The organism is Xanthomonas arboricola pv. guizotiae (assembly GCF_002940205.1).
GTDB lineage: Bacteria > Pseudomonadota > Gammaproteobacteria > Xanthomonadales > Xanthomonadaceae > Xanthomonas > Xanthomonas arboricola_C.
On record NZ_MDSK01000003.1, the window covers coordinates 114,496 to 171,372 of the forward strand.

The following is a 56,877-nucleotide window of genomic DNA, read 5'->3' on the forward strand; positions in this document are numbered from 1 at the left end:
ACCGGGCGCAGCGTCGAGCAGGCGCGTCGCGATGGCTGGATCGACAGTATTCAACAAGCCAGTGTCGAGCGCATCCTGGTGGATATCGCCAACGCACAGGGCGGCATGGAACGACTGAAAAATACGCCGTTGCCGTATCAATACCGCTTCTATCCGAACCTGTTCACGCGGCTGTTCTGCGTCTTGCTGCCGATCGGCCTGGTGGAGACGCTGCAATACGCAACCCCGGTGGGGTCGACCGTGGCCGGCCTGATGTTCCTGGCGGTGCTCAAGATCGGCGACGAACTGGTCGACCCGTTCGCCAATACCATCCACGACCTGCCGCTGGACAGCATGTGCCGGACGGTGGAAATCGACGCGCTGCAGGCGATCGGCGAACAGGCACCGGAGCCGGTGCAGCCGGTGGATGGCGTGTTGTGGTGAGTGCATCGCGCCGGCACCAATGCGGCGTGTGCGGACCCAAACGGCGTCGAAGCGCAAGCTCTCGGTCACCTTGAGAGCTGATCGAACGGTGCGGATGCGTCGGTTGTAGAGCGGCTGGTCTGCGGCTTGGCTGCAGGGGCCCTTGCCCGCCCACCGTCGCGGGACACGCTGCGAGTCCGTCCATGTAAGTTCTTACGCGGACGCGGCATCCATGCCGCGTAAGATCCCGCGACGGTAAACGGGCACCGCGCGCTCGACCAACCAGGCCGGTGACCTGAACATTGGACTGCATCCACGCGATGCGAACGCGCTGCCGCCATCGATACAGCGTTCAGGAAGTTTTATTGGCAGTTCTTGTCTATAGAAGTGCGCGTTCGCCGGCCGATCGCCGCTGCTGCCCGATTGATCAAAGACGCTGTTGTGACGGACCCGATGCAGCCGGACCGGATGCCGTGGTGTCCGTCTGCGGTGCAGCGTTGTCTTTGTCCTCTTGCCGCAGCGCATCTCCCGACGTGCTGTCGATCAGGATCACCGGCACCTGCGAGCGCCGACGCTGTTCCAGGCGATACGGCAACGGGTCCAGTGACTGGCGCAAGGCGCTCAGTGCCGGGTCGACCCCGCGCAGCGGATACCACAGGCCGATCAGGCTGAAGTGGCGGTTGTAGCGCAGCGTCTGCGTACTGCCCACCCACAAGGGGTGCGCGCCGGGCTGCAGGCGTGCGGCCGCCGGCCACAGGCGCAACACATGCACATGGCCGGGCGCGGCGTGACGCACCATCAGCAGCGCTTCGACCTGCGTGTCCAGCGTGGCCGGCAGGATCGGGACCTCGTCCGGGCGGCCGCCGACATCCAGCAGATGCAGCGCCTGTTCCCAGCCGGCTTGCGGTTGCACCCGCCAGCCGCGTGCTTCCAGCTGACGCTGCAGCGGTGCCAGCGGGCCGGCCAGTTGCACGTCCAGCGGCCAGCGCTGGTCGTCGTCGAATTCGTTACGGCGTGCCGGCAGCAGGCGCCACTGGCCATTCCACCAGTCGCTGGCGGGCAGCTCCATCAGCAACGGCGGCGGCGGTTCGAATCTGGCCAGCTTGGTGTCCAGGTTGCGCGGCGCGAGCACGATGGCGCAGCTCAGGAACACGCCGTAGAAGATCCACGAGACCGGCTTGACCCAGAACGCGCGGGTGGCACGACGGCGGTAGGCGATGCCCAGCACCAGCAGCCAGAAGATGCCGAACAGCATGCCGCCGACCACGTCGCTGAGCCAGTGCGCGCCCAGGTACAGGCGCGCGAAGCCGATCAGCGACACGATCGCGCCACTGACCAGGTACGGCCACACCCGGCGCCGGCCCGGCAGCTCGCGCGCGATCAGCAGCGCGAAGAAACCAAAGCCGATCGTGGCCATGGTGACCGCCACCGACGGAAACCCGAAACCGCTGCTGGCCGCCGGCGGGCGTACGACCTGCACGGTGGCGCCGAGCAACTGGGTCAACGCCAGGCCGAAGGCCAGCGCGATCACCCAGTGCGCCACCGCCATCCAGCGGCGCCGCCAGGCCAGATAGCCCATCGCCGCCGCGATCGCCGGCAGCAGCACCTGCCAGTCGCCCAGCGAGGCCAGCGCCACCATCGGGTAGTCGGCCAGCGGGTTGCGCAGCGCCAGCATCAGATCGTGCACGGCCAGGTCCACGCGCAGCGGCTCGCCATGCGCCAGCACCACCATCAGCAGCACGAACCAGCCCCAGCCCAGCAGCAACAGCATCAACGCCATCATCGCCAGCGGCACCGATTCGCGACGGCGCGGGTCGAACACGCTCACCGACCAGTTGCCCAGCACCGGATGCCGATGCGACCACTCCAGCAGCCGCGCCAGCAGCGCATCCAGATGCCCGGCCGACCAGCGGTACGAGTACAGCACCATCGCCCAGGCCAGCCCGATCACTGCCGCCATCAGCGTCACCACCACGAACAGCCGCCCGGCCACCGCGGCCACCGCGTCGTAGGCGGTGCCCAGCACCCAGCCGGGCACCAGGAACAGCAGCGCCCAGGACATGCAGGCCAGGCCGCTGGCGACCAGATAGCGCTTGAACGGCATGTGCGACATGCCGGCGATGGCCGGCACGAACGGCCGCACCGCGCCCACGTAGCGCGCGATCAGGATGCTCTTGAAGGCATTGCGCCGGAACAGCAGCTCGCCACGCTCCAGCAGTTGCGGGTAGCGGCGAAACGGCCAGTAGGTGTGCAACTGGTGACCCCAGCGATGGCCGACCCAGAAACTGAGCGCATCGCCAACGAAGGCGCCCAGGGCGGCGCAGGCCACCGCATACGGCCCGTTGATCTGGCCCAGCCCGATCAGCACGCCGATGGCGAACAGCAACGGCAGCGCCGGCACGATGGCACCGAGCACGATCACCGCATCGGAAAATGCGATGGCGAAGATCACCACGCCAGCCAGGGTGGGGTGGTGTCCGATCCACTCCAGCGTGGCGTCGATCCATGAATTCATTCCACGATTATAGGTGGGCATGGCGACCAGGTGACTTGCGCCCTCGTCACATCGCCCGGTCCGCTTCACCTCCGGTTGCGGGCTGGCAACGCCGCATACGGGTGTAACCGCAGGCAACGCGCGCTGTGGCGATGCAGGCGCCCCGCCTACAATGGGGGATGAGTGACGATCCCGCCGGCCATCTGCCGCTGAAGTCCGATACCTTCGGGCGCATCCTGTTGATCCGCGACGCCGATCGCCTGTTCGTGCGGCGCGACCTGAGCGCGGCGCCGTGGCTGCTGCGCGGGGTGGCCTGGTGGCTGGCGCGGCGCGAAGCCCTGGCCCTGCGCCAGCTCGATGGCCTGGCGCGGACACCGCGTCTGTTGCACTGGGACGGACGCCATCTGGATCGCAGCTATCTGGCCGGCGATGCGATGTACCAACGCCCGCCGCGCGGCGATCTGGCCTACTTCCGCCGCGCGCGCAGGTTGTTGCAGCAGCTGCACCGCCGCGGGGTGGCGCACAACGATCTGGCCAAGGAAGCCAACTGGCTGGTGCAGGACGACGGCAGCCCGGCGGTGATCGATTTCCAGCTGGCGGTGCGCGGCAACCCGCGCGCGCCCTGGATGCGTCTGCTTGCCCGCGAAGACCTGCGGCACCTGCTCAAGCACAAGCGCATGTATTGTCCGGCCGCGATCACCGCGGTGGAACGCCGCGTGCTCAAGCGCACCTCCTGGGTGCGCAAGCTGTGGTTCGCCACCGGCAAGCCGGTCTACCGCTTCGTGACCCGCCGCGTGCTGCATTGGGAAGACAACGAGGGGCAGGGGCCGAAGCCCTGAGGGGCTGGGAATCGGGAATCGGGAGTAGGGAATCGTTAGAGCACATCGCGGCAGCTGATTGTTCGTCGGCTGCTGAACGTTCAAGGGGCTAAGCTTTTGCGATTCCCCATTCTCGATTCCCAATTCCCATGACCTTAAACGGCAAAACCCTGTTCATCACCGGTGCCTCGCGCGGGATTGGCTTGGCGATTGCGTTGCGGGCGGCGCGCGATGGGGCCAATGTGGCGATCGCGGCCAAATCGGCAGTGGCCAATCCCAAGTTGCCCGGCACCATCCACAGCGCGGCCGCAGCGGTGACTGCGGCCGGTGGGCAGGCGCTGGCGCTCAAGTGCGATATCCGCGACGAAGAGCAGGTGCGTGCGGCGGTGGCGGCGACGGTCGATGCGTTCGGCGGCATCGACATCCTGGTCAACAACGCCAGTGCGATCTGGTTACGCGGCGCGCTGGATACACCGATGAAGCGCTTCGATCTGATGCAGCAGGTCAATGCGCGCGGCAGCTTTCTGTGCGCGCAGGCCTGCCTGCCGCATCTGTTGCAGGCGCCCAATCCGCACATCCTCACGCTGGCACCGCCACCGTCCCTGAACCCGGCGTGGTGGGGCGCGCATACCGGCTACACGCTGGCCAAGATGGGCATGAGCCTGGTGACCCTGGGGCTGGCAGCCGAGTTCGGCCCGCAAGGCGTGGCGATCAATGCACTGTGGCCGCGCACCGTGATCGCCACCGATGCGATCAACATGATCGATGGCGTGGATGCGGCCGCGTGTCGCCGGCCGGAGATCATGGCCGACGCGGCACATGCGGTGCTGACGCGCGAGGCGGCTGGATTTCATGGCCGGTTCCTGATCGACGACCAGGTGCTGGCCGAGGCCGGCATCACCGACCTGAGCGGCTATGCGGTCGATCCGTCGCGCGCGTTGTTGCCGGATCTGTTTCTCGACTGAGCATGGCGACCATACCGGTCGCGAGTCCGGCATGACCGGTCCGTACGATATCGACGCCTACGACATGAAGCAGTGCGATGCGCCGGTCAGCGCGGCCGCTGCGGCGAACCCGTCGCTGCCTGCATTGGATAAGGCGGCGCGCGACTACCGCGCGGCATTGAAGGCGCTGCAGCCGATCAGCCACGCGCTGGCCGACTACTACACGCGTCAGGACTACGAAGACGACCAGTTCGCCAAGGGCAAGCAGCTGCACCCGGAGCTGATGGAGGTGCTGGCCACCTATGCCGATGCCAGTACCGCCTTCAGCGCCGAACTTGACACCCAAAACGACGCGGCGCAACGCGAAAAACTCAAGATGCTGGAGCAGGGCGAGGGCCGCACGCGCGAATACTACCGGCTGGCGATGATGCTCGACGCCAAGGAGATCGCCGATGCGCTAGAAGAGGAGCAGTTCGACGTGCCACGGGTCAATACGCTGCTGGACGGCTTCAACCGCCTCTCCGACGAGGCGCATGCCAAGGTGGCCGATCAGGAACCGGGCAGGCTGGACTGGAATAGCTTCGAGACCGCTGCGGAAACCTTCCGCAGACAAGCCAAGGCGCGGGTGAAACGCGTGGTCGAACGAACGCCCTATAGCAAGATGGAACAGGGCTGGCTGGATAACCCCACGCTGGCGCCGGAAGGCTCGCCGCGCAAGTTGCTCAACACGTACAACGCGCTGGTGTTCGAAAGCAATCGTCAGTAATTGCCGCGCTGCACCCGCCGCGCGCGTGCCGAGGGTGCGCCGCGCCAGATGTCATTCGGCCGCACGCTGCGGCAGCCACCTCGTTCAACCCATCACTGGAACCCAGGATCACCCTGCGACTTCGTTATGCGCCGCTCACCGCGCTGCTTGCCGGCTGCCAGAAAGACGCACCCGCCGCCGCAGTGGAAGGCGCCGACAAGATCAATGCCTACATCACGTGCTTCAATGGCGTCGAGCAGCCGATCCATGAGAGCTACCAGCAATACATCGAGTGGATGCAGGACCCCGGGGCTGGCCCGACCGGCAAGGAAAGCGGCATCCATGCACCGGGCACGGTGCTGTCGCATCACGTGGACGAATGTGGCGCGCCGATGACCGCGGCCCTGGCGCAAACGCCGGCCAACCCCGAGCTCGATCCGGTGGCCAGAACCTATCAGGAGCGGTTCACCGCACTCAACGAGCGTATCGGCGAAGCGGTGCGCTACTACGACCGCGAGGATTATCTGCGCGACGACGGCAAGGGCATGAAGGCGCTGCACGCACCGCTGATGCAGGCCTATCACGCGTTCTTCGAAGCCGGCCAAGCCATGAATGCCGCGCTTGAACATAACGAAGACACGCGTCGCCAGGCGCAGATCAATGCGATCGGAAAGGAAGAAGGCCGCAGCGCCTCCTGGTATCACCTGAAGATCATCGGCGAAGGCAAGCAGCTGGTGCAGGTGCTCGACAGCGACACGCCGGATCTTGCCGCAGCGCGGTCCCAGCTGGCGCGCTACCAAGGCATTCTGGAAGGGGCGCAGAAGGCCAAGGTCGGCCAGGGCGATGCGATGTGGGGCCATATGGAACGCTCCGCCGACAAGCTGGCGCGCGAGTCCGGGCGACTGGTCGAACGTCTCCGTACCAAGACAGCATCGAACAAGAGCGAGCAGATGCTGCTGGAAAGCGGTTCGATGCCGCCGGGCGGCACCCGCCAGGCCGTGCTGGCCAGCTACAACCATCTGATCGACATGAGCAACCGCATTTGGAGGTGACAGCAGCTTATAGAACGACTGTGCTCCCGGCCAGGCGGGCACGGTCGGTGCTGCATGCACCACTCGTACACTCCGGCTCTGAGCGCGGCCTGTCACTGTCAGCGCCGTCGGCAAGAGCCAGCAAGCATTCCAAAGACCGCCGAAGATGCTCCTCCAACAACGTTGAGCCTTCATCGGCACATCCCGCAACATACGCCTCTGCAATTGCCTCATGATCACGCAACCATTGTTGGGTTTCGGTGGCCAGTGACGTGTATTGGGACGCTTGTAGGACGCAGATCTTTCGCAGGTCGTCGACGATTGCCAGTTGTCGGGGCCGTCCGGCCGCAGCGTAGAGCGCACGGTGGAAATCCCAATCTCCCTGGTGCCAACCGGGCCTACCGGCTTCCAGAGACGTCCGCCGGAGCACATACACGACGTCTGCTTTTGCCTGGTCATCGGCCTTCTGCACGGCGCGCTGTATGAGGTCGCATTCGAGCATGATCCGCAGGTCGAATACCTCCATCAGGTCCGTGGCCGACAAGGTAATGATTCGCGCGCCTTTTCCGGGGACGACCTCGACCAGTTTGTCGGCGGCAAGAACCAGCAGAGCATCGCGGATCGGAATGCGGCTGACGGCATATTCCTTGGCGAGACGCGATTGTGACAAGAACGCCCCGGGAGCGTATTTCCCATCCAAAATGGCAATGCGCAGTTGGTTCGTAATATCCATTGTCGCGCCCTTATCCGTGGTGTATACATGTATACACCATTCATGATCTTGGGGAAAGCCAATGGCGCATCGATACACGTCGTCCGTCATCTGGACGGGAAACCGGGGCGCGGGCACGGTCAGCTATCGCGGTTACGATCGCACGTGGGACGTGGCCGTCCCGGGCAAATCCGTCATTCACTGCTCCAACGATCCGTTGCTTGGTGGTGATCCCGCCAAAATGAATCCCGAGGACCTTCTGCTCTCGGCGCTTTCGGCCTGCCACATGCTTTGGTATCTGCACTACGCATCGGATGCGAACATCATAGTGACCGGCTATGCGGACACCCCGCTCGGCATCGGCGAAGTTGAGAGCAGTGGTGCGGGTCGCTTCACGTCGGCAACCTTGCGTCCGCGTATAGCCATTCGTGCGGGAACCGACATCGAACTTGCGACAGCAATTCATTACAAGATCCACGACGTGTGCTTCATCGCTAGATCCGTCAATTTTCCGATCACCTACGAACCAGAACTTGTGCCCGAAAGTTAAATGGGCAACGAGCGTGATTGATGCTTGTCGTGTACCCGCATCACTGCTGCATGGGTAGCGGCTGCGCTGCTTTTCAATCAGAACAATCTCTATCGAAAAAACTGCTTTTGCGCCGGCCATTTTGCGCTGGAATCCCGTAACACGCTCGATGTCCGTAGCATGAACACCAGCACCTTGCGCGGGCTGCGCCACAGCGCGTCCACCAGTTGCCCGCTTTCCTCGATGTAGCGGGTGAGCTTGAGGATGCGGAACAGCCGCAGGATGCGCAGCACGCTGTCGATCATGATCACCACCACGCTGGCGAGGATCGCCACTACCAGCATCAGGTCGAAAGTGCGCGATGGGCGGGTGTCGTGCCGGTAGATGATGTCGAACCATTGCCGGCGCCAGCCGTGGTCGGTGGCGGGAGTGAACTGGGGATCGGAGAAGGGGCGCATCCGCGCATTGTGCCGCAGGCCGGCGAATGCGCGAGAATGCGCGTTCTCCCTCCGCTTCTGCGACCCCCCATCATGAGCACCGCTGCCGATTCGCCCCTGTCCCTCGCGCATTACTACCTGCCGGTGTACCGCCCGCGCCAGGTGGTGCTGGAGCGTGGCCAGGGCAGTCGCGTGTGGGACGACCAGGGCCGCGAGTACGTGGATCTGTCCGCCGGCATCGCGGTCAGCGGGCTGGGTCACAACGATCCGGACCTGATGGCCGCGCTGACCGAGCAGGCCGGCAAGCTGTGGCACACCAGCAACGTGTTCTTCAGCGCACCGCCGCTGAAGCTGGCCGAGGAGTTGGTGACCGCCTCGCGCTTCGCGCACAAGGTGTTCCTGTGCAATTCGGGTGCCGAGGCCAACGAAGCGGCGATCAAGCTGGTGCGCAAGTGGGCCAGCAGCCAGGGCCGCCCGGCCGACAAGCGCGTGATCGTGACCTTTCGCGGCAGCTTCCATGGGCGCACCCTGGCGGCAGTCACCGCCACCGCGCAGCCCAAGTACCAGGAAGGCTACGAGCCGCTGCCCGGCGGGTTTCGCTATGTGGACTTCAACGATGTCGCCGCGCTGGAAGCGGCCATGGCCTCGGGCGATGTGGCCGCGGTGATGGTCGAGCCGATCCAGGGCGAGGGCGGGGTGATGCCGGCCGCGCCGGGCTTCCTGAGCCGCGTGCGTGCGCTGTGCGATCAGCACGATGCGCTGCTGGTGCTGGACGAGATCCAGTGCGGCATGGGCCGGACCGGCACGCTGTTCGCGCATTGGCAGGAGCAGGTGACGCCGGACATCGTGACGCTGGCCAAGGCGCTGGGTGGCGGTTTCCCGATCGGCGCGATGCTGGCTGGCCCCAAGGTGGCCGAAACCATGCAGTTCGGCGCGCACGGCACCACCTTCGGCGGCAATCCACTGGCTGCGGCGGTGGCGCGCGTGGCGCTGCGCAAGCTGGCCTCGCCGCAGATTGCAGAGAACGTGGTGCGTCAGTCGGCGACGTTGCGCGCCGGTCTGGACGCGCTCAACGCCGAGTTCGGCCTGTTCGCGCAGATCCGTGGGCGTGGCCTGATGCTGGGCGCAGTGCTGGCGCCGGCGCATGCCGGGCAGGCCGGTGCGATCCTGGATTTTGCCGCCACCCGTGGCCTGCTGCTGTTGCAGGCGGGACCGGACGTGCTGCGTTTCGTGCCGGCACTGAATCTGACCGATGCCGAGCTGGCTGATGGGTTGGAACGTTTGCGCCTGGCGATTGCCGAGTACGTGGCGCAGAAGTGATGGAGTCCTGCGCTTTCTGCGCCGTCGTGGCCGGTGCCGTGCCGGTGAGCGTGCTGGGGTGAGACGCGCGGGTCGTTGCGTTTCTTGATTGGCGCTACGTCATGTCAGGCTCGTGCTGGTGCTGCCGCACGTACCTGCGCGGCAGTTGCAGGATCTGCATGAAGACAGCGCTGCGTAGCTGATGCGGATTGCGTAGCGCGATGCTGCTCTCTTGCACCAGTGATCGGGTAACAGCGGGGTCATGGAGGTTCGATCTGTATCGCTCTACCGTACCCTCACCCCAACCCCTCTCCCGACGGGAGAGGGGCTCGCTTCTGCGTTCGTCACTAACCGACACGGACTCAAGGCGCCAACGCTGTACCCGATCGTGGATGCCGACGCGTTCAATGCTGCGAGCAGCGTCTTGCGTAACCCTTGAGGGTGATCAGTGTTTGGCGATGCTCAACGATTCCCGATTCCCGATCCCCGATCCCCGATCCCCGATCCCCGATCCCCGATCCCCAATCCCCAATCCCCAATCCCCAATCCCCAATCCCCAATCCCCAATCCCCAATCCCCAATCCCCAATCCCGAATCCCGAATCCCGAATCCCGAATCCCGAATCCCGAATCCCGGCTCCTCACCCCAGCCCATACCGCTGCAGCACCCGCCGCAAGCTGCGTGCATCGTGCACCGTGTCCGCATGCAGGCCGGCGGCACGCGCGCCGCGCACGTTGACGAACAGGTCGTCGACAAACAAGGTGCGCGCTGCGGTCGCATCGAGCTGGGCGAGCGCGCGTTGATATACCGGCAGTTCCGGTTTGCGGCCGCCGAGCGCACCGCTGCACAGCACGCGGCCCTGCAATAGCGGAAACAGCGGCGGCACGATCCGCTCAATCGCTTCCGCCATCAACGGCCCGTTGTTGGTGAGCACCGCCACCGCGGTGGTTGCCGCCACCGCCAGCACCTGCGCCAGCACCGCCGGGTCGGCGCGACATGCCGCCACGCGTGCGGCGATCCAGGTGGCGCGATCGATCGTGCAGCCAAGGCCGTCGCTGAGCTGGGCCAGATAGGCCGGCGTGTTGATCACCCCGGCATCGTAGGCGCGCTCCAGGCCCTGCTCGAACACCACCTGCTGCACGCGTTGCGGCGTGCACGCCGCCGCACTGGCAAGCGCCGCCACACGGCGCGGCCGCGAGTAGCTGGCCAGCACGCCATCGAAATCGAGCAGTAACAGGGACGGTGCTGCAGGTGGCATGGACGGACTCGGGGATGCGGTTGGGCAGCGTTGTCGATTCGCCTCGGCATGGCAAGCGTGCAAGACCTGGTATGTCCGGATGCCCTCAGGTGGGTGGGGATAGCGCCTATTCAGATCGTTGAATTCGGCCGCAGCCTACCCACCCGCGCTGCCCCTACCCTCCGCGCGGCGCTTGCGGCGGAACTGCGCTGGGTATGGTCGATGCATGCCGCATCCGCGGTGTCAGCCGGTCTTGGGGAGCGGGCCCGGTCACTCAGCACGTCACACCACCCAGGGGGTCGATTGCATGCGCAAGCGCTTGAACACCGATCAACTGGCGGCGTCGGTCGCCGCCATTCTCACCACCGCCACGCGTGGTCGCACGCTGGCTTCGATGACCTTGGTGCTGGCAGGCGCGCACAGCCTGCCCGTCCTCGCGCAGGAAGCGCGCACGCTGGACGCGGTCAGCGTGGTCGGCACCGGCTCCACGCGTACCACGGCCTCCATCTCCGTCGCCGAGATCCAGGCACAGGTGCCCGGCGTGGCACCGCAGCAGTTGCTGGCGAGCCTGCCCGGCGTGAACGTGCAGACCACCGATCCGTTCGGGCTGTACGAGTTCGGCGACTCGATGACCATCCGCGGCTTTTCCGCCAACCAGATCGGCGTGACCCTGGACGGCATCCCGATCGAAACCTTCGACACCCGCGAAGGCGGCCCGATCACCCGCTACGTGTCCAGCGAGAACCTGCTCGACGTCACCGTGTCGGCCGGCTCGGGCGATGTCACCCAGCCCTCGTACCACGCACTCGGCGGTGCGATCCGCTACACCAGCCTGCCTCCGAAAGGCGGCGACAGCTGGAGCGGCAAGCTCACCCAGACCATCGGCTCGGACGATCTGATCCGCAGTTTCGTACGCCTGGATACGCCGGAGTGGTGGGAAGGCGGCCCCAGCGCCTATCTGTCTGCCTCGCGCACGCAGGGCGGGGTGTGGGACATGGAACCGGCCACGCAGAAGAGCGATCACTTCGAAGCCAAGATCCGCCAGGCCTGGGACGTGGGCAACCTGACCCTGGGCTGGATCTACAACAACCGCAAGGACTACGACGTGCAGTCGTACAACTCCGACGGCTCGGTGGCGTGGGATCTGCACGAACGCATCACCGGCAACCCGGAAGTGGATGCCGAGCATTACAGCGAGTGGCAGAACGGCCGCCGCGACTCGCTGCTCAGCCTGCACGGCGACTTCCTGTTCAACGATGCGATCGGCTTCACCTTCACCGGCTATTACGAAAACAAGCATGGGTACGGCATCGGCGGCACGCCGCCGAGCACGGCCACCGGCCTGTACAACGATGCCATCGCCGGTACGCCGGGGCGCACCGACATCGCCATCAACGACCCGCAGATCGTCGATGCCAACGGCAATGTCACCCGCGTCGGTGCGATGACACGGCGCGAGGAAATCATGGGCGGTGATCGCTACGGCGTGACCACCGCGGTGTCATGGGAGACCGAGCACAACAAGCTCGAAGTCGGCGCGTGGTACGAGAACTACGACTTCGACCAGGTACGTCCGCTGTACAACCTGGACCCGGCCACCGGCGCGCTGCTCAAGGGCTCGCTGCCGATCGTCATCTACTACGACAACCACTTCTCCACCGAAGTGAAGCAGCTCTACATCAAGGACACGCTGCGCCTGCTCGACGACCGGCTCACCATGGAGTTCGGCGCCAAGGGGCTGGATGTCAAACGCGACTACAACGGCATCGCCAATCTCGATGACTTCAATATCGGCGTGCGCCGCGATGTCACCATCAAGAACAGCGACTGGTTCCAGCCGCAGCTCGGCGCCAGCTTCCAGCTGGCCGAGGGCGTGCAGGTGTTCGCCAACTACGCGGAGAACTTCAGCTCGGCGCCGCGGCTGGCGCTGACCTCGGGTGCATTCAATCCGGATATCGCGCCGGAGGAATCCACCAATATCGACATCGGCATCCGCGCCGAATCCAGCCAGTGGAGCGGCTACATCGCCGCCTACAAGATCGATTACGAGAACCGCATCATCGCGCTGACCGACCCGGACCCATTGGTGGTCGCACCCACCATCTACGCCAACGTCGGCGACGTGCAGACCTATGGCGCGGAAGTGTCCGGCATGTGGAAGCCGGCACCGGGCTGGCGGCTGGGCGCGTCGCTGACCTGGAACAAGTCCGAATTCCAGGACAACTATTTCGGCCCGGTCAGCGGCAACCTGGTGCAGGTGGAAGGCAACGAGGTGCCGGACTCGCCCAAGGTGATGTTCAGCCTCAATGGCGGCTGGGAAGGCGAGCACTTCTTCGCCAACCTCGACACCAAATACACCGGCAAGCGCTACGGCGACACGCTCAATACCGACCAGGTGGATGCGACCTTCATCGTCAACGGCAGCCTCGGCTACCAGGGTGAGGAGGCCGGATTCCTGGCCGGTGGGCGGCTGCAGTTGTCGGTCTACAACCTGTTCGACAAGGACGATGCGATCGGGGCGGTGTTCCCCAACGAAAGTTCCGGCTCGTACCAGCTGATCGCACCACGCCAGCTGTTCGCCAGTCTGTCCTACACGTTCTGAGGTGGTGATGCGGCCGGCAGCGTTGCCGGCCGCGGCATCGGTGGTGGCAGTCGCACTCGATCCATGACATGCAAGGACTATGCGTTGATGCAAGGCAATGACTCTGGGGCGATGACGCGGCGGCAACTGCTGGCGCGCATCGGCATGACCGCCGGCGGCGCGATGATGTATCAGGCGATGAGCAGCCTGGGTATGGCGGCCGAATCCGAGTTCAAGGGACCGCTGCAGCTGGATGGCGACCCGAAGGGCGCCTCGGTGCTGATTCTGGGGGCGGGGCTGGCCGGCATGGCTGCGGCCTTCGAACTGCGCAAGGCGGGGTACCGCGTGCAGGTGCTGGAATACAACGGCCGCCCCGGTGGACGTAACTGGACACTGCGCGGCGGCGACCGTTATACCGAACTCGGCGGGGCAACCCAGCATTGCCAGTTCGACGACGGGTTGTACCTCAATCCGGGGCCGTGGCGCATTCCGCATCACCACAAGGCGGTGCTGAGTTACTGCAAGCAATTCGGTGTGGCCCTGGAGGCGTTCAACCAGGTCAACTACAACGCGCTGTTGCACAGCCAGCAAGGCTTTGGCGGCAAACCGCAGCGCTTCCGCGCCATCGATTCCGATTACAAGGGCCACGTGTCCGAGCTGCTGGCCAAGTGCACCCAGCAGCAGGCGCTGGACAAACGCGTGAGCCGCGAAGACCAGGAGATGCTGTTGGAGTCCTTGCGGACCTGGGGCGCGCTCGACCATACCTTCGGCTACGTCAAGGGCAAGGACAGCAGCGAGCGGCGCGGCTTTGCGCGCTATCCCGGCGGCGGCTTGTCGGGCAAGCCGGAGTTCTCCGATCCCTTCAGCGTGCAGGACGTGTTGCGCTCGCGTCTGTGGACCACGCTGGCCGCCGGCAACAACTACGAAATGCAGACCACCATGTTCCAGCCGGTGGGCGGCATGGACCAGATCGGCAAGGCGTTCGCGGCGCGGCTCGGCGATGCCATCACCTACAACGCCAAGGTCACCAGGATCGATCAGGACGGCAACGGCGTGCGTGTGTCCTGGCAGGATGCCGCGCACGGCGGCCAAGAACGCATCGCCAGCGCCGATTGGTGCATCTGCACGATTCCGTTGTCGGTGCTCAGCCGCATTCCGGTCACCGCCAGCGACGCGATGACCACCGCGATCGGCCAGGTGCCGTATGCGGCATCGGTGAAGGTGGGCCTGCAATTCAAGCGCCGCTTCTGGGAGGAGGACGAGGCCATCTACGGCGGCATCAGCTACACCGATCTGCCGATCACCTTGATCAGCTATCCCAGCACCAACTACCACAGCCCCGGCAAGGGCGTGCTGCTGGGTGCCTACGTGTGGGGACTGGACGCCTACCAGTTCACCTCGATGCCCCCGGAGCAGCGCGTGCGCAAGGCGGTCGAATACGGCACGCAGCTGCATCCGCAGTATCCACGCGAGTTCGAGAACGGCATTTCGGTCGGCTGGCACCGCGTGCCGTTCACGCATGGCTGTTTCGGCATGTGGAGCGAGCAGGCGCGTGCCGAGCACTACACGCCGCTGTGCCAGATCGACGGGCGCCTGGCGCTGGCCGGCGAGCACGTCTCCTATATCCCGGCCTGGCAGGAAGGCGCGATCCTGTCCGCGCACGATGTCGTCGGCCGTCTGCATCGCAAGGTACTGGCCGGAGGAGGACGCGCATGAGTCTGTTACCACGATTGGCTGCGGCCGGCTTGGTCGTTGCGATGGCCGCCTTGCTGGTGCCGCCGGGCGCCTACGATGCGCTGGCGCAGAGTTCCGATGCGACCCAGCTGTTTCCGCAACAGGGTTTTGCCAAGGCATCCGGCCAGGATGTCTACCAGGCGATCTGCCAGGGCTGCCACATGCCGGCCGGGCGTGGCGCGCAAGGTGCCGGCGACTACCCCGCGCTTGCCGGCAATCCCAAGCTCGCCGCCGGTCCCTACGTCACCATGATGGTGCTCGACGGCCACGCCGGCATGCCCGGCTTCGGCGAGATGCTCAACGACCGCCAGGTGGCCGAAGTGGTGAGTTATGTGCGCACGCACTTCGGCAACGACCACGCCGAGCGCGTCACCGTCGACGACGTCAAATCGCTGCGCCACTGATTTCCCCTTTCCCTCTCATCCAAGGAGTTGCCATGTCCCGTCCAGTGACAGCCGTTCTCACCGCTGCCCTGTTGTGGTCTGCGGGTTTCACCGCTGCGCATGCCGCCGAGGTGATCCGCCACAAGATTCCCAACAGCGATTTCCCCATCGCTGCCGCTGTGGAAATTCCTGCCGGCAAGGCCACCGTGTACGTCAGCGGCAAGGTGCCGGCGGTGGTGGATACCAGCGCGCCGAAAGACTCGGCCGCCGCCTATGGCGACACCAAGGCGCAGACGGTCAGCGTGTTGAGCCAGATCAAGCAGCAGCTCGCAACGCTCGGCCTGGGGATGGGCGATGTGGTGAAGATGCAGGTGTTTCTGGTCGGCGATCCGGCGATGGGCGGCAAGATGGACTTCAACGGCTTCATGGAGGGTTACCGCCAGTTCTTCGGCACCAAGGAGCAGCCCAACCTGCCGGCACGCTCGGCCTTCCAGATCGCCGCGCTCGGCAATCCGCTGTATCGGGTGGAAATCGAAGTGGTCGCCGTTCGTCCCTGAATCCGTCGTGCCGTCCTGCTGGAGGTTGTCATGAAAACTGCTCTTTCGCGCCGCATGTTTCTCCGCGATTCCGCGCTGTTTGCCGGCGTCGCCGGTGCGAGTGCGCTGCCGCTGCTGGCCAGCGCCGCCGAACGCTCCGCCGAACGTTCCGCCGCCATCGCGCCGACACCGGCCAGTGCGCTGTCGCCGGTGATGATCGGCTCCAACGAATTTCCCGATGGCCCGTCGGCGGCCGCGATCAAGGCCATCGCGCAGATCGCACCGCAAGGCGGACGCTACCTGCGCGATGTGCAGATGGAACTGATGAATACTCTGGCCGCCGAGCTCAAGCTGCCGGTCGATCACCTGATGGCCTACGCCGGCTCCACCGAGCCGCTGGACTACACGATGCTGGCGTTCACCTCGCCCAGCGCCGCGTTGGTCACCGCCGATCCCACCTACGAATCCGGCTGGCGCGCCGCCACCCGCAATGGCGCAAACCTGATCAAGGTGCCGTTGCGCAAGGACTTCTCGCACGATGTGCAGGCGATGTGCGCCGCCGACGCCAGCCCTGGCGTGATCTACATCTGCAATCCCAACAATCCCACCGGCTCGGTCACTGCGCGCAAGGATCTGGACTACGCGCTGGCGCACAAGCCCAAGGGCAGCGTGCTGGTGGTGGACGAGGCCTATATCCACTTTGCGCAGAGCACCCGCAGCGTGGTCGACATGGTCGCCGCGGGCGAGGACGTGGTGGTATTGCGCACCTTCTCCAAACTCTACGGCATGGCCGGCATTCGCCTGGGCTATGCGGCCGCGCGCCCGGACCTGCTGGCCAAACTGATGTTCTACAGCGTCAACAGCCTGCCGGTGACCGCGGCCGCCGCCGGCCTGGCCAGCCTGCGCGATCCCGCACTGGTGCCGCAGCGGCGCGCACGCACTGCGGCCACACGCAAGGACGTGATGGAGTTTCTCGCCAAACAGGGCTACGCCTGCACCGCCTCGGAGAGCAATTGCTTCATGGTCGATGTGAAGCGTCCGGCCGCCGGCTTCAAGGACGACATGGCCACCCATGGCGTGTTCATCGGACGCAGCTGGCCGGTATGGCCGACCTGGTCGCGCATCACCGTCGGCACCGACGCGGAGATGGCACGCTTCAAGCAGGCCTTCGTGCAGGTGATCGCCGGCAAGCGCGGCCCGTTGCCGCTGCCGGACGCCACGGCCGCTGTGCATGATCCGATGGATGCTTTTTTCCGTTACGCCTGAGGCGTTACTCTGGCACCACCGGCGCATGCGAATGCGCTGGTGCGGCCAGGCGCGCTGGGCGTCGCGCATCCCTTAACGCAGGAGTGTTCCCTTGAACGTGTTTTCGACAGTTGCCGTGCTTGGTCTGGTGCTGCTGGCGCCTTCGGCATGGGCGCGTACCTGCGCCGTCACCATCACCGGCAACGATCAGATGAAGTTCGACCAGAGCGCGATCAAGCTGGCGCCCGACTGCACGCAGGTGGACCTCACGCTCAAGCACTCCGGCAAGATGGCCGCCACGGTGATGGGGCACAACTGGGTGCTGACCAAGTCCGCCGACTTCCAGGCAGTGGCCAATGCCGGCGTACGCTCCACCATTGCCGACAGCTATCTGCCCAGGGCCGACGCGCGCGTGATCGCGCACACCAAGGTGATCGGCGGCGGCGACAGCACCACGGTCAGCTTCCCCACCAGCAAGTTGAGCAAGGGCGGCGACTACACCTTCTTCTGCTCGTTCCCCGGCCACTGGGCGATGATGAAGGGCACGCTGAGTTTCGGATGAGGTCTCAGCTGTCGCAGGCGCGTGGCCGCGGCAGGAGCGATAGGCGAGGGAGCTGGTACGCGGTCACGCCGCGTGCTCCAGGCAATCGTGAGCGGAGCGGACGGTAGCGCCAGCGACCGTCGTAGCCGGCGCGCCGAGAACTGCGCATAAAGGAAGGTGCGCTGTTGTGCCAGGTTCCATGTGTTCTCGTGACCGGGCCGCTGCTGGATGCCGAGATAGACCGCCTCGCCGCCGTACGCAGGTTTCACTACCGCCCCAGGCCGCCCGGCGTGTCGCATTGCCGCGTCAGCGCCGTCGCTGGCGCCCGCTGCTGGCGATCAGCCCGGCACCGTTTCCGAACTGCCTGGTGAAACGGCCGCGCGCAACAACCCGCGTTGCGAGGCCTGCGCCAACGCGCTTTCGCGGCTGCGTGCATCGAGCTTGCGATAGAGGTTCTTCAAGTGGAACTTGACCGTGTTTTCCGACAGGTGCAGACAGCGTGCGATCTGCTTGTTGGAATACCCGCGTGCCAATTGCGCCAGCACTTCCAGCTCGCGCTCGCTGAAGATGTCGCCGGCCGGGTCTTCGTCGCCGCTGAGGCGTTCGAGCAGGGCCTGGATGGTGAGTGCGCGGGTGGTGCCGCCGACGGTCTGCGGGTCGTGTTGACGCAGCGAGCGCAGCATCGCCTTGGCCGGCAGGCCGAGTTCGACGATCGCCTGCCAGCTTTGCGTCAGTGCCACGTGATCGAGCGCGCTGTACAGATGCGGCAGCGCTGCGACCAGTTCGCCACGTTGCTGCAGCACCAGTGCGATGCGTGCGCGGGTGCGTGCGAGGTGGCACAGATTGTCGTTGGCCAGGCAGGCCTGTTCGATCTGGCCCAGGATGCTCAGCGCCGCGCTGCTGCGTCCGGCCAGCCGATGCCAGCGTGCCAGCGCAAAGCCCATCGCCGCGCGATCGCGCCAGCGGTGGGGCGAGCGCAGCGTGTGCGCCAAGCCGGATTCGCCACCGGTACGGGCGATCACCAGATCGATGGCGGCATTGCCCGGATGTTCCAGCAACAGCATCAAGCGCCACGCTGCAGCCAGCTCGGACAGGCGCGCCAGCTTGCGCCCGTGGGCGATCTGCTCGACGTGTTCGAGCAGCACCAACGCACTGCGCCCGCTGTGGTCGCGCACACGCTCCAGTCCCAGCGCGGTGTCGTAGGCGGCGGCCAGCACGTCCATGCCGCCATCGTGCTGTTCCAGCAGTTCCAGCGCCGGATGCAGCAGGTCGGCCGCATCGTCGTGGTGGCCGCGCTCGTAATGCAGTTGCGCGAGCAGGCACTGGCCGGCGGCCTCCAGCACGCGATCCAGCTGCGGGGTGCGCGCGCACCAGTTCAGGGCCTGCCGGTAACAGGCCTCGGCGTCGCCGAGTTGCCCGCGGTAGAAAAAGCTCTGGCCCAACGCCAGCAATGCCTGGCTTGCACCCGGTTCGCTGCCGCCACGCTGCATCGCATCGCGTGCGTTCAGGGCGTAGCGTTCGGCCAGTGCAAAGGCGCCCTGCGCAATGGCGGTGGTGGCGCAGATGCACAGCAGCATGCCGCGGCCCAGATGATCGTCCTCGTCCAGTGCGGACGCTTGCGCGGCGATCTGGGTCAGGCCATGCGGGTTGCCGCAGATCTCGTCGAGGCGATCGCGCAACAGCGCCACTACCACCGTGTAGTCGCGCTGCAGGGACTCCCGCAGCGCGGCCGGAAAGTCGCGGAAGCGTTCCAGCAGCAGGCGCGCATGGCTGAACTCGCCGAGCCTTGCATGCAGATGCGCCTGGGTGAGATTCAGCGCCGGGGTGTCGCGGATGGTGCGGTGTTCGAAATGCCGGAGCAGTGCGCGCACCTCATGCGTGCCGTGGGTCAGCAGCAGTTGCCAGGTGCCGGCGCGCGCGATGTAGCTGGCGGCCAGGTCGCCGCATCCGGCACGCGACGCGTGCCGCACCGCTTCGGCCAGATGCTGATGATCGCCAAACCAGCGTGCGGCCCGTTGATGCAGGTGCGTGGCCTGGCCGGGATGTTCGCGATCGAGCAGTTGCTGCAGGAAGTCGGCAAACAAGGGGTGATAGCGGAACCATTCGCGCTCGCCATCCATGGGCACCAGCAGGCCGTGGAAGTGTTCCAGCCGCGCCAGCAGCCGGCCGCTGTCGTCGCGCTGGCGCACCGCATCGGCCAGCGCTGCGTTGACGCGCTCCAAGGGGCTGGTCCGCAACAGCAGATCGCGCGTGTCGGCATCCAGATCGTTGACCACCTGTTCGGCCAGATAGGCGGCAATCTGCGCACTGCGCCCGGAGAAACGCGCGGCCACCTCCTGTTGACGCTGCGCGCCTCCTTCCAGCCACAAGCGCGCCAGATGCAGCGCCACTGGCCAGCCTTCGGTGTAGCGCAGCAATTCGTCCACTACCGGCGCCGGCACCTGGGGCCCGAGCAGTGCCTGTGCCTCGTGCTCATCCAGCGCCAGTTGCGCACTGCCGAGACGGCTCAGCTGTGCCTGCAGGTCCAGCCGCGCCAGCGGCAGTGCCGGCACGCGCCGGGTGGCCAGCAGCAGGTGCAGGCGTCCGCCGCCGTGTTCGACCAGCCGCAGCACCAACTCGTCGACGATGCCGCTGCCGAGCCGGTCGTAATCGTCGAGAATCACGCTGATGCGCCGCGGCGCCGTGCGCAGCGCGCGGATCAGCACCGTCACCGCTTCGCGCGGATCCTGGTCGCGGTTGTGCAGCACTGCGGCGCACAGCGCCGGATCGGCACCTGCGTGCTGGATCGCCAACGCCAGATGGCCAAGGAAGCGCGCGGCATCGGCGTCCTCTTCGTCCAGCGACAGCCAGGCCACGGCAGCGTGCTCGCGCGCGCGCAGCTGCGCATGCCACTGCGCCAGCAGCGTGGTCTTGCCGAATCCGGGCGGTGCCAGCAGCAGGGTGAGCGGCCGGGCCTGGGCCTGCTCCAGCGCCGCCAGCAAGGCGCCACGCAGCACCGCACCGGTGCGCGGCAGCGGCGGCTCCAGCTTGCTGGCAAGCAGCCAATCGGGAAGAGCGGAATCGCGCGACGGTGAGGGGCGCGGTGTGAGCAACGCAACAGGCTTGAGCATGAGGCGAGGGCGGCCCGGGCAAGCGTCGGCAGCGCGCCGGCTCGACACGCTGCAGATCGTGATGAAACAGCGGCGACGCAGATCGCGTCACCGTGACTGGCGACAACGTCATATCGGCTGCTTCGAGGGTCCCCACCCATGCCCATCCGTGGACACCTTTCAGAAAGGTATGACAGCCACAAGACAAAAGCAAAGCTTGTCGTTGCGCCGCCGCCTGAATGGCGCAAGCGATGGCGCAGGGTATGCGCCAGCGCCAGGCAACAGCCGGGTCTATCCGGACGCCATGGAACCGGACGCAATGCCGGCGCCGCGCCTGTTCAGCGTCGTCACGGGCCTCGCGATGTACACCAGGCATCGCCGGTAGTGCGTACCTGGCGGCCAGCGCCATCGGCGATCGCCGCTAGACCGCCTCGCTTTGGACGTAACGCCAGGTCAGCGCGCCCGAACCAGCTGGCGGGCAACCCGACGTCCGAAGACGCCTCAGTGCGCCACGTCCGCAAACGCTTCGCGCGCGGCGGCCAGCGTGGCCTCGATCACTGCCGCGTCGTGCGCGCTGGACATGAAGCCGGCCTCGTACGCCGAAGGCGCCAGATACACGCCCCGCTGCAGCATCGCGTGGAAGAAACGGTTGAAGGTGGTGATGTCGCAGGCAGTGGCCTGCGCGTAGCTCTCCACGATCTCGTCGGTGAAGAACAGCCCGAACATGCCGCCGACCTGATTGGTGGTGACGGCAATGCCGGCCGCGCGCGCGGCATCTTCCAGTCCCTCGCAGAGCACGCTGGTGGCCTCGCTCAGGCGGGCGTGGAAGCCCGGCTCCTGCACCAGCTCCAGCATCGCCAGACCGGCCGCCATCGCCACCGGGTTACCCGACAAGGTGCCGGCCTGGTAGATCGGGCCGGCCGGAGCGATCTGCTCCATCAAGTCGCGCCGGCCGCCGTACGCGCCCACCGGCATGCCGCCGCCGATGATCTTGCCGAAGGTGCTCAGATCCGGCGTGACCCCGTAATGCGCCTGCGCGCCACCGAGCGCGACCCGGAAACCGGTCATCACCTCGTCGAAGATCAGCAGCGCGCCATGCCGGGTGCACAGCGTGCGCAGGTGCTGCAGGTAGCCGGCCTGCGGCGGAATGCAGTTGGCGTTGCCGACCACCGGCTCGATGATCACCGCCGCCACCTCGGCGCCGATTTCGTCGAACAGGGCGGTGGCGCCTTCGAAGTCGTTGAAGCTGAGGGTGGCGGTCAACTCGCTCAGGCCGGACGGCACGCCCGGCGAGGTCGGCACGCCCAGGGTCAGCATGCCGCTGCCGGCCTTGACCAGGAACGAGTCGCCATGGCCGTGATAGCAGCCTTCGAACTTGACGATGCGGTTGCGCCCGGTCGCCCCGCGCGCCAGGCGCACCGCCGACAGTGTGGCTTCGGTGCCCGAGTTGACCATGCGCACCATCTCGCAGGACGGCACCAGCCGGTGGATCGTCTCGGCCATGCTGACTTCGGCCGCACACGGCGCACCGAACGACAGGCCGTCGCGGATCGCGCGCTGCACTGCTTCACGCACCGCCGGGTGATTGTGGCCGGCGATCATCGGCCCCCACGAGCCCACGTAGTCGATGTAGCGGTTGTCGTCCACGTCGTACAGATACGGGCCATCGGCGCGCGCCACGAAGAACGGCTCGCCGCCGACCGACTTGAATGCACGCACCGGTGAGTTGACGCCACCGGGCAGCAGCGTCTGCGCCTGGGCGAACAGGGCGTGGGAGCGGGTGTGGTTCATGCGCGCAGATCCTTGAGTGGTACCGAGTGGGGGCGGCGCGGCCCGACTGCGAGCCGCGCACTCGCCATTGTCAGGCTTGCGGCCCCCGTCCGCCTACCCACCAGGTGCCTGCCTACCCGTCGGAGCAGGCGGGTAGGGCAACCCCGCTGCCTATGATCAAACGGGACAGTATCGACGGTTTGGCATGAGCAGATGACCCGCAGTCATTGGCCTGCCGCGGCGGATGTTCAGAGAGTGTGATTCCGGTGGCCATTGGCGCCATTCATTTTTTGTCGCGTTGCCGACAGTTCCAGACTTGGGGGAGACAGCATGAACCGTAGTATCCAGAAGCGTGCCTTGGCGTTGGCGCTGGTCGTGGCCATGGGAAGCGTCCAGGCGCAGTCCACCAGCGGCAGCATCGTCGGCAGCGTGGGGCAGAGCAGCGGCACCAGCGTACTGGTGGAAAACAACAGCGGGTTCAGCCGCGAAGTACCGGTGGATGCGCGCGGCCGTTACACCGCCGGCAACCTGCCGCTGGGCACCTACAAGGTCACCGTCAAGCGCGACGGCGCGGTGGTGGAGACCCGCGAGAACGTCGCGATCACCGTCGGCGCCAACACCGACGTCTCGTTCGCCGCCGCGCCGGCGAGCGGTGTGCAGACCCTGGATAGCGTCACCGTCAGCGCAGCGAGCCTGACCACCATCGACGTCAGCAGTGTGGACACGCGCACCGTGATCACTGCCGAACAGCTGCAGCAACTGCCGCTGGGCCGCACTGCCGAGGCGATTGCGCTGCTGGCACCGGGCGTGGTGGTCAACAGCGGCGGTTTCGACAATGGCCCGCTTGGCGGTTCGCTGCCCAGCTTCGGCGGCTCGGCCGCCAGCGAGAACGCCTATTACCTCAACGGCTTCAACACCACCACCATCAGCAACAACCTGGGCGGCCTGACCCTGCCGTACGGCGCCATCGACCAGCAGGAAATCTTCACCGGCGGCTACGGCGCGCAGTACGGCCGCGCCAATGGCGGCGTGATCAACCAGATCGGCAAGCGCGGCACCAACGAGTGGAAGTTCGGCGCCGCGGTGATCTGGGAGCCGAATGGCTTGAAGGCCAACCAGCGCGACATCTATTGGCGCCCGGACAGCCAGGGCACCACCATCGGCAACGCTGCGTACCAAGCTGCACGTGCGGCCAATGGCTTGTACCAGCCGGCAAGCGAGGCCGAAGCCAACCAGACCACCTACAGCGCCTATGTCGGCGGGCCGATCATTCAGGACAAGCTGTTCTTCTTCCTGGCAGCCGAACAAGTGGATTCGGACGGCGTGCGTGTGGCCACCAATCGCGATTCAAACAACGGCCGCACCGGCGGCCTCACCGATTACGACTACAAGCAGAAGCGCTGGTACGCCAAGGTGGACTGGAACATCACCGACAACCACCTGATCGAGGTGACCGGTGCCAGCGACGAGGCAGAGACCAACGGGTCGATCTACCGCTACGACTATGTCAATCGCCAGCGCGGCAGCTATTTCACCGACGAGTCCACCTGGAAGACCGGCCCGACCTTGTTCACCGGCAAGTACACCGGCTACCTCAGCGACAACCTCACCGTGACTGCGCTGTACGGCAAGATGAAAACGCCCGATGAGTTGACGCCCTTCAACTACAACGCGGCCGGCGGGCCAGTCATCAACAGCGCCGCGCTGCAAAATCCGGCCTACACCGGCGGCACGCCGCGCATCGGCAGTCAGCTGGTCACCTCGGTCAGTTCACCGGATCGCGAATACAAGAAAGACAATCAACGCCTGAATCTGGAATGGCGCATCGGCCACCACACGCTCAACTTCGGTATCGACAACCAGAAGTCCGAGGGTATCGATGTGGGCTCGGTGCTGTCCGGTCCAGGCTTTGCGTGGACCTATGGCCAGACCAACGATCCCAACGGCCTGCGGACGGGCGGACTGGTCAGCCAGTCGGCCAACGAAGCCGGCGGTATCGGCGCGCCAAGCCCGGGCCTGGTCGACCCGGTCAATGGGTCCAGCGGCTATTACGTGGTGCGCAACATCAATACCAGCCTGTATTCCTACGAGGCCAAGCAGCGCGCCTACTACATCGAGGACAAGTGGCAGGTCACCGACAACCTGCTGCTGAGCATCGGCCTGCGCAAGGACGAGTTCACCAACTACACCCCGTTCGGCGACCCCTACATCGAAGTGGACAACGCCTGGGCACCGCGCCTGGGCTTCAGCTGGGACGTCAACGGCGATTCCAGCCTGAAGGTGTTCGGCAACGTCGGCCGTTATTATCTCGGCCTGCCGCTGTCGGCAGTGAGCCTGTTCACCCCGGCCACCACCACCGATACCTACTTCACCTACAGCGGCGTCAACGCCGATGGCACGCCGGTCCTGGCGCAGCAGCTGGGCTCGGCGGTGTCGGCCAACTCGCGCTTCGGTCGCATCGCCGATGTGCGCACTGCAGTGGTCAAGGACATCGAAGGCGAGAACCAGGACGAGGTCATCCTCGGCTTCACCAAGCAGCTGGACACCGGCTGGGTGCTGGGCGTGCGCGGCACGCATCGCCGGCTCAATGCGGGTATCGACGATCAGAACTACGACGTCTCCAATACCGCGTTGATCGCCGCTGCGGCCGCGCAGGGCGTGACCATCGACTTCTCGCAGGTTGCCGGTGCATCGCTGATCAATCCGGGCCAGACCAACACCTGGGGCGTGATCGGCACCGATGGCCAGTTCCATGAAGTGTCGGTGAGCCGCGAGGCGGCGGGCTTCCCGAAGTTCAAGCGCAATTACTCGGCGGTGGAATTCAATCTGGAGCGTCCGTTCGACGGCAAGTGGTACGCCAAGGTCAACTACGTCTGGTCGCATAGCTACGGCACCACCGAAGGTCAGGTGCGTTCGGACCTGTGGCGCACCGGCGGCGCACTGGGCAGCTATCAGGGCCAGGCCTCGGTCTCCACCACGCAGAGCTGGGACCACGCGGCGCTGATGGAACACTTCAACGGCGATCAATCCAACGATCACCGCCATCAGCTCAAGTTGTTCGGTTTCTACCAGTTCACTCCGCAATGGGGCGCGTCGGCCAACTTCAGCCTGATCTCGGGCGCGCCGCACAATTGCCTGGGTAACTACTACGGCGACAACTACACCGGCACCGACCCGGCCGGCTACGGTGGCAGCGCGATCACCGGCGGTCCTTATCACTACTGCTACAACCCGGAGACCGGCACCGGCGTGGCGTCGCCTCCCGGCTCGCAGGGGCGGCTGGGCTGGATCGCGCAGCTCGACATGGGCGTGACCTACAAGCCGGCATTTGCCGCCGGCAAGCTGGCACTGCGCTTTGACGTGTTCAACATCACCAACGAGCAGACCGCAACCAACATCTACCCGTTCTCGCAGTTGCCAGACAACACCACCAACCCGCTCTGGGATCAGGTCGTGGCCTACCAGGCACCGCGCTCGGGCCGGGTGACGTTGAGCTACGACTTCTAAACGCGCCAGGCGATAAAGGCAAACCAGCAGCGACGCGTGATGGCACGCGTCGCTGTTTTGCATTCTCGGCCAGGAGTCATGATCTGCCGGCACGCTGCAGAATCCTCCAGCCGATGAGCGTTTGGCCTGGGTATTCGACCGCTCTTAAACGAGCTGATCGAAGTCCAGTTGCTGGCGTGTCTTTTGTCTCGAGAGAATTATCTAGTGCGGGTAGATCAGTTGTAGAGCGGCTGATCTGCGGCTTGGCTGCAGGGTCCTTGCCCGCCCACCATCGCGGGACACGCTGCAAGTACGTCCTTGTAGCTCTTACGCGGCATCCATGCCGCGTAAGGTCCCGCGACGGTGAGCGGGCAAGGACCAGTCGAGAGGGTTGGTATGCATGTTTGCAAGCAGTGTATAACGTGCGTTGTTTGGATAACGGTGTGTCCGATCAGCTTCTAAACGCAAGGCGATCAACCTGCAGGCTCTAAAAAGCCACCGACTCACTTTCTGGTGCGGTGTCCTCGCCGCTTGCGGGACCGTGTGGCGGCATGGATGCCGCCACCGAGCCCCCAGGGACGGATTCTCGGCGTGTCCCGTGAGCGGCGAGGGCACCGCGCAGTCGACCGACTCAGCGTTTGACTGCCTCCAACATCGCTAAGACTCGACATCTTGATGGTCTTGCGTATCGGGTTTTGGACAGCGCGTGTCGCCGCTAACGCTATCGTCCGCCAGCCACGCTACTGCGCAGACCGGCCAGATAGGCCTGCACTGCCGCAACCGGGTCCGGCGCGGCGTACACGCCGCTGACCACCGCAATCAACTCGGCGCCTGCAGCCACCAATTCGGGCACCTGCGCAGCCGCGATGCCACCGATCGCCACGCGCGGCACGCCCAGCACTGCGGCTTGCTGCAGCAACGCTGGCGTGGCGCGGCGTGTCGTCACCTTGGTGGTGGTCGGGAAGAACGCGCCGAAGGCCACGTAGCTGGCACCGGCCGCGACCGCTGCGCGCGCGCGCGCGATCTCGTCGTAGCACGACACCCCGATGATGGCCTGTTCGCCCAACAGTGCACGCGCTGCGGCTGCTTCGCCATCGTCTTCGCCCAGGTGCACGCCCTGTGCGCCCACCTGTCGTGCCAGCTGTGCATCGTCGTTGATGATCAACGGCACGGCGTGCGCGGCGCAGGCCTGGCGCAGTGCGCTGGCCTGTTCCAGGCGCAGCGCCGCGCTGGCCTGCTTGTTGCGGTACTGCAGCCAGGTGACAGCGGGCAGCAGCGGCAAGGTGCGCGCGATCAGGCGCGCGGTGTCGGGTTCGTCGGGCGTGATGAGGTAGACGCCGCGGGCGTCTTGCAGCTGGAGCATGGCAGCGCTTCCGGAAGCGGTGGGTGGGATGGGACAATGCAGCCCCACCGTTGCGTGACCGCGATTATCCGATGAGCGAGACATCCACGACCACCTACCGCACCTGGATGTGCGTCGTCTGCGGGTTTCTCTACCACGAGGCCGACGGCATCCCCGAAGAAGGCATCGCCCCGGGCACCGCCTGGCAGGACGTTCCCGACACCTGGACCTGCCCGGATTGCGGCGTGACCAAGGACGACTTCGAGATGGTCGAGATCGACTGAGGTCCTGGTTGGGTTGCTGCGTTTCTCGCGCCACAACATCGCCGGCGCACGTATGGCGCCGGCGAGGACCTCGCAGGCTGTGTTTTCAGTGCGCGCGCGCGCGCTGGCTGTTCAATTCCACCAGGTGCTCATGCAGGTTTGCCGCATCCTGCGCACTGGGGTTGAGCTGCAGATAGCGCGACAGGTCGTGGCGTGCGCCGTTGCGGTGGCCCAGATGCAGATAGGCCATGCCGCGGTCGCGTAGCGCCTCGGGCTGGTCCGGCACCAGCTTCAGGATGCGGTCGGCACTGCGCGCGGCGCGGTCCCAGTGCTCGGCATCGGCGTAGACGCCGTGCAGGTTGCGCAGGATGCGGGTCAGGATCGCGCGGTGCGGCGCGGGGTCGAGGATCTGCGCCAGGGCGCGGTCGTCGGGAATCTCGCCGCCCAGGTGCGGACGCGCACGCTCGCGCAGCTCGTCCACGCCCAGCGGGCGACCACCGTTGAACGGGTCCATGACCAGTACGCCGTCGTCCACCGGCAAACGCACCAGGAAATGCCCGGGAAACGACACGCCCGCCAGCGGAATGCCCAGCCGGCGCGCAACTTCGATCTGCACCATCGCCAGCGAGATCGGGTTGCCCAGCCGGCGCTCTAAGACTTGGTTGAGGTAGCTGTTGCGCGGGTCGTAGTACTCGTCGTGATTGCCCGAATAGCCCAGCTCGTCGAACAGGTAGCGATTGACCGCGGCCATCTTCAGCGGCCACAGGTCGATCGCCTCCACCTCGCGGCGCAGGTGCTCGACGTGGCTCTGCACCAACGTGTCGTACAGCTCGGCGTCCAGCTGCGGATACTCGTCGCGCGCGATCAGCAGCGCGGTGGACATCAACGGCACTGCGTCGTCGTCCAGGCTGGCGAGCGCGGTCCAATGGGGAAGTGGGAGCATGTCGACCATGCTGCCAAGAGTGTCGGCAAGCGGCGCGTGGTTCAAGTCCGGTACTTCCTGACAGGAAGGGTTTGTCGCGTGAGATTCACTTGAGCTTTGGGATGTCCGGGCTCAGGGTCAGGCTGGCGCCGTCCTGCAGGTTGAGCCTGGCGGCCTGGCCGGCATTGAGTTCCAGCACGTAACGGGCCGGGCGCTTGCTGGGGTAGGGCGGGCAGGCGTCGCCGGCCGAACACGGCGGCACGTCGCGCTGTTGCGAAACCAGCCGGCGCTCATTGTCGAAATACAGGATATCCAGCGCGATCTTGGTGTTCTTCATCCAGTACGCCAGCGGTTCCTGGCGGTCGTGGACGAACAGCATGCCGTGATCGTCCGCCATGGCATCGCGAAACATCAGGCCTTTGGCGCGGTCCGCATCGTTCTGCGCCAGCTCCACCTGGTAGCGCGCGCCAGCCAGTTCCACCCAGCTGCCGCCGCTGCTGGCGCAGCCGCTGAGCAGGATCGACAACGCAAGAGCGAGGAAGCAAAGACGGCGCATGCGGCATACCAGTGGGCGGGGATGCCGCACCATCTGCCAAGCGGCCGCGTGCGTCAAGCTGCTGTGGTGGATCGTCCCGTCATTGCATGTGACACAAGTCTGGCCCGCGGTCGCTTCGCAACGCGGGCCGCAACTGCGTATGCGCGTGCTTGCACGCGATCGCTCAGATCACCTGCGGCGGCTCGCCACCGACGATCACCACATCGGCCGGGCGACGCGCGAACAGACCCACGCAGACCACGCCGGGAATCTGGTTCAGGCTGCGCTCCAGCGCCACCGGGTCGGTGATCTGCAGGTTGTGCACGTCCAGCACCACGTTGCCGTTGTCGGTGACCACGCCATCGCGCCATACCGGCTGACCGCCGGTGAGCGCCAGGATCTGGCGGGCCACCAGGCTGCGCGCCATCGGAATCACTTCCACCGGCAGCGGGAACTTGCCCAGCACCGGCACCTGCTTGCTCGGGTCGACGATGCAGATGAAGCGCTCGCTGGCCTCGGCGATGATCTTCTCGCGCGTCAACGCCGCGCCGCCGCCCTTGATCAGGCAACGGTTCGGGTCACACTCGTCGGCGCCATCCACATACAGCGACAGATTGCCGGTGTGGTTGAGATCCAGCACCTCGATGCCATGGCGCCTGAGCTGCGCGCTGCTCTGCTCGGAGCTGGACACCGCCCCCTTGATGCGGTGGCTGATGCGGCCCAAGGCATCGATGAAGTAGGCCACCGTCGAACCGGTACCGACCCCGACGATCATGCCGTCTTCCACGTAATCGATCGCTTTCTCGGCGGCCAGGCGTTTTGCTTCGGACATTTGGGGGCTCGGGATTAGGGAATCGGGATTGGGGAATCGCAAGAGCGGCTGGGCTGAGCGGGATTTGCAAATCGCAAATCCCGAATCTCTACTCCCGGCTACTCCATCGCCAGCAACAATTTCCATTGCGCGGCGGTCACCGGCAGGATCGACAGGCGGTTGCCGCGGGCGATTAGCGGGAAGCCTTCGCCCAGTGCGTCGGCCTGCTGCTTGATTTCGTCCAGTGCGATCGTACGCGTGAGTTTGCGCTCGAAGGCCACGTCCACCAGCATCCAGCGCGGATCTTCGCGGGTGGCCTTGGGGTCGTGGTAGTCGGAGTTGGGATCGAACTGGGTGTCGTCCGGATATGCGGCGCTGGCGACCTTGGCGATGCCGACAATGCCCGGCACCTTGCAGTTGGAGTGGTAGAACAACACCCCATCGCCGACATGCATGCAGTCGCGCATGAAGTTGCGTGCCTGGTAGTTGCGCACGCCGTTCCACGGTTCGGTGCCGACGCGCTCCAGATCATCTATGGAAAACGTGTCCGGCTCGGACTTCATCAACCAGTAGCGCTTGCGGGCAGTCATACGGAAACGGCGTCGTCTTTCAGGAAGGTGGCGTGTTCGGTGCAGATCGCATCCACCGCCACGTCCCAGGATTCGGTGGGCAGGGCGGGTCGCTGCTGCGCGGCGAAGCCGACGCCGACCAGCCAGGGCGGCGGCGTCTGGCGGTGCCGGAACGCGAAGCTGCGATCATACCAGCCGCCCCCCATGCCCAGCCGCCGGCACTGCGCGTCGAAGCCGGTCAACGGCGTCACCACCAGCGCCATCTCCTCGGGTGCAAGCAGCTCGCTGCGTGCCACGTCCGGCTCGGGGATGCCGTAGCGGTTGCTGACCAGCGCCTGGCCCGGCCGCCACGGCGCAAAGCGCAAGGCGCGCCCATCCAGCACCGGCAGGCAATAGCGCGCGCCGGCGGGCAGGCTCAGTTGCCAACGGTGCAGTGCGATTTCGCCATCCATCGCCCAGTAACCGGCCACCGCACCGGTCTGCGGCGCGAACGGCAGCGCCAGCAGGCGCTCGGCCAGCGCATCGGCGGCCGCCAGGCGCTGCGCTGCGGGCAGGCTGCGGCGCAGCGCGCGCAACTGCTGGCGCAAGGCGTCTCGGTCGTCGGTCATGGTGTCTCGCAGCGATAGGCGGAGGGATATTGTCGATGGCATGGACGCGCCTGCCTAGCTGCGTGTGTCCCACCGATCACCGGTGCCTTCAAGTCTCCCGTCTGTCGCTGAGCGCATGCGCGTGCAGCACTTGCGACGTTGCGGCGCACGCACGCCTGTCTTGGCGCAGCCATTGCACAGCGGCGCAGCCGAACTGCGCGTGCCGTGCGTTTCAGACAGGCAAAAAGAAACGGCGCCCGAAGGCGCCGTTTCAGATTTGCATTCTCCGCCGTGAACGATGCGGGCGAAACGACCTTGAACCCGGGGTTCAAGTGGGGACGTTGTGAGGCCATCGGGCTTCCCGCTACAAGGCGGACTTGCACTCCCGGCTCCGTCGCGCCCCCGTGGTCGTAATTAAGGGACAAGGCGAATGTTTTGCACGCTGTCGTTTACAGCAGAGAACGCAGGTAAAGTATAGACCTCTGCTGCGCGATGGCTAGCCCATTCGTCGGCCGGCGCAATTGAAAGTTCAGATTTGCGACGACAGTGCGAACTGCACCTCAACGCGGTGTATCGGACACGCTGTCCAGGCGGCGATTCAAGCTGTCCAGTGTGTTGGCCAATTCCCGATCGTACAGCGCTTGCTGATCGCGCAGCTGCTGCAATTCGTGCGCCAGATTGAGTGCGGCCAGCACCGCAACCCGGTCCACCGCCGCCATGCGATTGCTGCCGCGAATCTCGCGCATGCGCAGATCCAGCAGGCGCGCCGCAGCGGTGAGGCTCTCGCGTTCCTCGGCGGTGACGCCAACCGTGTATTCACGATCCAGAATACGCACGCTGACCGGCTCGTTGTTGCTCACGTGTGCTGCTCCAGGGATTTCAACCGCACGATCATCGCTTCCACGCGCGAGCGCGCCTGTTCGTTCTTGGTCAGCAATTGCGCACGCTCGCCGATCAACTGTTCCTGCTGGTGACGCAGGCTGCGGTTCTCGTCGCTCAACCGCTGGCTGCGCTCGACCAGGGCCTCCACACGGGCGGCAAGTGCGCGGATCTGGGCGAGGGCAGCGGCGTTGTCCATGCGCTCACGATAGGGGCGCGTGCGCGCGGCGGTCAAGCGCCCGATCGCAGCCCGCTTCCCCGCCGTCAGGCCAATCCCGACAAGGGCTTGCGCCGCGCCCGGCCCGGCCGCGGTCACGCGCGTGCAACCCGCATGGGACACGCCGCTGGCAGCCGACATGGGGCGCCTTGATACACTGGGAAGTCGAATCGCCGGCCATGCGCCGGCACCTCCTGTTCCCAGCCTGGATGACCCGATGGACCTGCCCGATGTAACCGCTGTGCAAAACGAAAGTCGCCAGCTGGAGTTGGCTTCCTCCGCAGCGGAGTTGCATGGCGGGCTGTGCGGGTGGCTCTCCGGTGGCGGTGCCGACAGCGGCGACTGGCTGGCGCGCATCCTGGCCGACACCGCGCAGGTGGCGCCCAGGCAGGGCGGGGCGCTGGACCAGATGCGTCAGGCCACGGTGACGCAGCTGGAAGACCGCGATTTCGCCTTCGAACTGCTGCTGATCGATGACGGTGCACCGCTGGCGGCGCGCACCGATGCCTTGTTCGACTGGTGTCGCGCCTTTCTGGGTGGCTTCGGCCTGGCGGCGCAGCAGCGCCCGGCACTGACCGAGGAAGGCGAAGAGGCGCTGCAGGACCTGGCGCGGCTGGCGCAGGCGTCCAGCGACGATTTCGATGCGGCCGACGAAGACGACACCGCCCTGGCGGAAATCGAGGAGTTCGTGCGCGTGGCGGTGCTGTTGCTGCATGGCGACTGCGTGATGGGGCCGCGCTTCCGCCAACGCCTGAACTGACCGCACGATCGTCATGAAAAAGCTCACCGGGATCGGCGCGGCCGAGTATGCGCGTCGGCGCAAGCAGCTGATGCAGATGGCCGGCGATCAGGCCATCCTGATCCTGCCGGCCGCGCCCGAGCGGGTGCGCAGCCACGACACCCACTACCCGTACCGGCAGGATTCGGATTTCTGGTATCTGAGCGGTTTCCCGGAGCCGGAAGCGGTGCTGGTGCTGGTGCCGGGCCGCAAGCATGGCGAGGCGATCCTGTTCTGCCGCGAGCGCGATGCCGAGCGCGAGGCCTGGGATGGCCCGCGCGAGGGCCAGGAAGGCGCAGTGGAGCGCTACGGCATGGACGATGCGTATCCCATCGACGATGTCGACGAGATCCTGCCGGGCCTGCTGGAAGGGCGCAGCCGCGTCTATTACCACTTCGGGCGCGATGTCGACTTCGACCTCAAGCTGATCGGCTGGCTCAAGCGCGTGCGCGAGCAGGTGCGTCATGGCGCGCAGCCCCCGCACGAATTCCTCGAGCTGGGACATCTGCTGCACGAGCAGCGGCTGTTCAAGTCGCGCGACGAAATCGCCTTGATGCAGCACGCCGCCGACATCAGCGTGCGCGCGCATCGTGCCGCCATGCGGCTGGCGCGGCCGGGTGTGCACGAGTACGAACTGCAGGCCGAGGTGGAGTGCGCGTTCCGCGCCGCCGATGCGTGGCCGGCGTACGGGAGCATCGTCGGCACCGGCAGCAATGCCTGCGTGCTGCACTACCGCGCCAACACTGCGCGCAGCCGCGATGGCGAACTGGTGCTGATCGATGCCGGCGCCGAGTACCGCGGCTACGCGGCCGATATCACCCGCACCTTCCCGGTCAACGGCCGTTTCACCCCGGCGCAGCGCGCGCTGCACGATCTGGTCGGCGCTGCGCAGGCCGCGGCGCTGGCGCAGGCGCGCCCCGGCGTGCCCTACGAAGCCGGCCATCTGGCCGCGGTGCAGACCCTGACCGAGGGGCTGCTGCAGTTGGGCCTGCTCAAGGGTAAGCTGGAGCGCAACATCGCCGACGGCCATTACAAACGCTTCTATCGGCACAAGACCGGCCACTGGCTGGGGCTGGATGTGCACGATGTAGGCGACTACCGGTTGGCTGGCGACTCGCGTCTGCTCGAGCCCGGCATGGTGTTCACCATCGAGCCGGGGCTCTACATCTCCGCCGACGACACCACGGTGGAGGCCAGATGGCGCGGCATCGGCATCCGCACCGAAGACAATGTGCTGATCACTGCCGAAGGCCACCGCGTGCTCACCGATGCGTTGGCGCGTAGCGCCGACGAGATCGAAGCGGAGATGGCGGATCGCGACGCGTTGCGCGCATAGCGTGGTCATGCCGCCATGCGCCGTCGTGACATGGATCGGTGCATTGCCCTGCACGCGACCCGCGCGCTGCCGGTTTGGTTGGGATTGCGCGGCGTATTCGGCTGAGGGCGGCGGCGTCGCTCGACGCGCGCTGCGCCGGGCGCCTTGCAAACATGAGGCGCCCGGCCGTTGTGCTGCGCGCCGTTCTACTGGCCCAGCTGAGGCGTCTGCGTGCGTTCGGGCTGCTGGACCTCTTCGCCCGGCGTAGCCAGTTGCTGCGCGCGTGCGAACGACTGCGCTTCCGGCGTGCTCAATGCCTGCTCGGTCTTCATGTGCGCGCGCAGATGCGCCGGGTTGGCCGGGTCGCCCTGCACCACGAACACGTTTTCGCCACCGTGTACGCCGCGATTGTTGGCCTCGCTCATCAGCACATGATCCACGCGCGACAGGCCGCCTTGCTTGGCCAGCGGCAACAGGGCGGCGCTGAGCCGGTCGCTGGTCTGGTCGGGTGTGCGTCCATGTGCCGCATCGATTGCATGCACGCCGCGCTGGATCTGTTGATACATCGGATGGTCGGGGTGCGAGGACTGGCGTGGATCGTTCATGGCAATGCTCCGTGCGGTGCGGAAGGATTCAAGGGGCGGCAAACACCGGGCGGGTCAGGTTTTCGGGCGCGCCATCGGTGCACACCACCTCGTCTTCGATACGGATGCCGCCGTAGGGTTTGAACTGCGCAACGCGCGCCCAGTCGACGCTGCCGGCGTGGCCGTTCTTCTTCACTTCGTCCAGCAGCATGTCGATGAAATACACGCCCGGTTCGATGGTGACCACCATGCCCGCTTCCAGCACGCGGGTCAGGCGCAGATACGGGTGGCCGGCGGGGCGCTCGATGCGGCCGCCGCGGTCGCTGGCTGCAAAGCCTGCCACGTCGTGCACCTGCAGGCCGATCAGATGGCCCAGCCCGTGCGGGAAGAATGCGGCGCTGACGCCGGTGGCCAATGCAGCCTCGGGCGAGACGGTGAGGATGCCGAACTCCTTGAGGATGCCCATCAGGGCCAGATGCGCATCCACGTGCAACTGCTTGTAATCCACGCCGCTGCGCACGCCCTGGCCCATGCGCACCTGTGCGGCATCCATTGCATCGATCAGGGCCTGGAATTCGCTGCCGGGGTCGGCGGCATAGGTGCGGGTGATGTCGCTGGCGTAGCCGTAGGCCGAAGCACCGGCATCGATCAGGAAGCTGCGCAGCGGCTGCGGCGGCTGCTGGCCGAGTTCGGTGTAGTGCAGCACCGCGCCGTGTTCGTTGAGCGCGATGATGTTGCCGTAGGGCAGTTCGTTGGCGTCCTGACCGACGGCGGCGCAGTAGGCCATATGGATGCCGAACTCGCTCTGGCCGGCGCGGAAGGCCGCTTCGGCGGCGCGATGGCCGCGCACTGCCAGCTGCTGGGCGATGCGCAGCAACGCCAGTTCGTACGGCGTCTTGAAGGCGCGCTGGTACTCCAGGTAATCGAGCACCGGCTGCGGGTTGTTGGGCACATACGCACCGAGCGCGCTCTGTGCCTCGCCCAGGATCGCGCAACGCTCGATCTGCCTGGGCAGCAGCGCCAGGGCCTGGTCCGGGGTACGGATGATGTGGATGTCGCAGTGCTCCACCCACCAGCCGCTGGGCGCGTCGGGCACCACATGCCAATAGTCCAACGGCTGGCAGAAGATCAGCGTCGGGCGCTTGCCCGGGGTGTAGACCAGCCAGCTGTCGGGCACCCGCGTCAGCGGCACCCAGGCCTTGAACTGCGGATTGACCGCGTAGGGATAGTCGCGGTCGTCGAACACCTGGTAATGCAGGCTGCCGCTGGGCACCACCAGATGATCGAAGCCGCCGCGCTGCAGCGCGGCGTCGGCGCGCGCGGTGAGCGTGCGCAGGTGGTCGGAGTACAGGCTGCTCAAGGAGGGCTGGGTCATGCGGGGCTCGATAGGCAATGCAAAGACTAGTGCGCAATTTTGCCGCAATCCTTGCAACGGCGCTGCGCCTGGAGGGGGGGGGCTGCAACCAGTCAACCGCGCCAGCAGCACCCGTGCGTGGGCCAGCCGTACCCGAGCCTCGGCAACTTTGGGTAGCCGATCGTGGTGCATGACCAGTGGGCGTGCACGGTCGTTCCAGGCATGCGTGCGCTCGACCACCCGATGCTTGGCCAGCATCACAATCCGCGGAACTCCCGGTGGGCGGACCATTCAGATGGGCTGGTCGTGAGGAGGTACAGTTATTGTGGTTTATATGAACACCCTCTGAGAGCGCGTCGCGCCATGCACTCTTCGCAGCTGGAAGAGCTTCTTCGGCTGTGTGTCGGGATGCAGCGTGTATGTCCACTAGCGTGGTCGCACTGATGCGGTCAGGCATGACGGAGACGAATGATTCAAACCAATGCGATCTGTGTGGAATTTTCCGTTTGTCGCCATTGCGCCAACACACTCGACTAAAGGCTAGCAGCTCATGTCACGGCTTCCCACTTCTTCGTCGTCCAGTGCGCCTTCAACGAGCCGGGTGCCGGTCGATGATCCGGCGTATCAGCAGCATGATGCGGAACCCGCCTCGTCGCCGCAATCCGAGACCCCCGCTCACGTCGGCGCCGGTCCGCTGGCTGGCCTTTCTTCCCGGCCTCGGTCTCCGTCGCGTTACCGTGCTCACTCATCTTCACCTGTCCACGGTCACGCGGCTGGCACTGCCAGTGCGGCGGCTCCGTCCTCTGCGGAGGTAGTTGATATCGTGGCCTGGGCCGATTCAATGCGCGCATTGCAGATCCACGAGGATTTGCAAATGGTGGGGGCATACGAATCGTCGCCGCGCGCTCTCGGGGAGCGAATCGATCATTGGCTGACAGATGCCTGCCAGCCGTGCCTGGAAAATCCGCATGCGTTCGATACTGAGTTTAACGCGGGCCAATTTTCCGAGCTTCTCAATAAGCGCTATGAAGCAACAGCGAACCAGTCGGAAATTGAGAAGGGTGAGGTGCTGCAGCTGGGAGCGGAAGTCATCAACGCCGTCGCAGCAGATCCTGAATTGCGCGCGCTGGTCTTTGCGATGGCTGAGAGTGCGCTTGGGACATGCGATGACAACGTTTCAACCGGATTTTCGGCCATTGTCAATACTGTTCGTAATCACCAGTTGTCGCTAGCCGTGAAGCAAGGAAGGCTCGATGCTGCCGGGTTGCAGGCTTGGGCGGGGCAGCAGTTCCGTCTGGATACGCTTGAGTCGGAAGTGCATCGTTTCATCCACCAGTCCATTGAAGCCTGTAAGACAGAGCTTGAAGGGTATGCATCGGATCCGGATGAAGTTCAACGACAGGCCTGCTTGACGGCTATCCAACGCGGCACATCAACCCTGTTGCAGAGTTTGCCGCAACTGGCTCCATTTGATTCGAGGATCGGCGAGCTGATGGCCAGGATTGATCAATCAGGGCCTTCAGACGCGATGTTTGCGCAGGAAGTTGCCGATGTGTGTTCCGACATTGTTGCGAGGTACGAGTCAGGGCAAATTGAACCCATACCGAGTGACCCCGTGTCGCAAAATCTTGTTCAGTGGATGCAATATATCGCTCAATATCGGCAAAATTATCGTCGGCTACCACCAGTAAGTGATGAGCAAGCACTCAGGACGGCGGAGCTTATGAATAGGTTGAATATGCTTACAGATGAACCGGTAGAAACGATGATGCATGCCAAGGTAATGTTGCGAGAGGAGCTTGATCTGCCGAACGTGCCTTCATCAATGATATTCAATACCGTCAGTGTGTTGACCAATGACGATTTTGCAACGCTGGCAAGCGCTGTTCGCGCGCGTGAACGGGATAAGGATACATTCGGCGACTATCTGTTGGCTAACGAGACGTGGAGAACAGGGGTCAAGCAGCTGTATGCCGATGAATACGAGGCATTGATGAAGCCGTTCGAAAATGATCCATTTTGGGACGCGGAACCAGGGCCCGGCGATGATGCGCATGTGGCTCAGATGTTAAGGTATAACGAACTTGCTGCAGATTATCAGAATCGCAAGAATGCGGCCGAAAACGCCTGGCTTCGGGAAAAAGTCCGTTCAGATGTACCTGGTTAGCCAAAGCCACAGGTGTCAATCCCGATGAATGGCGGACGTGTCGTGGACACTTGAGTATGCCTTGCGGGGGGCCGGTGAACCGGACAGGTGTCTACATACTCAGAACCGCCGTGTGTACGAGTGGTACACGCCGATTCCCAGCACTGGCCTGCCGGTGGGCGCAGTCGTTTTGATAGTCACTCTCAGCCGGCCATGTGCTCTTCGGCGATCCAGGCGCGCAGGCGCAGGCGATGCGGCTCGGACATGCTCAGGAACCGAAAGCCGGCCCAGGCCTGGCCGGGCGCGTGCGCCGCATCCGACCACAGCAGGTGCACGCCGACATCGATCTCGGTGGCGCGGCCGATGCGCTCGGGCAGGCTGAAGCGCAATTGATACAGGGCGTCGTCATGCAGCGGAACCGAGGCCAGCAGCAGCATGCCGGTTTCGGACACGTTGCCGACGCGGCCGATCTGCGCCTCGCTGAGCATGTCGATGACCGGCACCAGGTCGCTGGGCTGGCGGCGCGGCGCGCGGCGGGTGTCCTGGATCATGGGCAAGCCTCTGCAGGGGAATGGCCGGCCAGACTGCGCAGGGTCCGCACGGTGGCGTGCCAGGCGCGATCGATCAGCCGCGATTTTTCTTCCACCAGCAGCCGCGCCTGGCCACTGGCCATCAGCCTTGCTAGGCCGTCGAGCGAGTGGTCGCCCACCTTTTGCCCGCGTTGATTGACGAACAGCGCGTTGCCGGTCATCGGGCTGTACCAGGACAGCCGTTGCCGGCGCAGGTCGCCCTGCTGGTTGATCACGAACTCGAACCAGCTGCCGAACGGCAGGCTGCGCAGCTGCATGTAGCAGGCTTCTTCGGCCGGCGAACGCGGGCCGGCGACGTCCTTGCGCGGTGCGCTGTCGCCCTGGTCGCCCAGCCGCGAGCGCGCCTTGAGCCTGGCGGCGAGCTCGGTGCGCGAGGTCATCTCGTCCTCGCCGCCCGGCGTGGACAGGCGCCGCGCAATCGCCGCCGCTTCATCGTGGTGATAGCCGACCTGCAGCAGTGCGGTTTCGATCTCGCTGCCGAGCGCGATGTCGGCAGGTTGCCCCTTGCCACGGCAGGTGACTTCGGCGATGCGCGCGGTCAGGGCCTGGCGCTCGTCCCATTCGGGCGATTGCTCGCCCTGGCGCAGCAGCGTCAGCGTCAGCACGTCCGACCATGCCTGACGCAGCAGCGCCTGCACGAAGCGTGGCGGGACGCTCTGCTCGCACAGCTGCTCGATGCGCGCCCCGGCCTGCTGCTTGGCCGACTCCAGCCGCTCCTTGCCGCGCGCCGCATCCACATGGCGGCGCTCGGCGAGGTCGGCCCTGCGCGCCAATGTGCGCAGATGCGCCTGGATATCGTCGTTGGCCGCGGCGAACACGGCCTCGTCGCCCTGGTAGTCGTTGACGACCTTGTCCACCGCGCTGCCCAGCTTGTGCAGCAGCTGCGGGTCGACATCGTCGTCGCCCAGCCAGACCGCGCCGGACTCGGCCACGGTGTTGAGCAATTCGCGCACCGGGTGCTGGTCGCGCACGAAGAAATGCGTATCGGCCAAGGCCGCGCGCACCACCGGCACCTGCAACTTGGCGAGCATGGCCTGCGCCGGGGTATGCTCGCGCACGTCGCGTTGCATCTGCGCGTAGAGCAGGCCGAGCAGATCGAAGGTGTCGGTGTCCTGCGGCGACAGCGCGGCGTCGGGGCCGTGTTGCGCCCGCAGCAACGCCAGCAGCTGGCGCTGCACCGCATCGATGCCGGTGGGCTGCGCCGCCGCCGCTGCCTGTGTCGCCAGCGGTGCCTGCAGGCTGGCCAGTGCGTCGCTGACGGCGGCGTTGGGCACGGCCGTGGAGGCGAGCCGGGGAGATGCTTTTTCGGGTATTGCCTGCGCGCTGGTCGCAGGCGCTGCGCCGTGATTTGCAGAGCTTTGATTCGCAGCTAGACCTACGTTGCCGGTCGCCTGCGACCGGCGCGCCGACGACATCAGGCTGCCCAGCGCCTGCACTGCATCGCTCAGGGCAGGTGTCGCCTGCCCACCGTAGGTCGCCGCTGCCAGTGTCATCGGCATGGCGGGCGGATCCAGCAGGGCGCTCTGCCACGGTGTCGGTGCCGCTTGCCCGCTCCAGCCGGTTGCAGGCCGCCCGTTGCGCGGCGGCAGCGCGCGTGTGCTGGCGGCCGCAGCATCCTTCGCTGCGGTGGCGGCTGCAGGCGCCGCGCGCCGCGTCTGCACCTGGGTGGGCTTGACCAGGTACGGGTGATAGATCAGACCCGGCAGGATGCCTTCCTGCGCGAGCGTGCCGTTGGCGCGCTCGTACAGATCGTTCAAACGCTCGATGACCTGACGCTCGAACACGCGGTACAGCGTCAGCTGCCCATCCAGGCTCAGTCCCAGCGTCTCGCCGCACTGGCGCAGCACGCGGCACAAGGCGTACGGGCCCAGCGGCACTGCTTCCAGTTCGAACTCGGCCACCGCGCCGATCACCGCCACCCGCTGCGCCAGCAATTGCAGCGCATCGGCGCGGCGGGAGGTTTCGCGGCGCGCGATCTCGCTGAGCACGATATCGCGATCGATATCGGTGTCCTCCACCAGGGTGAGCATCTGCGGATGCGCTGAGGCATCGGCTGCTGGCATCAGCGACGGGCGATCGCGCAGCGTGGCCAGGTCCTGCGCCAGCTGCTGCAGGAACGCCTGCGGAAACCGATCGATGTGGTCGCGCAGGTCACGTGTCTGCGCATAGGTTTCGGCCTGGATCTGGCTGTTGCGGGCATGCTCGGCCTGATGCAGCAGCTCGCGTTCCAGCTCGACGATGGTCAGCCGCAGCGGCCCGCTGAGCGCCTGCACGCAATGCGCGTGCAGCGCGGCGAGCAGGCGCCGCCCGCGCGCGGAAACCGGCGCATCGGCGATCGGGCCGCTGAGCGTGTGCTGCAGGGAGGAGGCGGGAGTGGACATCCGGGGGAGGCGGGCTCGGTGCGAGGCGTGAGCTATGTAGCATGTTTTCCCGCCGGGCAGCGACCGCGCGGGCGCAAGACGCGCCTTGCCAGCTACGGTCGCCACCCTGACGCGGACGGCGCGCGTGGCGCGGCTCGCTGGATCTGCGCGCCAATGCCGTCGCGTGCGCTATCGATCACAGCGTGGCGTGCTGGCTGCTGTGCCGCCACGCGATCGCCGCGCTCAGCCCAGAAACAGCTCGACCACGTCATTGGTGAAGCGGCGGCCCAGCTCGGTCGGCACCACGCGTCCGTCCTGCGCGGTCATCCAGCCTTGCGCGATCGCACGCGCCACGGGCAACTCGATGACCGACGCGGCCAGGCCGGTGGAGACTTCGAAGTCGCGCAGGGCGAAGCCCTCGTGCAGGCGCAGCAGGTTGAGCATGTATTCGAACGGCAGCCGCTCGCGCGGCACGATCTCGTCGCCGCCGATCGATGCCGCACTGCCGGCGCTGGCCAGGTAACTCTGCGGGTGCTTGTGCTTCCAGCGTCGCAGCACATGCTGTTCGGCGCCGGAACTGATCTTGCCATGCGCCCCGGCGCCGATGCCCAGGTAATCGCCAAAGCGCCAGTAATTGAGATTGTGCGCGCATTGCCGCCCGGGCCTGGCGTAGGCGCTCACTTCGTACTGCGCGTAGCCGGCCTCGGCCAGCAGGCGCTGGCAATGCTCCTGCATGTCCCAGGCCGCATCGTCGTCGGGAATGCCCTTGGGCGGCCGCGCGAAGAACACCGTGTTCGGCTCCAGCGTGAGCTGGTAATGCGACAGGTGGGTGGGCTGCAGCGCGAAGGCGCGTTCGAGATCGCGCTCGGCCTGTGCCAGGGTCTGCTCGGGCAGCGCGTACATCAGGTCGATATTGAAATTGTCGTAGCCGGCGTCCTGCGCCAGCTTGATCGCACGCTCGGCCTCGGCACTGTCGTGGATGCGACCCAGCCGCTGCAGCGCCACATCGTCGAAGGTCTGCACGCCGAAGCTCAGGCGGTTCACGCCGGCGGCGCGATAGCCGTCGAAGCGGCCATGTTCGGCGGTGCCTGGATTGGTTTCCAGGGTGATCTCCAGATTCGGTGCAAAGCGCAGCCGCGCGGCCGCCGCCTGCAGAAACCGCTCGATGGCCTGGGGCGGAAACAGGCTCGGCGTGCCGCCGCCGAAGAACACCGAATGCACCACGCGCCCCCACACCAGCGGCAGGTCCGCATCCAGGTCGCGGATCAACGCATCCACGTAGTCCTCGAACGGCAGCACGCCCTTGGCCGCATGCGAGTTGAAATCGCAGTACGGGCATTTGCGCACGCACCAGGGCAGGTGCACGTAAAGCGACAGCGGCGATGGAATCAGGTCGGGCACTGCATCAGGCCATGGTTCACAGCGACAGGGCGTGCAGCTTGTGCTGCAGCGTGGCCAGCGCCACCGCACGGTGGCTCAGCCGGTTCTTCAGCGCGGTATCCATCTCCGCAGCGGTCAGGCCATGCACCGGATCCAGGAACACCGGGTTGTAGCCAAAGCCGCCCGTGCCGCGTGGTTCGGTGGTGATCACCCCTTCCCAGCTGCCTTCGGCGATCAGCGGCTGCGGATCTTGCGGATGACGCAGCAGCACGATCACCGCGTAAAACCGCGCGCTGCGGCGCTCGGCCGGCACGGCGCGCATGGCGTCGAGCAGCTTGGCGTTGTTGGCCTGGGCATCGGTCGGGCTGCCGGCATAGCGCGCGCTGTACAGGCCGGGTGCGCCGCCGAGCGCATCGACGATCAGGCCGGAGTCGTCGGCCAGTGCCGGCAGGCCGGTGACCGCGCTGGCATGGCGTGCCTTGATCAAGGCGTTCTCGACGAAGGTCAGGCCGGTTTCCGGCACATCGTCCACGCCGAGTTCGCCTTGCGCCACGATGCGCAGCGGCAGGTCGGCGAGCATGGCGCGCAGTTCTTCCAGCTTGCCGGCGTTGCCGCTGGCCAGGACCAGTTGTTTCATTGCTTGGGCTCCAGCAGGTCCCACTTGGTGCCGTACAGATCGCGAAACACCACGACCGTGCCGTACGGTTCCTCGCGCGGGGTTTCCAGGAATTCCACCCCGAACGCCTGCATCGCCGCATGGTCGCGCCAGAAGTCGTCGGTGTAGAGGAAATGATCCACCCGCCCACCGGTCTGGTCGCCGATGCGCGCGCGTTGCGCGGCGTCGGCCGGCTGCGCGAGCAGCAAGCCGGCGTCCTGCGCACCGCCCGGGCCGATCACTAGCCAGCGCTTGCCGTCATCGAGCGGGCGATCCTGCAGCACCTGGAAACCCAGCGCGCCGGTGTACCAGGCAATCGCCGCGTCATAGTCGGCAACCAGCAAGGTGGTCAGGGCGATACGACGGCTCATCCGGCCAGCGCAGCGCGTTGCAGGGCGAACAGCTCGCCCATGCCCCTTTCGGCGAGTGCGAGCAGCGCATTGAGTTCGTCGCGACGGAAGGCGTGGCCTTCGGCGGTGCCCTGCAGCTCGATGAAGCCGCCACCGTCATTCATCACCACATTCATGTCGGTGTCGCAGTCGCTGTCTTCCGGGTAGTCCAGATCCAGCACCGGCTCGCCGCGATAGATGCCCACCGACACCGCCGCCACCGCGCCGATCAGCGGATGCTTCTTGATGTCGCCACGCTTGAGCAGCAGGTTCACCGCATCGGCCAGCGCCACGTAGGCGCCGGTGATCGCGGCGGTGCGGGTGCCGCCATCGGCCTGCAGCACGTCGCAGTCCAGGGTGATGGTGCGCTCGCCCAGCGCATTGCGATCCACGCAGGCGCGCAGTGCGCGGCCGATCAGGCGCTGGATTTCCAGCGTGCGTCCGCCCTGCTTGCCACGTGCGGCTTCGCGGTCGGAGCGGGTGTGGGTGGAGCGCGGCAACATGCCGTATTCGGCGGTCACCCAGCCTTCGCCCTTGCCGCGCAGGAACCCCGGCACGCGGTTTTCCACGCTGGCGGTGCACAGCACGCGGGTATCGCCGAAGCTGACCAGCACCGAGCCTTCGGCGTGACGGGTGAAGGCGCGTTCGATGCGCACCGGGCGCAGCTGGTCGGCCGTGCGGCCGCTGGGACGGGAAAAGGTCATGCGATGAGTCCGGAAGTCGGGAGGTGGTCTGGGTCGGCGCGTGGCGGGGCGGTCAGCCAGCGCGGGCCGCTAGGGTACCATTCGCGCTTTGAAGGCACGGGACTGACGATGATTCGAAGCATGACCGCGTTTGCGGGTGGCGAACGCATCACGCCCTGGGGCACGCTCGGCTGCGAGCTGCGCTCGGTCAACCATCGGTTTCTGGAAGTGGGCGTGCGCCTGCCCGAAGAATTGCGTGCGCTGGAGCCGCTGCTGCGCGAGCGCGTGGCGGCGAAAAACAGCCGCGGCAAGCTGGATCTGGCGCTGCGCCTGCGCGCGCCGGACAACGCGCAGACCCTGGCCGTGAACGAATCGCTGCTGCAGGAACTGGGCGCACTGGCCACGCGCCTTGATGGACTGTTCCCCAAGCTGCAGGTCGGCTTCACCGAGTTGTTGCAGCTGCCCGGCGTGCTGCAGGTGCAGGACGTGGACGCACCGGCGTTGCAGGCGCAGGCCCTGGCACTGCTGGACGAGGTGGTGGACAGTTTCGTCGCCGCGCGCGAGCGCGAAGGCGGCAAGCTGGCCGATGCGATCAGCGAGCGGGTCGATGCGATCGAACGCATCGCCGCCGAGGTGCGCACGCTGATTCCGGTCATCCGCGAAGGGCAGCGCGCCAAGCTGGCCGCCCGCCTGGCCGATCTGCCGCATCCGGTGGACCCGGGGCGCGCCGAGCAGGAACTGGTGCTGTGGCTGCAGAAGCTGGACGTGGACGAAGAACTCGACCGCCTGTCCAGCCACATCGCCGAGATCCGCCGCGTGCTCCGGCAGCGCGAGCCGGTCGGCCGCCGCCTGGACTTCCTGCTGCAGGAATTCAACCGCGAGGCCAATACGCTGGGCTCCAAGTCGGTGGACAGCCGCACCTCCAACGCCGCGGTGGATCTGAAGGTGCTGATCGACCAGATCCGCGAGCAGGTGCAGAACATCGAGTAGCCGGGAATAGGCAATCGGGAATGGGGAATCGTCAAAGCGGGTACGATTCACCCTCGGCCTGCTTGCTTGGCGCGGTGCCCCATTCCCCATTCCCGACTCTCTATTCCCCAAAATGCGCGGCACCCTCTATATCGTTGCGGCCCCTTCCGGCGCCGGCAAGAGCAGCATCGTCAACGCCACCCTGGCGCGCGACCCCAAGATCGCCCTGTCGATCTCGTTCACCTCGCGCGCGCCGCGGCCGGGCGAGCGGCATGCCGAGCACTACCATTTCGTCTCCGCCGACGAGTTCCAGGGCATGATCGAAGCCGGCGACTTCTTCGAGTACGCGCTGGTGCATGGCGACTGGAAGGGCACCGCGCGGCAGTCGGTGGAGCCGCAGCTGGCCGCAGGTCACGACGTGCTGCTGGAGATCGACTGGCAGGGTGCGCGCCAGGTGCGCCAGAAGGTGCCCGACGCGGTCAGCGTGTTCATCCTGCCGCCGTCGCGCCAGGCGCTGGACGAGCGCATGCGCAAGCGCGGCCAGGACAGCGAGAACGTGATGGCGCAGCGTCTGGCCGCTGCCCGCGAAGAGATGTCGCATTTCGAGGAGTTCGATTACGTCATCGTCAACGAGACCTTCGACACCGCTGTCTCGGAGATGTGCGCGATCTTCACCGCCAGCCGGCTGCGCCGGCAGGCGCAACAGCAACGGCATGCGGAGTTGATCCGGGCCTTGCTGGACTGAACGGCTCAAATCCCTGATTCCAAAGGAAACTGAATACGCCCAGGTTGCCGTGACGGCGGCGCGGGCGTACACTCCGCCCCCTTTCCCTCATTCGATGCGCGGCCGCTACCGGTCGCCGGGAGCCCGCATGGCCCGCATTACCGTAGAAGATTGCCTGGAAGTCGTGAACAACCGTTTCGAGCTGGTCATGATGGCGTCCAAGCGCGCCCGTCAGCTCGCCAACGGCGTGCAGCCGTTGATCGAAAATGCCGACGCCAGCGACAAGCCCACCGTGATGGCATTGCGCGAGATCGCCGCACGCCGGATCGACAACGCGCTGATCGACGAAGTCGAGAAGGCCGAGCGCGAGCGTGCCGAACGCGAGGCGCTGGAATGGGCGGCCGCCGAAGTGGTCGCCGACGAAGACATGTCCAAGAACGACGATTGATCGTTCGCATCGCTGCGATCGATCTGAACAGCCCGCCACGCGCGGGCTGTTTTCGTTTCAGGCCCGCGTTGTCGCCCGCGGTGTGCAAACGTTTGCCGTGACTGCGCTGCTGGCATAGTCTTCCGGCATGAACCCAGGCCCCACTGCCCAGGCGACCGTCGTGACGTCTCCGTCTCCCGACCAGGCCATTCCCGACTACGTCCTGCACCTCGAGCGCGCGGCCAGCTACCTTCCCAAGGAGCAGCTGCCGATCCTGCGGCGTGCCTGGGAAGTCGGTGCGACGGCGCATGCCGGCCAGACCCGCAAGTCCGGCGAGCCCTATATCACCCATCCGGTGGCCGTTGCCGGCGTACTCGCCGAGCTCGGCCTGGACATGGAATCGCTGATCGCCGCGATCCTGCACGACACCATCGAAGACACCCCGCTGACGCGCGAAGAGCTGGCGTCGGAATTCGGCGAAGCGGTGGCCGAGCTGGTCGATGGCGTCACCAAGCTGGACAAGCTCAAGTTCCGCGACCGCCAGGAAGCGGCGGCGGAGAGCTTCCGCAAGATGCTGCTGGCGATGTCGCGCGACCTGCGCGTGATCATGATCAAGCTGGCCGACCGGCTGCACAACATGCGCACGCTCGGCGCGCAGAGCAGCGAGGCGCGCAGCCGCATCGCGCGCGAAACGCTGGAAATCTACGCGCCGATCGCCCAGCGCCTGGGCATGAGCCTGATCAAGTCCGAACTGCAGAACCTGGGCTTCCGCGCGCTGTACCCGTGGCGTCACGCCATCCTCGAAAAACATATCCGCAGCCAGCCGGTGGTGCGGCGCGAATCGATGGCGCAGGTGGAAGTGCAGCTGTCGCAGCGGCTGGCCAAGGAAGGGCTGGAGCATCGCCTGGTCAGCCGCATCAAGACGCCCTGGAGCATCTATTCCAAGATGCACGAAGAGAACAAATCCTTCGACCAGGTAATGGATGTGTTCGGCTTCCGCCTGGTGGTGCGCTCGGTGGCCGATTGCTATCACGCACTCGGCGCGGTGCATGCCACCTTCAAGCCGCTGGACGGGCGCTTCCGCGACTTTATCGCCATCCCCAAGGCCAATGGCTATCAGTCGCTGCACACCGTGTTGTTCGGGCCGTACGGCTCGCCGATCGAGGTGCAGATCCGCACCGAGGAGATGGACCTGATCGCCGAACGCGGCGTGGCCGCGCACTGGACCTACAAGGTGGGCTCGGCCTCGCCCAACAGCGCGCAGAGCCGTGCGCACGACTGGATCGTGGAACTGATCGACTCGCAGCGCGCGGCAGGCTCGTCGCTGGAGTTCCTGGACAACGTCAAGGTCGACCTGTTCCCGGACGAGGTCTATCTGTTCACGCCCAAGGGCAAGATCCTGGCGCTGCCGCGCAACTCCACCGCGCTGGACTTCGCCTACGCGGTGCATACCGACGTGGGCAACCGCGCCGTGGCTTCGCGGGTGGACAAGAAGCTGGTGCCGCTGCGCACCAAGCTGGCCAGCGGCCAGGCGGTGGAAATCATCACCGCGCGTTCGGCCACGCCCAAGCCGCAGTGGCTGGAGTTCGTGGTCAGCAGCAAGGCGCGTACCGCGATCCGCCACCAGCTCAAGCAGCTCGAGCACGAAGACGCCGTGCAGCTCGGCCACCGCATGCTCGATCGCGCGCTGGAAGCGATGGACAGCTCGCTGGAGCGGCTGCCCAAGGGCCGCCTGGACGCCTTCCTCACCGAGCATCGCTATCCACGCCTGGAAGCCTTGCTGGCCGATGTGGCGCTGGGCAACTGGATGCCGACCCAGGCCGCGCAGGCGCTGATGGCCTACGCCGAATTGCGCGGCGGCGGCCACTCCAAGCACTCGCACGAAAAGATCCTGATCGACGGCAGCGAACGCGGCGTGATCAGCTTCGCCAACTGTTGCCAGCCGATTCCCGGCGACGAAATCATGGGGTACCACACCGCCGGCAAGGGCATCGTGGTGCACCGCCTGGACTGCCCGAACCTGGCCGAGCTGCGCAAATCGCCCGAACGCTGGGTACCGATCGATTGGGATTCCAGCGTGACCGGCGACTACGACACCGCGCTGGTGGTCGAAGTGGAAAACCGCACCGGCGTGCTCGCCCAGCTGGCCGCAGCGATCGCGCAGAGCCAGTCCAATATCGAGCGCGTGGATTACCTGGACCGCGATTTCAACGCGGCGGTGCTGCGCTTCAACATCCAGGTCCGCGACCGCCGCCATCTGGCCGAAGTGATGCGCCGGCTGCGGCGGCTGCATGTGGTGCAGAGCGTGGGGCGGCAGTAAGCGCGACTGCTGCCTGCGCGTTGGCAGCAGCAGGCGGCCTCGCCACAGCTCGACACCTTGATCGTATACGCAGCAACCGCTGCGCGCACGTGGCACATGCTGCAGCAAGCAGCGCCCGCGCCAGCCTGTCGATGCGTGCAGTCGTTTCGTCAGCCGCTCAGGGTTGCTGGCAATGAACCGACGCTTCGATCGACGCTCAGGCAATCAACCGTTGTAGCGCGGGGTTGTCGTTGTCCTGCTTCCATACCAGATGCAGCTCCACCGGCGTGGCCGGTGGCTCATCGCGCAGCGGCAGGTACACGATGCCGGCGTAGCGCAGGCCGCTGGCGCCTTCGGGCACCAAGGCCATGCCCATGCCGCCGCGCACCAGCGCCAGCACCGAATGGATCTGGCTGACGTATTGCACCGAGCGCGGTGCGATGCCACGGCTGCCGAACAATTGCGCCAGCAGGTCATAGAAATAGCGCGCTTCGTCGGGTGCGTAATTGACCAGCGGCTGCCCGTCGAAATCCTGCAGGCGCAGGCTGTCGCGCTGCGCCAGTGGCGAGTCTTCGGGCAGTGCGGCGATCAGCGGTTCGCGTGCCACGCAGCGGCTGTGCAGGCCCTGGCGCTGGATCGGCGGACGCAACAGGCCGATGTCCAGCCGCCCTGCATCCAGCGCATCCAGCTGCGCCAGGCTGACCATTTCCTTGAGCTGCAGGTCCACATCCGGCGCCTCGTTGCGCCAACGCGCAATGGCCTCGGGCAGGAAGCGATAACTGGCCCCTGCGGTAAAACCCACCGACACGCTGCCGGCATCGCCGGTGCCGATGCGGCGCGCGCGCAGGCCGGCATTCTCGGCCATGCGCAGGATCGCGCGCGCTTCGGCCAGCAGGCTGCGCCCGGCCTGGGTCAGCCGCACGTGACGGCTATTGCGCTCCAGCAATGCGGTGCCGACGCTGTGCTCCAACAGTTGAATCTGCCGGCTGAGTGGCGGCTGGGTCATGTTCAAACGCTCGGCCGCGCGCCGGAAGTGCAGTTCGTCGGCGACGGCCACGAAGCAACGAAGTTGCTGCAGATCGAACATGGTGAAGGTCTCGCAGGGCAAAAACCGCAGAAGTGATGCTGCACCCGCAACATCCGTAGCCGGCGCGCGCTGGTGAGTAGGCGCATGCCGAGTTGCCGAGCGACTGACGGGCGCAACCGTTGATAATTACAGAGCGTCGAAAAAAGCGTTGCAAAGCAGTCATTTGCGGTGCATTGACGCGACGTGTGACGCGGTTGATCCAACTGATGTATCAAACGATACGTCCTTTGGTTTGGACCAGCAACGATCTGCCGCCCCAGGATCACTCGCATCCCCCGCCCAGGAGCGTTTGCCCAATGAGCAGCAGATACACACCGACCGAACTGGCCCAGGCGCTTGGCTCCGGTCTGTTGTCGTTTCCGGTTACCCATTTCGATGCCGATCTGGCCTTCGATGAGCCCGCATACCGCAGCAATCTGGACTGGCTGTCCTCGCATCCGGCGGCCGGCCTGTTTGCCGCCGGCGGCACCGGTGAACTGTTTTCGCTGACGCTGGACGAAGTGAACCGCGCGGTGCGTGCGGCAGTGACCCAGACTGCCGGGCGCATGCCGGTGATCGCGCCGGCCGGCTACGGCACTGCCATTGCGATCGAGATGGCGCAGGCCGCCGAGCGCAACGATGCCGACGGCATCCTGCTGTTTCCGCCCTACCTGACCGAGTGCGATGCCGACGGCGTGGCCGACCATGTCGAGCGCGTCTGCAAGGCGACCGCGCTGGGCGTGATCGTCTACGGCCGCGCCAACGCAAAACTGGACGATGTGACGCTGGCGCGCGTGGCCGAACGCTGCGCGAATCTGGTGGGCTACAAGGACGGCATCGGCGATGTGGATCGCATGACCCGCATCTATGCGCGGCTGGGCGACCGGCTGCTGTACGTGGGCGGCCTGCCCACCGCCGAAACCTTCGCGCTGCCGTATCTGGAAATGGGCGTTACCACGTATTCGTCGGCCATCTTCAATTTCCTCCCGGAATGGGCGCTGGCGTTTTACGCCGCCGTGCGCGCACGCGACCACGCCACCATCTACCGCGAGCTCAACGACTTCGTGTTGCCGTATACGGTGTTGCGCAATCGCCGCGCCGGCTACGCGGTGTCCATCGTCAAGGCCGGCATGCGTGCGGTCGGCCGCCCGGCCGGGCCGGTGCGCACGCCGCTGGCCGATCTGACCGAGGCCGAATCCGCACACCTCAAGCAACTGATCGGAGGACGCCGCTGATGCATGCCATCCAGGGTGAATCGTTGATCGGGCAGCGCTGCGTGCAAGGCGCCGGTGCGCACTTTCATGCGGTGGATGCGGCCAGTGGCGAGTCGCTGCAGCCGGCATTCGGTTCTGTCACCGCGCAGGATCTGGAGCAGGCCTGTGCGCTGGCGCAGTCGGCATTCGATCGCTACCGCGACACCTCGCTGGAGGTGCGCGCCGGCTTTCTGGAGACCATTGCCGAGCAGATCCTGGCGCTGGGCGATGCCTTGATCGAACGCGCCATGCGCGAAAGCGGCCTGCCGCGCGCGCGTCTGGAAGGCGAGCGCGGTCGCACCGTGGGCCAACTGCGGCTGTTCGCCAACGTGGTGCGCGAAGGCAGCTGGCTGCGGCCGCGCATCGATCCCGCGCTGCCGCAGCGCACCCCGCTGCCGCGTGCGGATCTGCGCCAGCGGCATATCGCGTTGGGGCCGGTGGCGGTATTCGGCGCGAGCAACTTCCCGCTGGCGTTTTCGGTGGCCGGCGGCGACACGGTGTCGGCATTGGCAGCCGGTTGTCCGGTGGTGGTGAAGGCGCATGGCGCACATCCCGGCACCTCGGAACTGGTGGGCCGCGCGATCCAGGCGGCGGTGGCGCAGTGCGGCTTGCCCGAGGGCGTGTTCTCGCTGCTGTTCGACGCCGGGATCGGAATCGGCGCGCAGCTGGTGGGCGATGCACGCATCAAGGCGGTGGGCTTCACCGGTTCGCGTGGCGGCGGCATGGCATTGGTCAGGATTGCGGCCGCACGCCGCGAGCCGATTCCGGTGTATGCGGAAATGAGTGCGATCAATCCGGTGTACCTGTTGCCGCATGCGCTGCAGGCGCGCGCGCCCGCACTGGGCAAGGCCTTCGTTGGTTCGCTGACCCTGGGCGCGGGGCAGTTCTGCACCAACCCCGGCCTGCTGCTGGCCATCGATTCGCCTGCGCTGGATGCGTTTATCGCCTCCGTCACGCACACGCTGCAGGAGGTGTCTCCGGCCGCCATGCTGACGGCAGGCATCGGCCAGGCCTATGCGCAAGGCGTGCAACGTCTGGCCGCACATCCGCAGGTCGCCACGCTGGCGCGCGGCGCAGCCTCGGCAGCGGAGCGCTGCCCGGCTGCGCTGTTCGGCACCGACGCCGATGCCTTCCTGGCCGATGAAGCGCTGCAGGCCGAAGTCTTCGGTGCGTCGTCGTTGCTGGTCCGTTGCAGGGATATCGCCCAGTTGCGCGCGCTGAGCGAGCACCTGGAAGGCCAGCTCACCGCCACCTTGCACATGGACGATGGCGATACCGAACTGGCGGCCGCGTTGCTGCCGGTACTGGAGCGCAAGGCCGGGCGCATCCTGGTCAACGACTGGCCCACCGGCGTGGAGGTCTGCCACGCGATGGTGCATGGCGGCCCGTTCCCGGCCACCTCCGACAGCCGCAGTACCTCGGTCGGCACCTTGGCGATCGATCGCTTCCTGCGCCCGGTCTGCTACCAGGATCTGCCGGCAGCGCTGCTGCCTGCGGCGGTGGCCAACGGCAATCCACTCGGACTATGGCGACGCGTCGACGGCGCGCTGGGGCACGACTGACGACCGCAGCGGCAACCATGCCTGGGGCGTGCCGGAGGAGGGTCCGGTACGCCATCTGCAGGCGCCATTTGGAGTACCGAAGCGCACTGCGCTTCCATCGTCATAGGTGAGGAACGATGATGGCTATCGATTCAAAAACGGTCGGTTCAACGACAGTCGCCGCACCGACAGTTCCGCGCCGGCGTTACCTGATCCTGCTGATGTTGTTCGTGGTGACCACGATCAACTATGCCGATCGCGCCACCTTGTCCATTGCCGGTTCCGCGGTCCAGGATGCGCTGGGCATCGACGCGCTGCAGATGGGCTTCATTTTCTCCGCGTTCGGCTGGGCGTATGTCGCCGGGCAGATCCCCGGTGGCTGGTTGCTCGATCGCTTCGGCTCGCGGCGTGTGTACGGATTGTCGTTGCTGGTCTGGTCGTTGTTCACCGCCTTGCAGGGATTCATCGGCTGGGTGCCGGTGACCTGGGCAGTGACCACCTTGTTCGTGCTGCGCTTTCTGGTGGGTATCGCCGAAGCGCCGTCGTTCCCGGGCAACAGCCGCATCGTGGCGGCCTGGTTCCCCACCGCCGAGCGCGGACTGGCCGCCTCCATCTTCAATTCCGCACAGTACTTCGCCACCGTGGCGTTTGCGCCGCTGATGGGCTGGTTGGTGCATGCCTGGGGCTGGGAACATGTGTTCCTGGTGATGGGCGGCGTGGGCGTGCTGCTGGCGCTGCTGTGGCGCAAGACCATCTATGCCCCGCGCGAGCATCCGCGCCTGTCTGCGCAGGAACTGGACTACATCCAGCGCAATGGCGCGTTGGTGGACATGGAGCAGGGCAACAAACCCGGCAGTCAGCCCAAGGGCACGCAGTGGCATTACGCCAAGCAGTTGCTGTGCAACCGCATGTTGCTGGGCGTGTACATCGGCCAGTACTGCATCACCACGCTGACGTATTTCTTCCTGACCTGGTTCCCGGTTTACCTGGTCAAGGAGCGCGGCATGTCGATCCTGGAAGCGGGCTTCGTGGCCTCGTTGCCGGCGGTGTGCGGCTTCGTCGGCGGCGTGCTGGGCGGCTATGTGTCCGACCGCATGGTGCGGCGCGGCTATTCGCTCACCGTCTCGCGCAAGACGCCGATCGTGGTCGGCATGCTGATGTCGGTGACGATGATCGGCTGCAACTACGTGCAGGCCGAATGGATGGTGGTGGGGCTGATGGCGTTGGCGTTCTTCGGCAAGGGCATCGGCGCGCTGGGCTGGGCGGTGGTGGCCGATACCTCGCCCAAGGAAATCGCCGGCCTGTCCGGTGGCCTGTTCAACACCTTCGGCAACATTGCCGGCATCACCACGCCGATCGTCATCGGCTACATCGTTTCCACCACCGGCACCTTCGAATGGGCGCTGGTCTTCGTCGGGTTCAACGCCCTGCTGGCGGTGGTGTCCTATCTGTTCGTGGTCGGGCAGATCAAGCGCGTGGAGCTGAAGGCCCCCCCGGGCGGCCCGGCCGCGGCTGTGCCCGCATCACATTGACCGTCCTAGGAGATTCCTGATGAACATCCATACGTCTGCTGCACGCATCGGCGCCATGCCGCGCATTACCGACGTGCGCGTGGTGCCGGTGGCCGGCCAGGACAGCATGCTGCTCAACCTCAGCGGCGCACACGCGCCGTACTTCACTCGCAATGTGGTGGTGCTGCGCGATTCGTCCGGGCGCACCGGCGTGGGCGAGGTGCCCGGCGGCGAGGCCATCGCTGGCCTGTTGAACGAGGCGGCCGCGCTGATCCGCGACCGTTCGATCGCCGACTACCAGCGCATCCTCAATCAGGTGCGCACCGCCTTCGCCGACCGCGACAGCGCCGGACGCGGCCTGCAGACCTTCGATCTGCGCATTACCATCCATGCGGTGACCGCCATCGAAGCGGCGTTGCTGGATCTGCTGGGGCAATTTCTCGATCAACCGGTCGCCGCGCTGCTCGGCGAAGGCCAGCAGCGCGATGCGGTGGACGTGCTGGGCTATCTGTTCTTCATCGGTGACCGCCGCAAGACCGGGCTCGATTACCGCGATGGCAGCGCTGCAGGCGATGCCTGGGAAGCGGTGCGCGACCAGGAAGCCTTGACCCCGGCGGCGGTGGTGCGACTGGCCGAAGCGGCGTACGAAAAATACGGCTTTCGCGATTTCAAGCTCAAGGGCGGCGTGCTGCGCGGCGAAGACGAGATCGAGGCGATCCACGCGCTGCATGCACGCTTTCCGCAGGCGCGCATCACCCTCGACCCCAATGGTGCGTGGTCGCTGCAGGAGGCCATTGCGCTGTGCCGCGACATGCATGGCGTGATGGCCTACGCCGAGGACCCGTGCGGGGCCGAGCAGGGCTATTCCGGCCGCGAGGTCATGGCCGAATTTCGTCGCGCCACCGGCCTGCCCACTGCCACCAACATGATCGCCACCGACTGGCGCCAGATGGGCCATGCCATCCAGTTGCAGTCGGTGGACATCCCGCTGGCCGACCCGCATTTCTGGACGCTGCAGGGCTCGGTGCGGGTGGCGCAACTGTGCCGCGACTGGGGCCTGACCTGGGGCTCGCATTCCAACAACCACTTCGACATTTCGCTGGCGATGTTCACCCATGTGGCCGCCGCAGCGCCGGGACAGGTGACGGCGATCGATACGCACTGGATCTGGCAGGACGGCCAACGTCTGACCCGCAACCCGTTGCAGATCGCCGGCGGCCAGATAACGGTGCCGGCCAAGCCCGGCCTGGGCGTGGAGCTGGACATGGACGCGCTGGAAGCGGCGCATCGCACCTATCAAGGTCTGAGCCTGGGCGCACGCGACGATGCCGCCGCGATGCAGGCCTTGATCCCCAACTGGACCTTCGACAACAAGCGGCCGTGCCTGGTGCGTTGAAGCGTCCCGATACCTGCTGCCGGAGCCCCGGCGGCAGGGCATGACCGCGCGTTCGCCACAGGTGGAGAACCGAGCAATGAAAAGCATGATGGCAATCAGCGGCGCCGCGCTGCTGGCGGTCGGCGCGGCCGGGCGTGCGCGTGCGCAACAACCCGATGAGGGGTTCTGGAATGGCGCTACGGCCGAGATCACTGCACTGAACTTCTATTACAACCGCGACTTCCGCAGTGGCGAAGGGCAGGGCAAGCGGGCCGAATGGGCGCAGGGCTTCGTGGTGGATGCCAAGAGCGGCTACACCGCCGGGCCGGTGGGTGCCGGACTGGATCTGCTCGGCATCGGCGACTTCAAACTCGATGGCGTGCGCGCCGAAGGCGGCACCGGCCTGCTTCCCAACAACGACGACGGCAGCGCGCGGCATGCATTGGTGCGGGTGGCGCCCACGCTCAAGCTGCGCGCCTGGCAAACCGAACTGAAATGGGGCAGCTTCATTCCCAACGAACCGCTGGTGCGCGCCAGCATCACCCGCATCATGCCGGAGACGTTTCAGGGCGTGACCCTGGAATCCAAGGATGTGCCCAAGCTCGACCTGCTGCTCGCACGCTTCACCAGCGCCTGGTACCGCGACGGCGATTCGCGCGTGCCGATCACCCTGACCAACAAGAACCGTCGCTTCTTAGGCACGCCGGATTCGGATGCGTTCAATCTGGTGTCGGCGACCTACACGCTGGACCCGAGCACCCAGCTGCGCTACCAGGGTGCCGTGATGGAAGACATCTACCGCCAGCAGCTCTACAACCTGATCCAGACCCACATGTTCGGCAAGGATCGCCTGCGCGTGGACCTGCGTTATTTCCGCACCGACGACGTCGGCCAGTCGCGCGCCGGCCCGATCGACAACCGCATGTTCAGCAGCATGGTGTCCTGGCGCACGGGCGGGCACGAATTCGGCGCCGGCTATCAACGCCTGTCCGGCCCCAGCGCCATGCCCTGGCCGGGCGGTACCGACGGCAACGTCTTCAACTGGACCTTCATCAACGACTTTCTCGAACGCGGCGAACGCAGCTGGCAGCTGCGTTACGGCATCGATGGCGAGAGCATCGGCATTCCCGGCCTCAGCGTCATGGCGCGCTACATCAGCGGCGACAAGGCGCGCCCGGCCACCTCTGCCGGCGGAGGTCGCGAGTGGGCCCGCGATGTCTTGACCACCTACCAATTCCAGAGCGAGCGCTTCAAGCATCTGAGCCTGATCTGGTTCAACGGCACCTTCCGCTCCAATTACCAGCGCAATGTCGATGAAAACCGCTTGATCCTGCAGTACC

The 56,877-nt window shown here is 66.0% G+C and carries 48 protein-coding genes, 1 other RNA gene and 3 pseudogenes (2 of these 52 cut by a window edge); 27 read left to right on the forward strand and 25 right to left on the reverse strand.

Translation table 11 applies throughout. From position 1 onward, the window contains the following. Window positions 1-423, forward strand: the 3' end of a protein-coding gene (locus XarbCFBP7408_RS02980) for a bestrophin family protein (RefSeq protein ID WP_104561256.1). The gene continues 462 nt to the left of window position 1, outside the view; only the last 423 of its 885 coding nucleotides appear in the window; its start codon lies beyond the left edge, outside the window; it ends in the stop codon at window positions 421-423. A gap of 406 nt (window positions 424-829) precedes the next feature. Here XarbCFBP7408_RS02980 and XarbCFBP7408_RS02985 read toward each other — a convergent pair whose 3' ends face one another. Then, complete coding sequence (locus XarbCFBP7408_RS02985) at window positions 830-2,917, reverse strand: bifunctional DedA family/phosphatase PAP2 family protein (RefSeq protein ID WP_104561258.1); 2,088 nt, start codon at window positions 2,915-2,917, stop codon at window positions 830-832. A 158-nt stretch (window positions 2,918-3,075) separates the two neighbouring features. Between XarbCFBP7408_RS02985 and XarbCFBP7408_RS02990 the strand changes: the two genes are divergently transcribed. The 4 genes and pseudogenes from XarbCFBP7408_RS02990 (at window position 3,076) to XarbCFBP7408_RS03005 (ending at window position 6,455) form a co-directional block, all read left to right on the forward strand. Then, entirely contained in the window at window positions 3,076-3,735 is a 660-nt protein-coding gene (locus XarbCFBP7408_RS02990) for a serine/threonine-protein kinase (RefSeq protein ID WP_104561260.1), read from the forward strand. Window positions 3,736-3,863: 128 nt separating this feature from the next. Beyond that, a complete protein-coding gene (locus XarbCFBP7408_RS02995; RefSeq protein ID WP_104561262.1) occupies window positions 3,864-4,679 on the forward strand; it encodes an SDR family oxidoreductase in 816 nt (271 codons plus the stop codon). 13 nt (window positions 4,680-4,692) lie between these two features. After that, window positions 4,693-5,424 (forward strand): annotated as a pseudogene (locus XarbCFBP7408_RS03000) (DUF3829 domain-containing protein); the annotation flags it as partial. Window positions 5,425-5,531: 107 nt separating this feature from the next. Then, entirely contained in the window at window positions 5,532-6,455 is a 924-nt protein-coding gene (locus XarbCFBP7408_RS03005) for a YiiG family protein (RefSeq protein WP_429001368.1), read from the forward strand. A 7-nt stretch (window positions 6,456-6,462) separates the two neighbouring features. On the opposite strand, the gene XarbCFBP7408_RS03010 is transcribed toward XarbCFBP7408_RS03005, so the two are convergent. Beyond that, entirely contained in the window at window positions 6,463-7,167 is a 705-nt protein-coding gene (locus XarbCFBP7408_RS03010) for a GntR family transcriptional regulator (RefSeq protein ID WP_181106162.1), read from the reverse strand. 61 nt (window positions 7,168-7,228) lie between these two features. On the opposite strand from XarbCFBP7408_RS03010, the gene XarbCFBP7408_RS03015 reads away from it, so the two are divergent. After that, a complete protein-coding gene (locus XarbCFBP7408_RS03015; RefSeq protein WP_104561380.1) occupies window positions 7,229-7,696 on the forward strand; it encodes an OsmC family protein in 468 nt (155 codons plus the stop codon). A gap of 140 nt (window positions 7,697-7,836) precedes the next feature. Here XarbCFBP7408_RS03015 and XarbCFBP7408_RS03020 read toward each other — a convergent pair. Next, window positions 7,837-8,133: pseudogene (locus XarbCFBP7408_RS03020) on the reverse strand (hypothetical protein); the annotation flags it as partial. Between the two features lie 72 nt (window positions 8,134-8,205). Between XarbCFBP7408_RS03020 and XarbCFBP7408_RS03025 the strand changes: the two are divergent. After that, the gene (locus XarbCFBP7408_RS03025) at window positions 8,206-9,432 is read left to right on the forward strand and encodes an acetylornithine transaminase (protein ID WP_104561268.1); all 1,227 of its coding nucleotides are present in this window, start codon (window positions 8,206-8,208) and stop codon (window positions 9,430-9,432) included. A 619-nt stretch (window positions 9,433-10,051) separates the two neighbouring features. On the opposite strand, the gene XarbCFBP7408_RS03035 is transcribed toward XarbCFBP7408_RS03025, so the two are convergent. Next, window positions 10,052-10,669, reverse strand: coding sequence for an HAD-IA family hydrolase (locus XarbCFBP7408_RS03035; protein WP_104561279.1), 618 nt, complete (start codon window positions 10,667-10,669; stop codon window positions 10,052-10,054). A 298-nt stretch (window positions 10,670-10,967) separates the two neighbouring features. On the opposite strand from XarbCFBP7408_RS03035, the gene XarbCFBP7408_RS03040 reads away from it, so the two are divergent. The 6 genes from XarbCFBP7408_RS03040 (at window position 10,968) to azu (ending at window position 17,689) form a co-directional block, all read left to right on the forward strand. Beyond that, a complete protein-coding gene (locus tag XarbCFBP7408_RS03040; protein ID WP_181106180.1) occupies window positions 10,968-13,250 on the forward strand; it encodes a TonB-dependent receptor in 2,283 nt (760 codons plus the stop codon). Between the two features lie 87 nt (window positions 13,251-13,337). Next, window positions 13,338-14,945, forward strand: a complete 1,608-nt coding sequence (locus XarbCFBP7408_RS03045; RefSeq protein ID WP_181106164.1) for a flavin monoamine oxidase family protein — start codon at window positions 13,338-13,340, stop codon at window positions 14,943-14,945. Further along, window positions 14,942-15,367 (forward strand): c-type cytochrome, encoded by a 426-nt coding sequence (locus XarbCFBP7408_RS03050; protein WP_104561285.1) that lies wholly within the window; start codon window positions 14,942-14,944, stop codon window positions 15,365-15,367. Before XarbCFBP7408_RS03045 ends, XarbCFBP7408_RS03050 begins: the two co-directional genes overlap by 4 nt. A gap of 32 nt (window positions 15,368-15,399) precedes the next feature. Then, window positions 15,400-15,903, forward strand: a complete 504-nt coding sequence (locus tag XarbCFBP7408_RS03055; RefSeq protein ID WP_104561287.1) for a RidA family protein — start codon at window positions 15,400-15,402, stop codon at window positions 15,901-15,903. Window positions 15,904-15,933: 30 nt separating this feature from the next. Continuing rightward, entirely contained in the window at window positions 15,934-17,148 is a 1,215-nt protein-coding gene (locus XarbCFBP7408_RS03060) for a pyridoxal phosphate-dependent aminotransferase (protein WP_104561289.1), read from the forward strand. A gap of 91 nt (window positions 17,149-17,239) precedes the next feature. After that, on the forward strand, window positions 17,240-17,689 hold the full coding sequence (gene azu, locus XarbCFBP7408_RS03065) for an azurin (protein WP_104561291.1): 450 nt from the start codon (window positions 17,240-17,242) through the stop codon (window positions 17,687-17,689). 317 nt (window positions 17,690-18,006) lie between these two features. Here azu and XarbCFBP7408_RS03075 read toward each other — a convergent pair whose 3' ends face one another. Together XarbCFBP7408_RS03075 and hemL are read right to left on the reverse strand one after the other, a co-directional pair. Then, complete coding sequence (locus XarbCFBP7408_RS03075) at window positions 18,007-20,778, reverse strand: LuxR C-terminal-related transcriptional regulator (protein WP_104561293.1); 2,772 nt, start codon at window positions 20,776-20,778, stop codon at window positions 18,007-18,009. 480 nt (window positions 20,779-21,258) lie between these two features. Continuing rightward, window positions 21,259-22,548: a glutamate-1-semialdehyde 2,1-aminomutase gene (gene hemL, locus XarbCFBP7408_RS03080; RefSeq protein WP_104561295.1), complete on the reverse strand. Its 1,290-nt coding sequence runs from the start codon at window positions 22,546-22,548 to the stop codon at window positions 21,259-21,261. Between the two features lie 309 nt (window positions 22,549-22,857). On the opposite strand from hemL, the gene XarbCFBP7408_RS22650 reads away from it, so the two are divergent. Next, complete coding sequence (locus tag XarbCFBP7408_RS22650) at window positions 22,858-26,034, forward strand: TonB-dependent receptor (protein WP_181106166.1); 3,177 nt, start codon at window positions 22,858-22,860, stop codon at window positions 26,032-26,034. Between the two features lie 700 nt (window positions 26,035-26,734). Here XarbCFBP7408_RS22650 and thiE read toward each other — a convergent pair. Further along, window positions 26,735-27,376 carry a thiamine phosphate synthase gene (gene thiE / locus XarbCFBP7408_RS03105; RefSeq protein WP_104561301.1) on the reverse strand — a complete coding sequence of 214 codons (642 nt, stop codon included), beginning with the start codon at window positions 27,374-27,376 and terminating at the stop codon, window positions 26,735-26,737. 23 nt (window positions 27,377-27,399) lie between these two features. Here thiE and XarbCFBP7408_RS03110 point away from each other — a divergent pair, with 23 nt between their 5' ends. Continuing rightward, the gene (locus tag XarbCFBP7408_RS03110) at window positions 27,400-27,639 is read left to right on the forward strand and encodes a rubredoxin (RefSeq protein WP_024938106.1); all 240 of its coding nucleotides are present in this window, start codon (window positions 27,400-27,402) and stop codon (window positions 27,637-27,639) included. 85 nt (window positions 27,640-27,724) lie between these two features. Here XarbCFBP7408_RS03110 and XarbCFBP7408_RS03115 read toward each other — a convergent pair whose 3' ends face one another. The 8 genes from XarbCFBP7408_RS03115 to XarbCFBP7408_RS03150 all read right to left on the reverse strand — a co-directional run bounded on the left by XarbCFBP7408_RS03115 (window position 27,725) and on the right by XarbCFBP7408_RS03150 (window position 32,120). Continuing rightward, window positions 27,725-28,606, reverse strand: coding sequence for a SirB1 family protein (locus tag XarbCFBP7408_RS03115; protein WP_104561303.1), 882 nt, complete (start codon window positions 28,604-28,606; stop codon window positions 27,725-27,727). 40 nt (window positions 28,607-28,646) lie between these two features. After that, a complete protein-coding gene (locus tag XarbCFBP7408_RS03120; protein WP_104561305.1) occupies window positions 28,647-29,096 on the reverse strand; it encodes a DUF192 domain-containing protein in 450 nt (149 codons plus the stop codon). Between the two features lie 163 nt (window positions 29,097-29,259). After that, window positions 29,260-29,907 (reverse strand): ribose-5-phosphate isomerase RpiA, encoded by a 648-nt coding sequence (gene rpiA, locus XarbCFBP7408_RS03125; RefSeq protein ID WP_104561307.1) that lies wholly within the window; start codon window positions 29,905-29,907, stop codon window positions 29,260-29,262. A gap of 98 nt (window positions 29,908-30,005) precedes the next feature. Next, window positions 30,006-30,476 carry an EVE domain-containing protein gene (locus XarbCFBP7408_RS03130; protein WP_181106168.1) on the reverse strand — a complete coding sequence of 157 codons (471 nt, stop codon included), beginning with the start codon at window positions 30,474-30,476 and terminating at the stop codon, window positions 30,006-30,008. Next, entirely contained in the window at window positions 30,473-31,063 is a 591-nt protein-coding gene (locus XarbCFBP7408_RS03135; protein ID WP_104561309.1) for a 5-formyltetrahydrofolate cyclo-ligase, read from the reverse strand. The genes XarbCFBP7408_RS03130 and XarbCFBP7408_RS03135 overlap by 4 nt, the downstream gene beginning before the upstream one ends. Before the next feature lie 258 nt (window positions 31,064-31,321). Next, window positions 31,322-31,506: non-coding RNA, 6S RNA (ssrS, locus tag XarbCFBP7408_RS03140), on the reverse strand. 96 nt (window positions 31,507-31,602) lie between these two features. Then, window positions 31,603-31,902 (reverse strand): cell division protein ZapA, encoded by a 300-nt coding sequence (locus tag XarbCFBP7408_RS03145; RefSeq protein WP_039512407.1) that lies wholly within the window; start codon window positions 31,900-31,902, stop codon window positions 31,603-31,605. Next, on the reverse strand, window positions 31,899-32,120 hold the full coding sequence (locus XarbCFBP7408_RS03150) for a TIGR02449 family protein (RefSeq protein ID WP_104561384.1): 222 nt from the start codon (window positions 32,118-32,120) through the stop codon (window positions 31,899-31,901). The genes XarbCFBP7408_RS03145 and XarbCFBP7408_RS03150 overlap by 4 nt, the downstream gene beginning before the upstream one ends. A gap of 235 nt (window positions 32,121-32,355) precedes the next feature. Between XarbCFBP7408_RS03150 and XarbCFBP7408_RS03155 the strand changes: the two genes are divergently transcribed. Together XarbCFBP7408_RS03155 and XarbCFBP7408_RS03160 are read left to right on the forward strand one after the other, a co-directional pair. Beyond that, window positions 32,356-32,898 (forward strand): YecA family protein, encoded by a 543-nt coding sequence (locus tag XarbCFBP7408_RS03155; protein WP_104561311.1) that lies wholly within the window; start codon window positions 32,356-32,358, stop codon window positions 32,896-32,898. A gap of 13 nt (window positions 32,899-32,911) precedes the next feature. Then, entirely contained in the window at window positions 32,912-34,252 is a 1,341-nt protein-coding gene (locus XarbCFBP7408_RS03160; protein WP_104561313.1) for an aminopeptidase P N-terminal domain-containing protein, read from the forward strand. A gap of 185 nt (window positions 34,253-34,437) precedes the next feature. On the opposite strand, the gene XarbCFBP7408_RS03165 is transcribed toward XarbCFBP7408_RS03160, so the two are convergent. The 3 genes and pseudogenes from XarbCFBP7408_RS03165 to XarbCFBP7408_RS23060 form a co-directional block, all read right to left on the reverse strand. Beyond that, the gene (locus XarbCFBP7408_RS03165) at window positions 34,438-34,836 is read right to left on the reverse strand and encodes an XVIPCD domain-containing protein (protein WP_104561315.1); all 399 of its coding nucleotides are present in this window, start codon (window positions 34,834-34,836) and stop codon (window positions 34,438-34,440) included. 28 nt (window positions 34,837-34,864) lie between these two features. Further along, window positions 34,865-36,190, reverse strand: a complete 1,326-nt coding sequence (gene pepQ, locus XarbCFBP7408_RS03170) for a Xaa-Pro dipeptidase (protein ID WP_104561317.1) — start codon at window positions 36,188-36,190, stop codon at window positions 34,865-34,867. A gap of 90 nt (window positions 36,191-36,280) precedes the next feature. Next, window positions 36,281-36,418, reverse strand: a pseudogene (locus XarbCFBP7408_RS23060) (IS5/IS1182 family transposase); the annotation flags it as partial. 574 nt (window positions 36,419-36,992) lie between these two features. Here XarbCFBP7408_RS23060 and XarbCFBP7408_RS03175 point away from each other — a divergent pair. After that, the gene (locus tag XarbCFBP7408_RS03175; RefSeq protein ID WP_181106170.1) at window positions 36,993-38,336 is read left to right on the forward strand and encodes an NEL-type E3 ubiquitin ligase domain-containing protein; all 1,344 of its coding nucleotides are present in this window, start codon (window positions 36,993-36,995) and stop codon (window positions 38,334-38,336) included. Window positions 38,337-38,518: 182 nt separating this feature from the next. Here the strand turns inward: XarbCFBP7408_RS03175 and XarbCFBP7408_RS03180 are convergent, their stop codons facing one another. The 6 genes from XarbCFBP7408_RS03180 to rph all read right to left on the reverse strand — a co-directional run bounded on the left by XarbCFBP7408_RS03180 (window position 38,519) and on the right by rph (window position 44,393). Next, window positions 38,519-38,866, reverse strand: a complete 348-nt coding sequence (locus XarbCFBP7408_RS03180) for a PilZ domain-containing protein (protein ID WP_104561321.1) — start codon at window positions 38,864-38,866, stop codon at window positions 38,519-38,521. Then, window positions 38,863-41,286, reverse strand: coding sequence for a DUF1631 domain-containing protein (locus tag XarbCFBP7408_RS03185; RefSeq protein ID WP_104561323.1), 2,424 nt, complete (start codon window positions 41,284-41,286; stop codon window positions 38,863-38,865). The genes XarbCFBP7408_RS03180 and XarbCFBP7408_RS03185 overlap by 4 nt, the downstream gene beginning before the upstream one ends. Window positions 41,287-41,508: 222 nt before the next feature. Beyond that, window positions 41,509-42,666: a radical SAM family heme chaperone HemW gene (hemW, locus tag XarbCFBP7408_RS03190; protein WP_104561325.1), complete on the reverse strand. Its 1,158-nt coding sequence runs from the start codon at window positions 42,664-42,666 to the stop codon at window positions 41,509-41,511. Window positions 42,667-42,682: 16 nt separating this feature from the next. Further along, complete coding sequence (gene rdgB, locus XarbCFBP7408_RS03195; RefSeq protein WP_181106172.1) at window positions 42,683-43,282, reverse strand: RdgB/HAM1 family non-canonical purine NTP pyrophosphatase; 600 nt, start codon at window positions 43,280-43,282, stop codon at window positions 42,683-42,685. Then, window positions 43,279-43,671: a VOC family protein gene (locus XarbCFBP7408_RS03200; protein ID WP_104561329.1), complete on the reverse strand. Its 393-nt coding sequence runs from the start codon at window positions 43,669-43,671 to the stop codon at window positions 43,279-43,281. The genes rdgB and XarbCFBP7408_RS03200 overlap by 4 nt, the downstream gene beginning before the upstream one ends. Then, window positions 43,668-44,393 carry a ribonuclease PH gene (rph, locus tag XarbCFBP7408_RS03205; RefSeq protein ID WP_104561331.1) on the reverse strand — a complete coding sequence of 242 codons (726 nt, stop codon included), beginning with the start codon at window positions 44,391-44,393 and terminating at the stop codon, window positions 43,668-43,670. Before rph ends, XarbCFBP7408_RS03200 begins: the two co-directional genes overlap by 4 nt. A gap of 108 nt (window positions 44,394-44,501) precedes the next feature. Here rph and XarbCFBP7408_RS03210 point away from each other — a divergent pair, with 108 nt between their 5' ends. From XarbCFBP7408_RS03210 to XarbCFBP7408_RS03225, 4 genes are all read left to right on the forward strand, one after another. Then, entirely contained in the window at window positions 44,502-45,362 is an 861-nt protein-coding gene (locus XarbCFBP7408_RS03210) for a YicC/YloC family endoribonuclease (RefSeq protein WP_104561333.1), read from the forward strand. 112 nt (window positions 45,363-45,474) lie between these two features. Further along, on the forward strand, window positions 45,475-46,086 hold the full coding sequence (gmk, locus tag XarbCFBP7408_RS03215) for a guanylate kinase (RefSeq protein WP_104561335.1): 612 nt from the start codon (window positions 45,475-45,477) through the stop codon (window positions 46,084-46,086). 127 nt (window positions 46,087-46,213) lie between these two features. Further along, window positions 46,214-46,513: a DNA-directed RNA polymerase subunit omega gene (gene rpoZ / locus XarbCFBP7408_RS03220; RefSeq protein ID WP_002812428.1), complete on the forward strand. Its 300-nt coding sequence runs from the start codon at window positions 46,214-46,216 to the stop codon at window positions 46,511-46,513. 127 nt (window positions 46,514-46,640) lie between these two features. Beyond that, entirely contained in the window at window positions 46,641-48,812 is a 2,172-nt protein-coding gene (locus XarbCFBP7408_RS03225) for a RelA/SpoT family protein (protein ID WP_104561337.1), read from the forward strand. Window positions 48,813-49,008: 196 nt separating this feature from the next. Here XarbCFBP7408_RS03225 and XarbCFBP7408_RS03230 read toward each other — a convergent pair whose 3' ends face one another. Beyond that, window positions 49,009-49,878 (reverse strand): LysR family transcriptional regulator, encoded by an 870-nt coding sequence (locus XarbCFBP7408_RS03230; protein ID WP_104561386.1) that lies wholly within the window; start codon window positions 49,876-49,878, stop codon window positions 49,009-49,011. Between the two features lie 296 nt (window positions 49,879-50,174). Here XarbCFBP7408_RS03230 and kdgD point away from each other — a divergent pair, with 296 nt between their 5' ends. The 5 genes from kdgD to XarbCFBP7408_RS03255 all read left to right on the forward strand — a co-directional run. Next, entirely contained in the window at window positions 50,175-51,092 is a 918-nt protein-coding gene (gene kdgD, locus XarbCFBP7408_RS03235; protein ID WP_104561339.1) for a 5-dehydro-4-deoxyglucarate dehydratase, read from the forward strand. Then, a complete protein-coding gene (locus XarbCFBP7408_RS03240) occupies window positions 51,092-52,672 on the forward strand; it encodes an aldehyde dehydrogenase (NADP(+)) (RefSeq protein ID WP_104561341.1) in 1,581 nt (526 codons plus the stop codon). Before kdgD ends, XarbCFBP7408_RS03240 begins: the two co-directional genes overlap by 1 nt. 116 nt (window positions 52,673-52,788) lie before the next feature. Then, entirely contained in the window at window positions 52,789-54,183 is a 1,395-nt protein-coding gene (locus XarbCFBP7408_RS03245) for an MFS transporter (RefSeq protein ID WP_308632290.1), read from the forward strand. A 19-nt stretch (window positions 54,184-54,202) separates the two neighbouring features. Then, window positions 54,203-55,558 (forward strand): glucarate dehydratase, encoded by a 1,356-nt coding sequence (gudD, locus tag XarbCFBP7408_RS03250; RefSeq protein WP_104561343.1) that lies wholly within the window; start codon window positions 54,203-54,205, stop codon window positions 55,556-55,558. A gap of 76 nt (window positions 55,559-55,634) precedes the next feature. Beyond that, window positions 55,635-56,877, forward strand: partial view of an OprD family porin gene (locus XarbCFBP7408_RS03255; RefSeq protein WP_104561344.1) — the 5' portion only. It continues 29 nt past the right edge of the window; the window shows 1,243 of its 1,272 coding nt (coding positions 1-1,243); its start codon is at window positions 55,635-55,637; the stop codon falls past the right edge of the window.

Coding starts and splice junctions, on each gene's coding strand:
- rpoZ (WP_002812428.1), top strand. CDS start 46,214: ATGGCCCGCATTACCGTAGAAGATTGCCTGGAAGTCGTGAACAACCGT.
- XarbCFBP7408_RS03025 (WP_104561268.1), top strand. CDS start 8,206: ATGAGCACCGCTGCCGATTCGCCCCTGTCCCTCGCGCATTACTACCTG.
- XarbCFBP7408_RS03240 (WP_104561341.1), top strand. CDS start 51,092: ATGCATGCCATCCAGGGTGAATCGTTGATCGGGCAGCGCTGCGTGCAA.
- XarbCFBP7408_RS03210 (WP_104561333.1), top strand. CDS start 44,502: ATGATTCGAAGCATGACCGCGTTTGCGGGTGGCGAACGCATCACGCCC.
- kdgD (WP_104561339.1), top strand. CDS start 50,175: ATGAGCAGCAGATACACACCGACCGAACTGGCCCAGGCGCTTGGCTCC.
- XarbCFBP7408_RS03035 (WP_104561279.1), bottom strand. CDS start 10,669: ATGCCACCTGCAGCACCGTCCCTGTTACTGCTCGATTTCGATGGCGTG.
- XarbCFBP7408_RS03055 (WP_104561287.1), top strand. CDS start 15,400: ATGTCCCGTCCAGTGACAGCCGTTCTCACCGCTGCCCTGTTGTGGTCT.
- XarbCFBP7408_RS02990 (WP_104561260.1), top strand. CDS start 3,076: ATGAGTGACGATCCCGCCGGCCATCTGCCGCTGAAGTCCGATACCTTC.
- gmk (WP_104561335.1), top strand. CDS start 45,475: ATGCGCGGCACCCTCTATATCGTTGCGGCCCCTTCCGGCGCCGGCAAG.
- XarbCFBP7408_RS03160 (WP_104561313.1), top strand. CDS start 32,912: ATGAAAAAGCTCACCGGGATCGGCGCGGCCGAGTATGCGCGTCGGCGC.
- XarbCFBP7408_RS03185 (WP_104561323.1), bottom strand. CDS start 41,286: ATGTCCACTCCCGCCTCCTCCCTGCAGCACACGCTCAGCGGCCCGATC.
- XarbCFBP7408_RS03135 (WP_104561309.1), bottom strand. CDS start 31,063: ATGACCGACGACCGAGACGCCTTGCGCCAGCAGTTGCGCGCGCTGCGC.
- rpiA (WP_104561307.1), bottom strand. CDS start 29,907: ATGTCCGAAGCAAAACGCCTGGCCGCCGAGAAAGCGATCGATTACGTG.
- XarbCFBP7408_RS03225 (WP_104561337.1), top strand. CDS start 46,641: ATGAACCCAGGCCCCACTGCCCAGGCGACCGTCGTGACGTCTCCGTCT.
- XarbCFBP7408_RS03230 (WP_104561386.1), bottom strand. CDS start 49,878: ATGTTCGATCTGCAGCAACTTCGTTGCTTCGTGGCCGTCGCCGACGAA.
- XarbCFBP7408_RS03200 (WP_104561329.1), bottom strand. CDS start 43,671: ATGAGCCGTCGTATCGCCCTGACCACCTTGCTGGTTGCCGACTATGAC.
- XarbCFBP7408_RS03150 (WP_104561384.1), bottom strand. CDS start 32,120: ATGGACAACGCCGCTGCCCTCGCCCAGATCCGCGCACTTGCCGCCCGT.
- gudD (WP_104561343.1), top strand. CDS start 54,203: ATGAACATCCATACGTCTGCTGCACGCATCGGCGCCATGCCGCGCATT.
- hemL (WP_104561295.1), bottom strand. CDS start 22,548: ATGAACCACACCCGCTCCCACGCCCTGTTCGCCCAGGCGCAGACGCTG.
- XarbCFBP7408_RS03130 (WP_181106168.1), bottom strand. CDS start 30,476: ATGACTGCCCGCAAGCGCTACTGGTTGATGAAGTCCGAGCCGGACACG.
- XarbCFBP7408_RS03010 (WP_181106162.1), bottom strand. CDS start 7,167: ATGGATATTACGAACCAACTGCGCATTGCCATTTTGGATGGGAAATAC.
- XarbCFBP7408_RS03015 (WP_104561380.1), top strand. CDS start 7,229: ATGGCGCATCGATACACGTCGTCCGTCATCTGGACGGGAAACCGGGGC.
- XarbCFBP7408_RS03120 (WP_104561305.1), bottom strand. CDS start 29,096: ATGCGCCGTCTTTGCTTCCTCGCTCTTGCGTTGTCGATCCTGCTCAGC.
- thiE (WP_104561301.1), bottom strand. CDS start 27,376: ATGCTCCAGCTGCAAGACGCCCGCGGCGTCTACCTCATCACGCCCGAC.
- XarbCFBP7408_RS03245 (WP_308632290.1), top strand. CDS start 52,789: ATGATGGCTATCGATTCAAAAACGGTCGGTTCAACGACAGTCGCCGCA.
- rph (WP_104561331.1), bottom strand. CDS start 44,393: ATGACCTTTTCCCGTCCCAGCGGCCGCACGGCCGACCAGCTGCGCCCG.
- pepQ (WP_104561317.1), bottom strand. CDS start 36,190: ATGACCCAGCCCTCCTTGAGCAGCCTGTACTCCGACCACCTGCGCACG.
- XarbCFBP7408_RS02985 (WP_104561258.1), bottom strand. CDS start 2,917: ATGAATTCATGGATCGACGCCACGCTGGAGTGGATCGGACACCACCCC.
- XarbCFBP7408_RS03075 (WP_104561293.1), bottom strand. CDS start 20,778: ATGCTCAAGCCTGTTGCGTTGCTCACACCGCGCCCCTCACCGTCGCGC.
- XarbCFBP7408_RS03045 (WP_181106164.1), top strand. CDS start 13,338: ATGCAAGGCAATGACTCTGGGGCGATGACGCGGCGGCAACTGCTGGCG.
- XarbCFBP7408_RS03180 (WP_104561321.1), bottom strand. CDS start 38,866: ATGATCCAGGACACCCGCCGCGCGCCGCGCCGCCAGCCCAGCGACCTG.
- XarbCFBP7408_RS03050 (WP_104561285.1), top strand. CDS start 14,942: ATGAGTCTGTTACCACGATTGGCTGCGGCCGGCTTGGTCGTTGCGATG.
- XarbCFBP7408_RS03060 (WP_104561289.1), top strand. CDS start 15,934: ATGAAAACTGCTCTTTCGCGCCGCATGTTTCTCCGCGATTCCGCGCTG.
- XarbCFBP7408_RS02995 (WP_104561262.1), top strand. CDS start 3,864: ATGACCTTAAACGGCAAAACCCTGTTCATCACCGGTGCCTCGCGCGGG.
- XarbCFBP7408_RS22650 (WP_181106166.1), top strand. CDS start 22,858: ATGAACCGTAGTATCCAGAAGCGTGCCTTGGCGTTGGCGCTGGTCGTG.
- XarbCFBP7408_RS03165 (WP_104561315.1), bottom strand. CDS start 34,836: ATGAACGATCCACGCCAGTCCTCGCACCCCGACCATCCGATGTATCAA.
- rdgB (WP_181106172.1), bottom strand. CDS start 43,282: ATGAAACAACTGGTCCTGGCCAGCGGCAACGCCGGCAAGCTGGAAGAA.
- XarbCFBP7408_RS03155 (WP_104561311.1), top strand. CDS start 32,356: ATGGACCTGCCCGATGTAACCGCTGTGCAAAACGAAAGTCGCCAGCTG.